Genomic DNA, 57,671 nt, shown 5'->3' with positions numbered 1-57,671 from the left:
TGCGACGCTAAAGCAACATAGTCGCTCTCATCTGTAATATTTTTAAATGCTAACCGGTAACGGTTTAATAAATAGTTTGATTGCGCTTCGTCAAGTGTTTCAAAACGCGACAAGCTCTCGCTGTGTCCTTCGCGCGTAGCGGTTAAGCCTAAGTCACGCATTACAAAACGGTTTTGATGATTCACATCTCCACTGCTTAGTTTACCTGCAAATAAAAACTCAAAATACTCGTAGTAATCACTGCGGTTATTAATTACATACTGGCTATAAAGTGGCGCAAGCTCTTGTGGGCATGTTTTAAAAAACTCACGTGCAATATCAACCAGCGCGCCTTTAGCGGCGCTCTTTTTAAAGCTTATTTGCTCACTGTAATTACTTAACAACTCAACCAAAGAAGGCTTAGTTAAGTGCGCTAAAAGCTGCGAATAATGCTGCTCGTTTGGCTCAAATAAAATACCCGCTTTTTTTAGCGTATAAATAGCCTGATGCGGCGATGTTATTTCTTCATAATTAAGCGATTGCGCCTGCACTAAATAAGGCTTTCGCGAGTACACACGCGCCAACATGCATTGGCTTTGCTCATCTAGCTGATTAATTTTACTAATAAATTCGCTGTGTTTGGGCTCAAGTAAATGCATACATTTACTTGTTACAAACTCAATAAGCTCTCTAAAATGCGCTAAATAGTATTTTGCTGGTAATTCTTTTTTCATAATATCGCCATGACTGTATATAAAAACAGTATCTAGCATTTATGCTTATTATTCAATCTTAAACTTGTAACTAAAACACGCTATAGTGAGCTTATTAAAGCAAATTCATTAAAAATAAAGGACTTACCATGAGCGCGCATCCGTACGATGTTTTATCACTCAATAACGGCGCAAATATTATTTTTACGCCTTGCCCAGGCACAAAAACACAAAACCTAGCTGATTCAATCGCTACATTAAAAGCTGCTAAAACTCACATGCTGCTTTCACTTATGCCGCAAAAGGAGCTTGAAAAAAACAACGTAGAAACAATTAATAATGAGTGCAAAAAACACGATATAACCTGGTTTCATTTACCTATAAATGACGACGAAGCACCAAAACAGCCTTTTATATCAAGATGGAACACCCACAAAATCGACATATTACAGGCCATACAACACAAACAAACCATTGCCATACATTGCAAAGGCGGCACTGGCCGCACAGGGTTGGTCGCTGCGCTTATTTTAAATTCGGCAGGTTACACAAAAGAAGAAGTATACAGCCTAGTACAAGGCATTCGCCCTAAAGCACTCACTATAGAATTGCAAAAAGAGTACTTTGAGAATTTTGAGGTGTAAGACAGGAACTGGGGAAGATTTAGCACTATGAACAGTGCTAAAAATACGATTGATGGATCTAACCATTCATTATGCTATTTTTTACTGCTGATCAACTAATTTTTTTAGTATCGGTTCAAAATCATCAAGTTTATTTACATGAATAACTAAGCCTAAATTATTTGGAATTGTTGATATCGATATAGGCTTATTTGCTGTAGGTACATTTACAACTCGAACTTCCCCCGTAGCTGTATGTTGTGGGCCAGCATACAGTGTACCGAGTAAAGCTATACGAGTACCAGCACAGAGAGCACCAGTATCATTAACAAAGCTACCTATATTAGCTAAAAAAACAGGAGAGCCACTTGAACCTGGAAAGCATGCAGCATCAATCATGAACTCTGGCTCACCATTGTAAGGAAGCCTAGGATGAGTTGCTGTAATCCCTTTTCTAATAATGGGTAGGTTATGTTTCTCATCCCATATTCCATTTGGATAACCGATCATTATTATTTCCTCCATCGTAGGAAGAGTTTTAAGTAAACCTTCATCAGCCTTGACATTTTTTCCAAGCATAACATAGTGAAGTTTAATACCTTTTTGGCCAGCTTCATGAAAGATAGGACCTAGAGGGAATATTGCTAAATCAACATTTGGAGCAGGGTGGCCGACCCACATCGACTCGAAATCATTGAAAACTATAGGGAAATGCTTTCCTAGATCGGGTTTGCCATCGTCATTTTTTACTGATAGGAAAAACTTACCTTTTGTAGCCCCTTTAATTACATGCTTATTTGTTACGATACAAGGAACATGATGGCCGTCTTTTTCTTCTAAAAAAGCATAGAAGTAACCAGAACCGGAGCTAACTCCCTGCGCCGTTTCACATTCAATTCTCAAAGTACTATGAACAAGGTCTTCTACAGGATTTACATACTCTGACATGATTGCTCCATTGGTGGATAACGCTTTGCTAACCGATAATAAAATAGCTGACTAAAATTAGCGAGGCAGGAGCAAAAAGCCAACTGTTTTTGTCCATTTAGCAACTTTTTATATGGCTACTCAGTTTCGTGGGAATGATCTTTAACCCACTGAAAAGCTTCAGTAGGTTCCATTTTATTTAAATCATAGAGTACATGCTCGTTACCATTTCCATCAAATCCTCCTCCAATACGAAGCTCACCTTTAAAGCCCCTTACTTCAAAAGCCTTAATTATTTTGTTTCTGTTAGAGTTGATTACAGAGGTTGGAAATGGAACTCGAACGATTCCCTCTATATGGAACTTGTTAATTGAAACGCTATCAATTGCATCCTGCATACTCATAAATAATCCTTGGTGTATAACAACTCGGTCTATGACATTTGCCGTTTTATAAACCGACAATGTTCCTATATTCAATGCATTTACCTTAACCACCAAATAATCACTTGTAAACAATTACCTAACTTCCAATCAATTTATGTAATTGCAAAAGCACACTTAAAGGTACAGATCAGTAATATTGTTCCAACAGGCACTTCCTATACAAATCATATTATTTATTAAAATTCAGTTTGTGTTATCTAAAAAGGCAGTAACTTAATTTTAAAGTATTGAATTTAACGCCTTTAAGCTAATACCTTTAAATTAAAACCTTTAAGACGGCTCAATTTATACTCACCAACCCCTTTATACCCGCACAAGCATATTCAACCATAACACTTTACGATATTATGCTCTTTTATATTTAATGTAACTTTCAGGGCATATAATGACAACGCACACACCGCCTTCCCTCTCAGCCAACACAGCTGAAAACACTTCTCTTTTTTACGTAATTTTTATCTCTGCCGTGGCTGCTATTGGTGGCTTTTTATTTGGTTTTGACTCAGGTGTTATTAACGGCACGGTGTCGGCACTCGGTAAGGCATTTAATTCAAGCAGTGTGGCTACGGGCTTTAACGTAGCGTCTGTGTTACTTGGCTGCGCCCTAGGTGCGCTTGCTGCGGGGCCGCTGGCTGATAAATTTGGTCGCCGTGCAATAATGATCATCACCGCGATTATTTTTGCCATTAGTGCTTTTGGTTCGGGCATTAGCGAAAGCTCTGCAGAGTTTATTTTTTACCGTTTATTTGGTGGTTTAGGTATTGGTGCGGCATCGGTATTAGCGCCAGCTTACATTGCAGAGGTTGCGCCACCAGCACTACGTGGTCGTTTAGCTACACTGCAACAACTCGCTATTGTATTGGGTTTATTTGCTGCTTTTTTAAGTAACTACTTAATTGCTGATGCAGCAGGCAGCGCGCAAAATATTTTAATGCTTGATACAGCCGCTTGGCGCTGGATGTTTTGGGCAGAGCTTGTGCCTGCTGTACTATTTTTAGTCGGTGTGTTGTTTATTCCCGAGTCGCCTCGTTATTTAGTGGCGCAAGGTAAAGTAGGCGATGCAAAAGCGGTATTTAGTAAAATATCGAACGACAACCTTGATGCGCAAATAAGCGATGTTAAACGCTCATTGCATAGCGATACAAAGCCAAGTATTCGTGATTTATTTATTGATGGCAGTAAAAAAGTACACCCAATTGTTTGGGTGGGTGTTGCGCTGAGTGTATTTCAGCAATTTGTGGGTATTAACGTGGTGTTTTATTACGGCTCTGAGCTTTGGCAAGCCGCTGGGTTTGACGAGTCGCAATCGCTATTTATAAATGTACTCGCAGGTACTACTAATATTGTATCAACCTTTATTGCCATTGCCCTAGTTGATAAAGTTGGCCGTAAACCACTGTTGCTTGTAGGCAGTATTGGTATGTTTATTAGCTTAAGCGCGCTTACTTATATATTTGGTAGCGCAGGCCTTGATGAAGCAGGCAAACTTGCCCTTGGCGATAACATGGGTACTTTTGCACTGATTATGGCTAACTTATTTGTGGTATTTTTTGGCTTAAGTTGGGGCCCTGTTGTATGGGTATTATTAGGCGAAATGTTTAATAATCGTATTCGTGGTGCAGCCCTTGCTGTTGCAGCTAGCGCACAATGGATTGCTAACTTTGCCATTACCATGACCTTCCCTATTATGCTGGCTAACATTGGCCTTGCCGGTGCTTATGGCTTTTATGCGTTATCGGCACTTATAAGCATATTTTTTGTTGTTAAATACATAAAAGAAACACGCGGTAAAACGCTCGAATCTATGTAATTTTTAAAAGCGGTGATATTAATCGCCGCTGTGCTTTTACATACAATGGCGTTATTTAAGAGTGATTGTTTAGATGAGCTAAACGTTAATTAATAAATATATTTTAAACTGCTGTTAATACGTAAACGCTCCTTTTACCAGCAAGCTTTTACTACCAAAGTTTATAGCTACCGATTGCATACTTAAATATCACTACAGCTCAATACGTTAGCGAAACTTTTAACTTAAGTTAAGGTTGAATAGCAATCTACGCTCATTTATTTTAACTTTATAACCATTGCCGTATTGCCTTTTATTATAACTAATCTATTTAAATTCCTTTTTAGAATATCAAAAATTAGCTATTGTCCGCCCATTCCAACTTTATGTATTTACTAAAATGAAAAAACAGTTAATTTCAGGCTTAGCTTTAACGTGTACGTTAGGTTCGTTCAGTGCATTTGCTACTAATGGTTATTTTACTCACGGCTATGGCATGACCCACAAAGGCATGGCTGGCGCAGGTGTAGCGCTGTCAGAAGAATTAATGTCTGGCGCTAATAATCCAGCAACCTTTTTACCTAACGGAACAGAGCTATCTCTGGGCTTAGAGCTTTTTTCACCTGAACGAAAATATACTGCATCAAAAGTAGATACTTTTTACCCTGGCGCATTTTATCTTGAAGCAAAAACACAAAAAAGCGACAACACTGTATTTGCAATTCCAGAGTTTGCTATTGGCCATCAATTAAATGAAAAAGTAAATATTGGCTTATTAGTGTATGGCAACGGCGGTATGAATACCGAGTACGGCGCAGAATCCTCTCCTGAGGGGACTTTTTACGCTGGTACAACGGGCGTTGATTTAAAACAACTCTTTATTAGCCCAACAGTAAGCTATGAGTTGAATGAACAAACACGCCTTGGTGTATCCCCTATTTACGTGGTGCAACAGTTTGAAGCGCAAGGGCTTGGAAACTTTGCTCCTTTTTCGCAATCACCCCAAGCGCTTACAAATAATGGCACCGATACAAGCACAGGCTTAGGCATTCAACTAGGTATTAGCCAAGATATAAATTCGTCATTAAGCTGGGGGGCGAGTTACCGCTCATCAGTGTCTATGCAAGAGTTTGATAGCTATAAAGGTTTGTTTGCAGAGCAAGGCGGATTTGATCTGCCAAGTTCGTTTCAACTTGGTGCAGCTTATAAGCTTACCCCAGCTAATCAGGTTGTATTTGATTGGCAAAAAATAAATTACAGCGAAGTAAAAAGTATTGCAAATCCAATCAGTAACTTGGTGTCAGCACCTTTAGGGGCTAACGCCGGCGCTGGGTTTGGCTGGAACGATATGACTATTTATAAGCTTGGCTATCAGTGGCAACGTACATCGCAACAAAAAATTCGTTTTGGGGTATCTTATACCGAGCAACCTATTCCTTCATCAAACGTTTTGCTTAATATTTTAGCCCCGGGCGTTCAAGAGTGGCATTTTACTACTGGCTTTAGCCATTCTTTTACCAACAAGGTACAATTAAACGCTATGGCTTTTTATTCGCCAGCAAAAAAAGTAACGGGTGCTAACTACTTAGCGCCTAATCAACAATTATCAATCGAAATGAAACAAACCGGTTTAGGCGTTTCTATTGTTTGGGAAATTTAAAAATGATAACAGAATTCACCCCAGTATCGGCTGCAATAGGCGGGGCATTAATAGGTATAGCGTGTACGTTATTACTGGTTTTATACGGAAAAGTTGCGGGCATATCAGGCATTGTTAAGTCTGTATTCGCTAAAGCAAATTCAGACTCTCGTTGGCAGTTATACTTTATTTTAGGGTTGTTGTTGGCAGGAGTGGCTGTAAGGGTATTTGCGCCATCTTTATTAGAAGGCGAATTGCAATTACCGCCTTGGCTTATTGTTGTTGCAGGGCTTTTAGTTGGCGCTGGTACAACGTTAGCTAATGGGTGCACAAGTGGCCATGGTGTGTGCGGCATGTCGCGCTTTTCTACTCGCTCTTGGGTTGCAACATGCACATTTATGCTTGTCGCCTTCATTACAGCAAACCTTGTAGGATAAATAATGAAAGCAATTATGATGGTTGTTATAGGCTTTATATTTGGCTTAGGACTTATTATTAGCGGGATGACAAACCCTGCTAAAGTGATTAACTTTCTTACGTATGGAAACCAATGGGACGCAAGCTTAATTATAGTGATGGCTGTTGCCATGCTAATAATGATGCTTACATGGTTATGGGTTGCAAAAAAAGAGAAGCCACTTCTTTCAGGAACGTTTAATTTAAGTGATTTAAAAAAAATTGATGCGCGCTTAATTATCGGCTCGGTACTTTTTGGTTTAGGCTGGGGTTTAAGTGGTATATGCCCAGGCCCGGGCTTGGTTCAATTAGTATCTCTTAAAATGGAGTTTTTATTGTTTTTTGCAGCCGTGCTAGGCGGTATGTGGTTAGCCAAAAAAGTATAATATTTGCTGCCGACTAAACTCGGCAGCTACTTTTACCCAAACAAAGGTACATAACTTGCTGCAATATATAAAACTATATTGAACAGGTTTAAGTTATGCTAAATAAAGCGCTGGAATTTTCTAACAACACACCTTGGTTAGGCGCAGCGTCCTCCCTTTTACTTATAGCTATACTACTGTTTTTAATTCGTTTTTTTGTAATGTACTGGCTAAAAAAATGGACTTCAAAAACCAAATTTATATTCGATACTTTACTAATAGAGTCAATATCTAAGCCGCTAACACTGTGCACAATTATTGTGCTACTCACCATTTTAGAGCACGACACTTTCATTATTGGTACTTCTATTTCTCAACAGATCCCTTTTAATAGCATTAATATTGTATTAGCTCTGCTTGCACTTATTATGTTTTTAGACCGCTTTATTATTGGCACTATTAATTACTATGGTAAACAATCTGCCGTGGTTTTTAATTCAAAAAGCATAATTAAAGGCGTGATACGCGTTACATTATCGTCAGTGGGATTACTGGTATTAATGGGCACGTTAGGTATTTCTATTACGCCCATTATTGCCTCGTTAGGTATTACATCACTGGCTGTTGCTCTTGCTTTGCAACCTACCCTCGAAAACTTTTTTTCTGGCGTGCAGCTAGTAATAGATAAACCTATAAGGGTGGGTGATTTTATTGAGCTTGAATCTAAGGAGCAAGGCTTTGTTGATCATATAGGCTGGCGATCTACATGGGTTAAAATGCTACCTAACAATATGATTATTATACCTAATAGCCAATTATCTAAATCGCGTATTATTAATTACTTTTACCCTGAAAAAGAGCTAAGCGTGCCTGTTGATATAAGTGTGCATTACGATTCAGATTTAGAATTTGTTGAACAAGTAACACTTGAAGTGGCTCGTGAAATACTTATTTCACACGAATGGGGTGTTGATGATTACAATACCTTTGTGGTTTTTCATACCTTTGATAGATCAAGCATTAACTTTACGGTGATGCTTAGAGCTAAAGAATACTTTAATCGCTTTTGGGTAAAATCTGCTTTTATAAAAGCCCTGCATAAACGCTATAAAAAAGAAGGTATTGTAATCCCCTTCCCTATTACGGCTATTAACACTACTCAAGAAGCCGCTAAATTTAATAGTGATAAAAAGGTGCAAGGCGACACTTAAAAAAAGCGCGAGTGACTCTCGCGCTAATAAGTATTAAAACTTGTAGGTTATTTGCCCAATAATTTCACGCGGGCTGCCAGGAAAATGGCCATTTCGTTCACTAAATCCACTTACAGCATATTCTTTATCAAACAGGTTATTAATATTTACACTCAGTAATACGTCGTCAAAACGACTCGTCCAGCTCATATCAAATACGGTAAATGGTTTTACTTTTTGACCACTGGTACTCAGTTGCTCACTTACGTAATTTGCACCAAATGCAATTGATGAGTCAATTGAATCAATAGCGTAGCGAGTCCATAAACCTGCCTGGTGTCGTGGTGCATTAGCAAAGCGCGAACCATCTCCAAATGTATTTGAAAGCGTATCACCCGTTACGCCGTCTACCACTTGCGTATCGTTGTAAGCGTAGTTAGCCGTTACGGTCCAGTGCGCTGATAAATCACCGACTAAAGTTGTTTCAAATCCTCGGCTTTCTACTTCACCTATATTTAAAAGTGCAGCAATGCCATCCCCCGCTCCCGTATCGTCAGGGTTGCTCATTACCACGTTTTCTTTATTAATTTGGTAAATTGCAAAGGTGCTCATTATTTTGCCATCGAGCCATTGGTTTTTCATACCCAGCTCGGTTTGCTTACCGGTCTCTGGTTCTAAATTACCTTCGCCTTCTACATCTTCTTGGTCGGCTGATGATGTAGGGTTAAAGCTCTCTGAGTAATTAATATATACCGATGTGTTTTCTACTGGCTGATAAGTAACAGCAACGCGCGGCGTTATATCGTTATCTGAGTAACTAAAACCTGTTTCTTGATTAAACTCTTTAAAATGGTCATAGCGCAAACCTGCAATTATTGTCCACTGCTCGCCTATGCTAATTACGTCTTGCGCGTATACACCAAATCGGTCGGTATCTACGCCATCGCGGTTCATGTCGGTAAGGTTATAAGTACTTGGATCGGTTTCACCGTAGTTTAAATTAAAAATATTTAAATTAGCGACGCCATCGGCCTCATATCGAGCACGAAAGTAGTCATATTCGGTATCAACGGTGTGGTAATCACCACCAAATAAAAACTGATGTGTTAATTGTCCTTGTCCAAAGTTATAAACAAAGTCGGTGGTTACACTTGCCTCTTTATTGGCACGAAATTGCTTACGGTATTCACGCTTAATCGTTTCATCGTCAATATTGGCAACGCCATCACCATTTACATCTACCCAGCTTTGCGACTCATGGTAGGCTTGGTCTCGCTCGTTATCCATGTAACGAAACGTAGTACTTAACGAAAAATCATCATTAAAATAATGGCTAAGTTCTGCTTGAAGCACCAAAGCTTCCATATTTTGATAATCAAACGCCTCATTGGCGTTATAACTTGGGTCAACTAAAAAGTTACCGTTGTCATCTACCGGTACGCCACGTAAGCGGTTTCCGCCTAGGTCTTGTTTAATGTAGTCAACACTTGTGGTTAAGGTTGTTGAATCTGTTAAATCAAATAACAATCCGCCTGTCAGCTCGGTGTTTTTTGAGTCTGCATTGTTACGAAAGCTGTCTTGCTCTTCATAGTAACCACCCAATCTATAAGCCATTGTATCGCTTAAACCGCCGGTCATATCGAGTGATGCACCACGGGTGTTGTAGTTACCTAAAGTAAGCTTTAGTTCGCGTTTTTGTGTGTAGCTTGGCTTTTTGGTTACGTAATTAATCATCCCACCAGGTTCGCCCCCGCCATACAAAGCAGAGGCAGGCCCTTTTAATACTTCAACACGTTCAACATTAAATAACTGCGGTACACCAAAGCCCGAATATGGGTCGCCACGTACGCCATCGTAAAATACATTGGCGTCATCTCTAAAACCACGAAAAGTTACGCCTGAGTAGCTGTATTCACTGACACCCGCAATAGAGCGGTATAAATCGGTAATGTCGCGCGCGGCTTGGTCAATAATAAGTTGCTCGGTTAACACCTGAGCCGATTGCGGAAGCTTAATAAGATCTAAATTAGTTTTGGTACCAATTTTACTTTCGGTTTCTAGGTAAAATTGCTGGGCACGGCCAGTTACTTCTATTTTTTCAATATCGTTATTTTGCTCGGCAAATGCCACATTAGAAAAAGCAGAAAAAGACGCAGCAATACTGAGCGCCAGATATTTTTGGTTAAACATATTGATCCAGAGAAGAGGTTTATAAAACGTTGCGAATGATAACGACTATCATTAACGTGTGCAATGTAAATAATTTCATATTCATCCTTATTTTTCGAATGAAGAGTTTTTGAGTAACACACTAAATTTGCAGCTCAGCATTAAAAAAATTAATTAGCATTACTGGAATACGGAATTGATATAATATAACATACCTTTAATTGTAATTTAGTAAGATTATTAAATGATAAATAAACTGCCCGTCACAGTGTTATCAGGTTTTTTGGGGGCTGGTAAAACCACTGTACTTAGCCATATTCTTAATAACAGGCAAGGTAAAAAAGTGGCTGTTATAGTTAACGATATGAGCGATATAAATATCGATGCAGCCACTATTAAAAACGATGTATCGCTCAATCACAGTAACGAAAAGCTCGTTGAAATGAGCAACGGTTGTATTTGCTGCACCCTACGAGAAGACTTACTTGTTGAAGTGGGCAAACTTGCCAAAGATGGGCGTTTTGATTACCTCGTTATTGAATCAACCGGTATTTATGAGCCATTACCTGTAGCCGAAACCTTCACATTTGCCGATGAAAATGGCGTATCACTGGGTGATATTGCCACCCTTGATACTATGGTAACGGTGGTTGATGCCGTTAACTTTTTAAACGACTACGAACAAGCAAATGATTTACAAGATACTGGCGAATCGTTAGGAGAAGACGACGAGCGAAGCGTAGCCGACCTACTTGTTGACCAAGTTGAATTTGCCGATGTAATCTTAATTAGTAAAACTGATTTAATTACAAACGATGAACTAAATAAACTCACTGCCATTTTAAATACGCTTAATACTCAAGCTAACATTATTCCTATTTCAAACGGCCATATTAATATTAACGAAGTGCTAAACACGGGTTTATTTAATTTTGAACGTGCCCAACAAGCACCGGGGTGGCTTAAAGAAATGCGTGGTGAACATATTCCCGAGACTGAAGAGTATGGAATTAGCAGCTTTAATTACACTGCGCGCCGCCCATTTGACCCAGAAAAGTTTTATAATTTTCTTCATAGCACCGAACAATTTGGCAAACTTATTCGCTCAAAAGGTTATTTTTGGTTAGCAACACGCCCTTTATTTTGCGCGCAGTGGAGCCAAGCAGGCGGTATAGCTCATTACGGATTTGCTGGTATGTTTTTTAAAGCCATCCCCCAAAAAGACTGGCCTACAGAGCCTGAACTGCTTGCTGACATAAATAATAAATGGGTAGAACCCTTTGGTGACATGCACCAAGAGCTTGTGTTTATTGGTCAATCATTAAATAAACAAGCGATGATTAAAGCGCTTGATGACTGCCTACTACCAGAAGATGCGGTACTTAAGGGTAAGGACTTTTGGAGAACCTATAACGACCCGTTTCCTATTTGGGAGGAAGAGTAATGAATGCCCTAGCCCCAATAACTGCGCAAATAAAGCCTGCGGAACCGCTGTACCGAAAAGCAGCTAAAGAGTGTGACGCCGATGTATTGCCACAAATTTATAACCAAGACACTAACATTGTTATTTGGCAAAGAGACCTTGAGCAAACATTAACAAATGCAGTTAATACTCTCATTAGCGCAAATGCTTTAAAGCCACTAGAACTTGCGGTATCGCCCGATGATGCGTTTGATCAATTAATAAAAACGCTTAAGCCAGAAGATAATAACCGCGATGAAGTTAAAGCGCTGTGTGAAGATATCGCACTGTTGGTTGAAATGTTTTGCTGCCTGTTTGATTTAAAACGCGCCGGTTTAAGGCTAAAAATATTAGATAAACCCATGTGCCCGCGTTTTCATGTAGACAAAATTCCGTGCCGGCTAGTTACTACCTATCAAGGTGTTGCTACGCAGTGGTTAAATCACAGCGATGTAAACCGCTCAAAGCTAGGTACTGGTAATTTAGGTAGACCCGATGAAGAGTCTGGCTTATTTAAAAGCCTAAATAATATTAATCAACTCAAGCAAGGTGATGTTGCCCTGCTTAAAGGCGAGTACTGGGATGAAAACGAAGGTGCAGGGCTTGTACATCGCTCACCAGCGGTGGCTGAAAACGAGCAACGCTTATTACTTACGCTCGATTTTATCTAAAATTTGTTGTGGTGATAAACGCTAAGCTAGTACGCGTTTATCACCCTAGCGATTACTTCGTACAAACCTTGTGTATTTACAGGTTTAGATACAAAATCGTCCATGCCCACACTTAAACAGCGCTGTTTATCGTCTTCGTAGGCATTAGCGGTAATTGCAATAATGGGCACATGTGCCTTAGTGTTTGCTTCGTTAGCACGTATTGTTTGTGTACATTCGTAACCATCCATATTTGGCATTTGGCAATCCATTAAAATTAAGTCAAAGGTGTTACCCTTAAGCACTTTTAACGCTTCAATTCCATCGTTAGCCATTGTAAGTTGTATATGAGTTGGCTCTAACATTTTTGCAATTACTTGGCGGTTTATGGGGTTGTCTTCTACCAATAGTAATTTTTTGCTACCAAGATCAGGTACTGATTGCGACTTTACTGCGGCTGTGTGCTTTATAAACTCAGCTTTAGGCGCATTAATGTAAAACTTGAGCATGCTGCCTTTACCGGGTTCACTATTTAAAGATATTTCACCCTGCATTTTTTTAATTAACCCTTGGCTAATGGCCAAACCTAGCCCGGTACCGCCATATTTACGCGCAACACCTACATCAGCTTGAGTAAACTCACTAAACAATAACGATTGCTGATCTTTTTCTATGCCAATGCCGCTATCAGACACACTCACAAATAATTGCTGGCCACTGTAATCAAACGATAAACGCACAAACCCGCGCTCAGTAAACTTATACGCGTTAGATAATAAATTAATAATAACTTGGCTTAAGCGTAAATCATCTACGTTAATACAATCTGGCAAGGTGTTACTACACTGAACTATAAACTGCACATCGTCAGAGCTTACAATGGGTGAAAACAACGATTTAATATTTTCGATAAACGGCGCTAAGTTTGTTGGGCGCGGGCTAATTTGCATTGCATTAGCCTCAATTTTAGAAAAATCTAAAATATCGTTTAAGATTTTTAATAAGTTTTGAGCACTTTTTTGTTGCGTATCTAAAAGATCTCTTTGCTCGTCGGTTAACGAACTATCACGCAGCAATACTTCACCCATGCCCAAAATACCGTTCATTGGGGTGCGTAGTTCATGACTCATATTTGCTAAAAACTGCGATTTAGCCACATTAGCTAAATTAGCACGCTCTACTGCTTGCTTAAGCTTGTTAGTTTGCTCAGCAACTTGTTTTTCTAGCTGCTGGTTAAACTCACTGAGTTGTTTGTTTAGGTCTTGGTTTTTTATATTTGACGCTTGCAGGTTTTCAATTGAATGCTGCAGCGCAGTGGCTAGCATTTCAAACTGCTGTTGTAGTTGCAATACTTCTTGCCAACTTGAATCTGTATTAAAAGTATGTTTTTTTGATTTATTAAAGCTTTGCATTAAATTAGTTAAACCACTAATTGGCTGCACTAATAAGTTTGCAAGTTGGCGTACAAACAGCACCACCATAATAATTAGCATAGCGCCTAGCAAAATACTTGGCAGCCAGGCTTTGGCTACAGCCATACTCAAATGTTTACGATTATAAAAAGTGATTACTTGCCATTTGCTCTGCGGATTAACATATCTAGAACTATGGTAAACCTCATTATTATTGGAGCGAAATAAATTTTTATCGCCCATATTACGCGTATTAAAACCATCTTCGTTAAAGTCGGTTAATATTTTAAACTGCTCAAGCGAGCTAAAAACCACTTTTTGCTTATCATCCAGTACAACTAATTCGCCAGTATTTTCAAATAAATTAGGAACAAACTGCTCTAATCGTCCAAGCTTTAACGACCCCTCTACTACGCCGAAAAACTCACCATCACGATAAATAGGTGCCGACAGCGCAACAATGGCTTCATTGCCAAGCCCTCGCCCTTGAAACACACCACCGCTATAACCGAGAGGATATTGCTTAGCCTGATTAAAGTACTCGCGATCAGTGACATTACGCTGCGCCTTAGTTAGCCCCGCTATAAGGTTATTAGGCGACGTTATTTCGACGTAGCCGCTAGGGTTTGCATACAAGCTTGTAGCAAACCCTGGAAATAGATCCATTAGCCTTTTTAACTGCTGCTCACTATCTGTGCCCGCGCTTATGGCGTCGCTACTCATTACAATGGCATTTTTATGAAACGTTAAATAATCACTTAATTGAGTGCTTATATATTTGGCTTTTTCTTCAAGTTGGGCGTCTACCTCATACTCTAACCGAGAGTGGTGATCGTTCACTAAAATTACACTGGTAAGCAGTATAACCAATATAATAATAACGCTTACAACATAGCTAAGAATGCGAGCAAGAGGCCTGCCCTGATAGGCACGGCTGGCGTGGGGTACAAATACACTAAATAAATCAACTAAAGCTAAGCTAATTAACGCATTTATGAGGTACTTTGATATTGCAACAACTAGCGTTAACCATGGCAGACCAATAAGAAACTGCCCTATTCCCCAAATTATAGGTAAACCAACTAACAGCCAAAAAACAGTACCAAGAGGGAGTATGGGTTTAGAGCGGCGTAAACAAAAAGTGTAAAGCCAAAAAAGCTCGAGTAAATAAACAATACTCGGCCAGCAATGCCCCCACCTATAAAGTAAAAAGCCAGATACGATCGCAAGGCTTAAGCACGCATAACGCAGCCCAATAAACACTAAGCTACATAATACAAATACTTGCCCAAATAAAAACTCAGAACTGTCGAAAAAATATAACGGCGAGAGGTTAACTAAACCCCCTAGCAACCCTAATAAAACAGCGAGTGTCCACTTACTTCTTTGAGGCATTACTTCAACCCTAGAGTACTTTGTTAACACGCAGTGTTAAATTAATATAATTGCTACATTATTGCGTACAAGTTAAAAGTTGTCTAGCGAGAAAAGGAGCTGGAAACTATTAGGTATTATGGGTTAATTTAGTGAAAAAATATATATATTAAGGAGTTAGCGATATACACCCAATGTTGCTTGAAGTATAAGTTGGCATAGAGTTGAATCATAAAATGGCATAAAGTGACTGGTTTTCTTAAATTAAAAGCTCCTGATACCAAAGCCAGTTTTTTAATGCTAAAAAATTCCGATTAATTTAGTAGAAATAGATATTTCTCATTAAGACTTAAACACCCTTAAGTTTCAATTTTTGATGGTGAAGAAAATGATTGGATAAATTTTATGGGATATCTATGTCGATGACATGACGTACCGATTCGCAACAAACGATTATATTAGCACATCAAGAATAGTGGAAATATCACCTCAGAACCAGCTAATCAAAACAGTCAGTGGTAGCCTTTATCAAGTTATTGGAAAAGGCAAAAAGCCGAAGTGCAAATGTGAGTGAGCCATTTAACAATTTGGTTAATACTAAACTATGTCATCTTATGCTTCTGGTTTATGCCATCTTTTAGTACAAATATGTCAACTTATACTTCAAACAACACCCAAATGAGGAATTTGGGTGGCAGTCTTACCAGCCACATCTCGGCACACACGTCACAAACTGTGGCTGCTCCCTTCCGGGCCTGACCAGGTTCGCCTGCTAGTGTTGCGAGAGGACCAATAAGACTACCATTGAGGGCCTTGGTTGGCGCGGGAAGGATTATCTCTACTTTTGCTCTGTTATTCAAGGGATAATCTAAAAAGAAAGTGCGATTGCATACTTCATATACAATCGCGACGTATTTAGCTGTTTTAGTGCGTATTAATTGTTCTCTAACTGCGCTTTTATATTACGAAGTGCTGCTTTTACTTTTTTCATGTTTTCTGGACCTATACGTAAAAGCTGTTTTTGCGCAGCAGGTAATTGCTCCCACTCCGAAAACGCATACTGATACGTCACTGAATCGCGAAGTAACGGCAAGTCACCTTCAGGCTCTGGCGTATCAAGTAATAAATCGATTGCATCGGTTAGCGTTTGATTAAACTCATCATCGCCATAACCAATTTCACTGTATGCATTATTAATAAGTGGCTTGTACTCTTCGTACATACGAACGGCTTGCGCTGCACTCATACTGGTAAATATTTTCACATACGGGGTATAACGCTCGTAGCTGTTAGGGTTAATTGTGAGGATATCCCCTTCATTAACGCTAAATTTCTCTTCTGGCTGTACAACAGGCGTGTGCTTTTTAGCTACCTTACCTTTAGCTAGGTTATCTACAAATACAACACCACGGCGAATTACATCATCGGTTACCATTAGGCTCATTACTGAGTCGCTTAGGTACTCATCCATTTTAGCAACTACAACTGCATCACTTTCGTTAAGTGTTGGTAGTGGCTCCACTTCAGGCTCCGGCTCACTTGGGCTTTGTGCTGGTACTTCAAGCTCGGCTGGTTTTTCTGGCATTACAGATGGCGCGTCTACCACTGGGTCGTTCTCGGGTTTAAGCTCCATCATAGGTTGCTCTTTAACTACGGGCTCTACCTCAGTGCGTGTTTCTTGCTCGTCACTTGGTGTGAGCAATACGAAGGCGGCCGCACATGCTACGACTATTAAAATAATAACGGCGAAAAGAATATTGTTATTAGGTGGACGTTTTTGAACATCTGATGCTTCTGGTTTATCTGACATACGAACTCCATAAAAATTAAAATGCGATATCACTTAGAGTACGCTAAGTGGATTAAATTCATTCTTACACAAATACTATGACATTTTATAATACGACAATTATAGCAAAGTAAGTTACCTACTAAATTGGGTGATTAAATAATGTAATAAGCATTAGGGCAGTTATCCTTTGATTCTTCTAGCTTAAAGACTTACAGTTAATAAATAAAGTAAAGACGTAGAACAGTTTAACCACCAATATGAAAATCAAGCAAGTTGATCCACAAAAACCTAAAACTGCCTTATTACTTACAGGTGGTGGCGCACGAGCTGCTTATCAAGTGGGTGTGCTAAAAGCGCTAGCTCATAGTATGCCTCGTACCGCTCCATTGCCATTTAGAGTAATAAATGGCACCTCCGCTGGCGCTATTAACTCAGCTGCATTGGCATGTTACGCTTCTTGTGCGCATTTGGCTGTACGAAAGCTCGAATCAGTTTGGAAAAACTTTTCAACCTCTATGGTCTATAAAAGTGACTTTTTAAGCGTGTTTGGTCATATTGCTCGCAATATCTTAACGAGCTTTCAGTCAGAGCATATTAACCACCCACCAGCGAGCTTACTAAATAACCGCCCTCTGCGTAGTTTATTAAACGAGATTTTAGATTTACACCGCATTGAGCGCAATTTACACCGTAATTATTTAGATGCGCTTTCTATTACGGCCTCAAGTTATACAACGGGTGACTCGGTTGCATTTTTTCAATCTAATACGCAAACATCGTGGCAACGTGCTAAACGCGAAGGCCGCGCAACTCGTATTAATGTTGAGCACTTAATGGCATCAAGTGCCATTCCTATGGTGTTTCCAAGTGTAAATATTTATAACCATTACTTTGGTGATGGCTCTATACATCAACTTTCTCCGCTGAGTCCGTCGATTCATTTAGGCGCTGAAAAAATATTTATTATTGGGGTCGATCAACCTAAAGAATTACACCCGCCGGGTTATTCGCCACATTATCCTGGACTCTCTGCTGTTGCGGGGCATTTACTAGACAGTGTATTTACCGACACTATGCAATCGGATTTAGAGCGTTTGGCTCGTGTTAACCGAACATTAGGGCTATTACCCGCGCGTGACAAACATCAAGAACTTAAACAAATAGATACCTTTGTAATTAACCCATCGCAAAACTTTAATGCTATTGCAGCACAGTATTACGACGATATGCCTTGGGCTATTAAAGTATTGCTACGTACCATAGGTGTTAAAAAACATTCGCAATCGAGCTTAACCAGTTATCTATTGTTTGAAAAACGCTACACCCAGCATTTAATGCAAATTGGTTATGAAGACGGTATGAAAAAATTACCGGAGATACGCAAGTTTTTAGAACTAGATTAAGCTCAAACAGAAACGTTATTCTATTCCGTCGAGCAGGTAGTGCTCTACCCGCTCAACACGCCTTGGTTTACCTTGTAACACTAAAACGTCATTAGCCAATAAGGTTGTTTTTGCTGATGGCGTGTCTATTTCGGCTCCTTCTCTGCGCAGCGCTTTTACCAGTACCCGACGCTTTTCTAAATTTAGATTTTCGATTGTTTTATTAACTGCATAAGCTTTATCAGGCAGAGCAACCACATGTAAGTACTCTAACCGGTCACTTGATGTATCTTCGTTATCTTTAAAATAGCCTGCATAAAAGCTTTGCATTAACGGATAACGATTACGACGCTCTTTACTTACTCTTCGCACAATACGCGTCATCGGTACGCCCGACATAGACAACACATGCGACACGAGCATTAAGCTTGCCTCTAACGACTCAGGTACTACTTCGGTTACACCTAGCTCTTTTAAATAATCTAGCTGGCTATCGTCACGGGTACGAATGAGTATTTTAACATTGGGTGCTATTTGCTTTATGGCATCAATCACAACTTGAGCGTGATCAAACTCTGTAAAAGTAATAATAACCAAGCGAGCTCGCTCTACTCCTGCGCACTTTAAAATATCTTTTTGTTTAACATAGCCAAATATGACAGGCTCACCCGCCGCTTTGCCTTCTTGTACTAAAATTGGGTTACTTTCAATCGCAACATAGTCTATTGCTTCGGGCTTTAAAAAACGCGCTATAGTTTGCCCAACTCGCGAAAAACCACAAATAACAACATGGTCACTATAAAGCGTACTACTTTGTGGCTCACTCTCGAGCGCCAAACTTGGGCGATCGAGTATGCCTAAACGCTTTAAAATAAATGGCGTTTTATCAATCAAAAATGGGGTAAATGCCATTGAAAGCACACCAAGGGCAATTAAAAATGAAGCTTGCTCTGAATTTAATAATTGATGCTGGCCAGCAAGTGCAATAAGTACAAAGCCAAACTCCCCCATTTGCCACAGCATAATGCCACAGGCGAGTGAATCTTGGTTTCGCTCATGCATTAGCCGCGCGCTAAAGGCTACCACTGCAATTTTTAATACCAGTAAACCCAGCAAGGCGCCAATAATTATTACGATATGCCCCAGTACAAATAAAATATCCAGCTGCATACCTACAGTAACAAAAAATAGCCCCATTAAAATATCGCGAAATGGGCGTATATCGGCCTCTAACTGATGCCTGTAATGGCTCTCACCTAACATCATTCCGGCTAAAAAAGCACCTAGCGCCATAGACAAGCCAAACATATACGTTAAAAAGCCTGCAAACAACGCGACTAATATGGTGGTAAGTACAAATAACTCATCGGTTCGTACTTGCGCTATTTCTTTAAACACAATGGGCAATACCCATTTACCAATTGCCCAAAGAAGCACACATACAAATGCGCCTTTACTTAGGGCAAACGCTAAAGCCCAGCCAATACTTTGAGAGTCACTTGATGCAAATAAAGGAAGTATTATTAATAGAGGAACAACAGCAATATCTTGAAAAAGCAGTACACCAACGGCTAATTGCCCACGGCGCTGATTGAGCTCCCCCGTTTCTTTTAATAGCTTAACAACCACAGCGGTTGAAGAAAGTGCCATAATTGTGCCGATGGTAAAACTGGTGAGTAATGAAAAGTTTAAGCAATATAGAATAATAATGAAGAGTAAACTGGTTATACCTACTTGTAATGAGCCCAAACCAAATACTAGGTTGCGCATTGCCATTAGCCGAGAAATAGAAAATTCTAGCCCTAAACTAAATAACAAAAACACAATACCCAGTTCAGCTACAAACTCTATTTCGTGAGATTGTGCAAGCCAGCCAATACCATGACTACCGGCTAAAACCCCCGTTGCTAGGTACGCTAAAATAGGCGGCAAGCCAATGCGCTTAAAAAACCACACAAAAAGAACTGCCGCGACTAATAAGCCAAAAATTTGAGCATTAATACTTTGCAAATGCAGCCTCGCGTTTAAATTAAACTAGTAGCTTGTAAGTAAATATAACAACCATATGTTTTTCATGCAATTTTAAAATGTGGCACAAAAATAGCTTAGTTATTGCAAAGCAACACCCTCGGGGGAGAATTTAATGGAAAACGTCCATATTTTGACGCAGCGTGTGTCTGGTCGCGGTGATTTTTTGCCGTTTTCGGCTGAACAATCACCTACAAATGAAATAACTGAAACGCATGAACTCGTCGCAGAGCTACAAACAAGCTTAGTGATCGAGGATGTTCTGGCTATTTACGCTAAATTTGCAAAACAATTGCTCAATTTTTCTGGATTGCAGTTTCAATCAACTTTAGGTACTGCTCAAACATCACAAAGTGATACAAATAGTACACCCTATATTTTTGATTTAGCGATTAATAAAGACCACTTAGGGCAGCTAATTTATTTTAGTAAATTCCCGCTTGGTCACGCAATTGAGAAAAAATTACATACATTACATACTGCGCTGGTTTATCCACTTCGTAATGCGATGATGTATAGTCGCGTACTAAAGCTTGCCACAAAGGATGCGTTAACCGGTTTAAATAATCGTAGTCAATTTAATGACTTTTTACTTCAAAAGCTTGAAAACTGTCGCCGTTATCAACGTCCATTTAGTTTAATGTTGCTTGATTTAGATAACTTTAAACAAGTTAACGACAACTTCGGCCATAAAATTGGTGACGATACACTTAAAGAATTTTCAAAAGTACTGTGTAGTAGTATACGCGGCACTGATTCGGTATTTAGATTTGGTGGTGATGAGTTTGCTTTACTTATTGAAGATCCTGAGTTTACAACTAATAAAGTGATTGCTGAGCGTATAATGTGCTTAGTAAGAAAATCGCCATTAATGTCTAAGTATAAAGTAACAACCAGTATTGGTTTTACTTTAGCTAACAGCCAAGATTGCGAAACTGAGATATTTGCTCGAGCAGATAAAGGTTTATACAAAGCAAAGGCATCAGGTAGAAACTGCGCAAAAGCATATTAGCCTTTACTTAACTGCATTAAATAAAAAAGCCTAGCTTCCCCCGCTAGGCTTTGCACTTACCAATTTATAAATAAACAACGCAGCACAAAAACCAAAAAAGAACCCGCTAATTAAATTAAGTAATGCAGTAATAGTCGCAAGCGGTGTAAATAATACTAAAAGCAGTGGCAGGCTCACGCCTAAAATAAAAAACAATCCACCTTTACCTAACCAATAAGCTAATAAAAGTACTGCAGATGCAATCCCACCAGCGACTGCATAACCTAACGTAACTATATTTAACTCAAGTAAAACATTAGCGATAACAGCAATAAGCGCTGTTATTAGCATACCCATTGGCGCTTTTGTTACTAACGATAAGCCAACATGCGGCTGTTTACTCATTTATTTACACTCCCAAAAAATACCATTTTCATCAACATGCTTAGCACTTATAAAATAACCAACCACTTGAACTAATTCATCATTATAAAAAATAAGTGGTACACTGGCGCGTAGCCACGGCGCTATTTTTGCATCTTTAAACCAATGCTTAACTGTATTACTACCAGGCTTTTTAAATGGTTTAATACGTGCGCTATTGCAATTAAAGCGCACTATTACTTGCTCATTTGAGTGTGGAGGTCTTACTCCAAAACCAATGCTTTTAATTAATAAGCGCCCGTCTGCAAGTTTTAGCTGCGAATGATTCAGCTCAATATCTGTTAATACTTCACTTGGTGTTACAAAATACAAATAACCTTGATGGCGACGTATTTGCCCATCAAGCAAATCAATACGCATTTGTGCGTCGTTTTTTGCGCACATTGCTTGATTAATAATTTGCTCAAGCTGCTTTTGCGATGGCATGACTTGTGTAAATAATGCAAGCCACGCACGTACTATATTTGCAATACGCGCTGAGCTGTATTCACTTATTTGGCTAATGCACAGTGCTTGGTGCTCGTTAATACACTTATTTAAATCAAGCTGAGTGTATTCATCAAGTAATGTTTGCTGTTGTTGTAGTAGCTCAATACTTCGTGCTGTACATTGTTCAAACCCAGTAAAGCGCTCGGCTAACACAGGTACTATTTTTGAGCGTAAAAAGTTACGGTCAAAACTTTCATCTGTATTTGAGTCATCAGTTATGTGGTTAATACTAAAGCGCACTGCAAACGCTTCTATATCGCTTCGCTTTACGTTTAACAATGGCCTAAAACATACACGGCCACTTTGCAGCAAACGCGCTTGGTGCATGGCGCCAAGCCCTTTTAAACCCGAGCCACGCTTTAAGCGCAGTAAAAACGTTTCTACTTGGTCGTTTAAATGTTGGCCCAATAAAACAATGCTGCCTTGTGGGCTTAGCTCATCAAGTGCTTTGTAACGTGCATCGCGAGCTTGGGCTTCAAGGCTCGTTCGCGACTGCTGCTCAATTACAACTTTTGCGACTTTAAAAGGCACATCAAGCTCAATACATACATTCTTGCAAAAGCGTTGCCAGTCATCAGCATACTGGCTCAAGCCATGGTGAACATAAATAGCCGATACATCAATTGCAGGATTATCGGCTCTTAAAGCACGCATTAAATGCAGCAACACCACAGAATCAACACCACCAGAAAGCGCCACAGTAAAAACAGTGTTACCTTGCTCAATATAGCTATTTAGTGATTTTTTTAATTGCTGATAAATTGCTGTTGTATGCATATGGCCGCACTTTTATATAAAAACTCTGAACATTTTAAAGCAAAAAAGCCGCATAAGCGGCTTTTTTTTAACAATTAATGTGTTTAGCAATAACCAAACGACATTAAACGTTTGTAACGTTGATCAAGCATTTCTTCAAGCGTAAGCGCTTGTAAGTCTGCTAGGTCACGCTTAAGGCGTACTTTTAAGTTACGTGCCATAGCATCGTAATTACGATGTGCACCACCTAGTGGCTCATCAACTAAGTTGTTGATTAAGTCTAGCTCTTTAACGCGCTCTGCAGTTACACCCATTGCTTCTGCTGCAAGCGGTGCTTTGTCAGCGCTTTTCCAAAGAATAGACGCACAACCTTCAGGCGAAATTACAGAATAAGTGCTGTACTGCAACATGTTAACTCTGTCGCCAACACCAATCGCTAATGCACCACCTGAACCGCCTTCACCAATAACTGTACATATTGTCGGCACTTTAAGTGACGCCATTACTTTTAAGTTACGTGCGATTGCTTCAGATTGACCACGTTCTTCAGCGCCAACACCTGGGTATGCACCTGGTGTGTCAATAAAGGTCATGATTGGCATTTTAAAACGCTCAGCCATTTCCATTAAGCGTAATGCTTTACGGTAACCTTCTGGCTTTGGCATACCAAAGTTACGTTTAATTTTTTCAGCAGTATCACGACCTTTTTGTTGGCCAATAACCATTACCGGTTCGCCATCTAAACGCGCAATGCCACCTAAAATAGCTGGATCGTTAGCAAAAGTACGATCGCCAGCAAACTCGTCAAATTCCGTGAAAATGCGCTCGATATAATCTCGAGTGTAAGGACGCAACGGATGACGTGCTAACTGTGATACTTGCCAAGCGCCTAAATTAGAAAAAATCTCCTGTTTTTGTTTGGCACTTTTTTCTTTTAATTTGCTGACTTCCTCTTCTAACTCAAGGTCTAATTCGCCAGCGCGGCTGATACTTTGTAATTCTTCAATTTTTGCTTCTAATTCTGCAATTGGAAGCTCAAAATCAAGATAATTGAGGCTCATGCTCTAAACTACCTAATTAGTTAAATTCTAGTTCTACATCTTGCGCAGCCATTAGTGATAACTTATGGATTAAGTCGTCACTTGGCGTAACACACCATTCGATCCCAAGAGTTAATTGCGCCAACGCATCTGGACGTTGGTAATAAACCTTGATCGGACACGTTCCCATTTTATAGGGTTCGAGTACTTTTTGTAATTTATCGAAGAAACCTGCCTCGATTTGCACCATGTTCAGCGTCATTTTAATCGCTTTAATACGCTTTTCACGCGCTTGAGCAATGGTGTTTATTTCTCTGGCGGTCATTGTAATACCACCGGAGAAGTTATCAAAGCTGACCTGTCCAGATATTACCAAGATATTGTTAACTTGGAGCATATCTTGGTACTTTTCAAACTCGTCTGAATACAAGCGTACATCAATCCGTGCACTCTTGTCATCTAAAGTTACTAAGGCCCAACGATTTCCTTTTTTATTAATTAATACTCTAGAAGCAATAACTAAACCAGCTGCCGTTGCAAACACATCACGATTAGTTGGCTGTAAATCAACTATTTTTCCGCTAGTGTAATGCCTAAGCTCACGGCGGTACTGATTTATTGGATGCCCAGTTAAATAAAGGCCTAGCGTCTCTTTTTCGCCATCTAACCACTCGTTATCAGTAAGCCCTGTGGCTTTAATAAAAGCTTGTTCAACTTCATCAGGCTCAGTGGCTAATAAACCAAATAAGTCACTTTGTCCTAATTGCTCAGCTTTGTTGTGTTGATCGGCCGCACGCATAGCATCTTTTAAACTGGCTAGTAATGTAGCACGCCCAGATTGGGTTTTCTCTGGTCCTAATTGATCCAAAGCACCTGCGTAAATTAATTTTTCAGTAACACGTTTATTTAAGCGTTTTAAATCAACACGGGCACAAAAATCAAATAAATCTTTAAATGGGCCGCCTTTTGCACGCGCTTCTAAAATTGCTTCAACCGGTGCCTCACCTACGCCTTTTATCGCGCCAATGCCGTAAACAATTTCACCTTCAAGGTTTACTGTAAACTTAAACTCACCTGCATTTACGTCTGGTGGTAATAAGGTGAGCTTCATGTTTTCACATTCATCCACCAAAATAACTATTTTGTCGGTGTTATCCATATCGGCCGACATTACCGCAGCCATAAACTCTGCAGGATGATGCGTTTTCATCCACAATGTTTGATACGATACGAGTGCGTAAGCTGCTGAGTGAGATTTGTTAAAACCGTAACCTGCGAACTTTTCTACCAAGTCGAAGATTTTTATCGCAAGCTCGCCGTCAATGCCGTTATTTCTTGCGCCATCTTCAAATGTTGAACGCTGCTTTGCCATTTCTTCGGGTTTTTTCTTACCCATTGCACGACGCAGCATGTCGGCGCCACCTAGCGTGTAACCTGCTAGTACTTGCGCAATTTGCATTACTTGTTCTTGATACAAAATAATGCCGTAGGTTGGATCAAGTATTGGTTTTAAGCTTTCGTGCTGATACTGCGCATCTGGGTATGAGATTTCTTCGCGGCCCAGTTTTCGGTCGATAAAGTTATCTACCATGCCTGATTGCAGTGGACCTGGGCGGAACAAGGCCACAAGTGCAATCATATCTTCAAAGCAGTCGGGCTTAAGGCGGCGTACTAAGTCTTTCATACCACGCGACTCTAGCTGGAATACAGCAGTCGTTTCGGCGCGAAGTAGCAACTCAATACTTTTTTTATCATCCAGTGGAATGGTGTTTATATCAACGGGGTCTTTACCTTGGCGCTTCATGCGCACATTGGTCATATCGACCGCCCACTGCAATATAGTCAGTGTACGTAAACCCAAGAAATCGAACTTAACTAGGCCGGCTGTTTCTACATCGTTTTTATCAAACTGTGTTACTGGAAACTTACCTTCGTCGTCGCAATAAAGCGCAGCGAAGTCGGTAATAGTGGTTGGCGATATTACTACGCCACCCGCATGTTTACCGGCATTACGTGTACACCCTTCAAGGATGCGACACATGTCGATTAAGTCTTTTACCTCATTGTCGCCATCGTAGGCTTCTTGCAAGCGCGGTTCTACATCAAACGCTTTGGCAAGTGTCATACCGGGGTCACCCGGAATCAATTTTGAAATTCGATCAACAAACCCGTAAGGATGGCCAAGCACTCGCCCTACATCGCGTATTACCGCTTTTGCAGCCATGGTCCCAAAGGTAATAATTTGCGAAACCGCATCCCGACCATACAAAGCCGACACGTGATCAATTACTTCGTCTCGTCTATCCATACAAAAATCGACGTCGAAATCGGGCATTGATACACGTTCAGGGTTTAAGAATCGCTCAAAGAGTAAGTCAAACTCAAGTGGATCAAGGTCGGTAATTTTAAGCGCGTACGCAACTAACGAACCCGCACCGGAACCACGACCAGGTCCAACTGGAATATTATTATCTTTACTCCACTGAATAAACTCCATTACGATTAAGAAGTAACCTGGGAATCCCATTTGGTTGATTACACCGAGCTCAATTGCAAGACGCTCATCGTATTCAACACGTTTTACTTTTCTATCTTCTTCGTCGGGGAATAAAAACTGTAGTCGCTCTTCTAGGCCGTCTTGTGACACTTTAACTAAAAAGTCTTCAATTTTAAGCGAGCCGGTTGGGTAATCAGGTAAAAAGTAAGTACCTAATTGCACAGTTACATTACAACGCTTAGCGATTTCTACGGTATTTTGTAGGGCTTCTGGAATATCGCTAAACAACTCAGCCATTTGCTCAGGTGTTTTTAGATATTGTTCTTCAGAGAACCGTTTAGGGCGGCGCTTATCATCGAGCGTGTAACCGTCAAAAATAGCAACACGAATTTCGTGCGCTTCAAAGTTTTCGGGCTTTAAAAACACCACTTCGTTGGTCGCTACAACCGGTAGTTGCTCTTTAGCAGCAAGCTCTACCGCCATGTGCAAGTAATCTTCTTCAAGCGGTCGATTGGTGCGAACAAGCTCTAGGTAGTAGTTATCGCTAAAATGCTGCTTATAAAAACTAACAACCGATTCAATTACAGTCGGATTATTTTTTAATAATGCTTTACCTAAGTCACCGTCTTTAGCGCCTGAGAGAATAATTAAGCCTGCTTTTAGCTCAACTAACCACTCGCGGTCAATCACAGGGCGATGAAATACATGCCCACGCTGATAAGCTTTAGATATCAGCAAGGTAATATTTTTATAGCCGTCGTTGTCTTTGGCTAATATAGTTAAGCGGCTTGGCTCATCAGGAAACTCTGGGCTACGAACCCAAAAGTCAGCACCCACTATAGGTTTAATACCTGCATTATGCGTGGCGCCATAAAAACGCACTAAACCACAAAAGTTCATTTGATCGGTAATTGCAATGGCTGGCATTTGCAGCTCTTGCGCTTTTGCGACGATTGGCTTTGTTTTAGCAAGGCCATCAACCATCGAAAAGTCTGAATGAACTCTTAAATGAACAAAATCAGGAGCAGCCATGCTTAGCCCTCACCATTGGCTTGCGCCAAAACCCGCTGCACAGGTTTAAAGCTTTTACGATGCTCGTCAATTGCACCGTACTGTTCAAGCGCTGCAAAGTGCGCTTTAGTGGGATACCCTTTGTGCCCTGCAAAACCATATTCTGGGTGGCGTGCATCAAGTTCAAGCATTTCGTCATCGCGCGCTACTTTAGCTAAAATAGACGCTGCTGAAATTTCGGCCACTAAGCTATCACCTTTAACAACAGCTTGTGCTGGCATAGTGAGTTTTGGCAATCGATTACCATCTATAAATACAAATTCAGGTTGTGTGCTTAATGCCTCTACTGCGCGAGTCATGGCAAGCATCGTTGCGTGTAGAATATTTAACTCATCAATTTCTGTTGGACTGCAGCGTCCATACGCGTAGCACAATGCTTTTTCTTTTATTTCAACTGCAAGTGCTTGGCGTTTTTTATCCGTTAATTTTTTAGAATCTGCTAAACCTGCAATTGGTTTAGTGGGATCTAAAATGACGGCGGCAGTGACTACATCACCAACAAGCGGGCCGCGCCCTACTTCATCTACACCAGCAATTAAGGATACATTGGGTCTATCAATTTGCATTTATTAACTCCGCCACAGCATTGGCTGCTTGTTCACTGGCATTTAATCTGATTTTTTCGTGAATAGCTAAAAAGCGTGCTTTTAGCTCTTTGTTATCTGTGTTGAGCATAGGGGTAAGTGCGTTTGTTAAGTTAGTCACATTACACTCGGTTTGTAAAAACTCAGGCACTAGCTCTTCGTCGGCTAATAAATTAGGCAGCGAAAAGTACTTAATATTAAACGTAAATAAAGTTTTAAAAATCCAATAGCTCAAAGGCTTTATTTTATAGCCCACAACCATTGGTTTTTTATAAAGCATACCTTCAAGTGTTGCTGTGCCCGAGGCTAATAAAATAGCATCAGCAGCTTGCATCGCTAATTTTGATTGCCCATCAAGCAGGTTAACATTAAGGTTTGGTGCGGTAGCGTTTAATATATCACTAAACTGCGCTTTGCGTTTTTCGTTAACCAACGGCACCACAATTTTAAGATTGGGGTTTTTAGCTTGCAGCTCAGCAGCTGTTTTAATGTAAGTCTCGCTTAGCAAACCAACTTCAGAGCCTCGACTACCAGGTAGCAGCGCCAGTACTTTGTCATCAAGGCTTAAGCCGAGTTCTTCTCGTGCTTTAGTATCGTCGTGCTCAAGTGCTATGTCGTCTGCCAAGGTATGCCCCACAAATGTACATGGCACTTGGTGCTTATCGTAGAACTCTTTTTCAAATGGTAATAATGCTAACACTAAGTTAGTGGCTGCACTTATTGTATGAATGCGCTTTTCGCGCCACGCCCAAACAGACGGACTTACATACTGTACGGTTTTAATACCCGCATCTTTAAGTGGCTTTTCTACACGTAAGTTAAAATCCGGTGCATCAATACCTATAAATACATCAGGTGGGTTATCTACAAAATGCTGCACGAGTTGTTTACGTATTTTAAGCAAACGTGGTAAACGCCCTAGCACCTCAACAAGCCCCATAACCGAAAGCTCATCCATGTCGTAAAGTGTTTTACAGCCCTGCGCTTGCATTTTAGGTCCTGCTATTCCTTCAAAAATAGCGTCCGGAAAGTGTTTTTTAAGGGCTTTAATTAAGCCTTCACCTAAAATATCGCCCGACAGTTCACCTGCCACAATACCAATTCGTAGTTGTTTTTTATCTTTATTCATTTGATTTTATTTCACAAGTAAACCAGGCGTTCATGCTTGTTAGTTTACCGTGTTTTACTGTTTGGTTAAACGCTTTAAATAACTGGTTTTTTATTACCTAAGTTAAGGCTTTATGTTGTTTGTTTTTAATACTGATGTAGCATAGGAAATATATATTACGCTTTACTAATTATGTATGTTGACAAAGATTGCACAAACGTAAATACTATTACAAACTTTCAGTAATTACTGAAAGTTCATTAAATTTTAACTTTGCCAATAAAATGTTGCCCTGTTAATCCGTCACTCTCAAGGAGCCAATAATGATAGATGAAACCTTTGTGGATCTATCGCGATTACAGTTTGCTGTTACCGCTCTCTTTCATTTCTTATTCGTACCGTTAACGATAGGTATGACCTGGATTTTAGTTATTATGGAATCGGTTTATGTTATGACCGGTCGCGAAATTTATCGTGATATGACTAAGTTTTGGGGAAAATTGTTTGGTATTAACTTTGCAATTGGTGTGGCAACAGGCCTTACCATGGAATTTGAGTTTGGTACTAACTGGTCTTATTACTCCCATTACGTAGGTGATGTTTTTGGGGCTCCCCTGGCTATTGAAGGTTTAATGGCATTCTTTTTAGAATCGACCTTTGTGGGTATGTTCTTTTTAGGCTGGGACAGGCTTTCTAAACGCCAACATTTAGGCGCGACCTTTTTAATGGCCATTGGTACTAACATGTCGGCGCTGTGGATTTTAATTGCCAACGGTTGGATGCAAAACCCAGTAGGCGCTGAATTTAACTATCAAACCATGCGCATGGAAATGACCAGTTTTGCAGAGCTTGTGTTTAACCCTGTAGCCCAAGTTAAGTTTATTCATACTGTATCGGCAGGTTATGTAGCAGCGTCTATGTTTGTGCTTGGTATTAGTAGCTGGTACATATTGAAGGGTCGTGATTTAGCATTTGCTAAACGCTCTTTTTCAGTCGCATCAGGCTTTGGTTTAGCGTCAATTTTGTGTGTAATTTTACTCGGTGACGAATCAGGCTACGAAGTAGGCGAAGTCCAAAAAGTAAAACTTGCCACAATTGAAGCTGAATGGCACACAGAAGAAGCTCCGGCTGCGTTTACCGCATTTGGTTTTCCTGATTCAGAAGAGCAAGTAACACATGCGGCGGTTAAAATACCTTACGCACTTGGGTTAATTGCTACGCGCTCACTAGATGAGCAAGTAACGGGTATTAACGACCTAGAAAAACAACATGAAGTACGTATTCGCAACGGTATGATTGCTTATGAATACCTTACAAAACTTAGAAACGGTGAAGATACGCCAGATAATATCGCCAAATTTAATACTCTAAAAGATGATTTAGGCTATGGCTTGCTACTTAAGCGCTACACACCTGATGTTGTAGATGCTACTGAAGAACAAATTCAAAAAGCTGTTAAAGACTCTTTTCCTAAAGTAGGCCCTATGTTTTGGTCATTTAGGATTATGGTTGCCTGTGGTGTGGCCATGCTAGGTGTATTTATATTGGCATTTTACTACAACGCACACCGCGTTATTGAGCAAAAACGCTGGTTGTTATGGGCTGCCATATTGAGTATTCCACTACCTTGGATAGCGATTGAGTTTGGCTGGATTGTTGCCGAGTATGGTCGTCAACCTTGGGCTATATCTGAAATACTGCCGACCTTTTTAGCCACGTCGTCACTAACAGTAAACGATATTTTAATTAGCTTAACTGGGTTTATTGTTTTCTATACTGGTTTAGCCATTGTGGAAGGCTGGCTGATGATCCGCTTTGTTAAGCAAGGGCCAAGCTCGCTACATACTGGTAAGTATCATTTTGAATTACCAAGCAAAGCTGATAAAACTGAAGGAGAGCAATCATGATTTTTGATTATGAAACATTAAAAATGCTTTGGTGGTTGATCATTGGTGTGCTGCTTATTGGTTTTGCTATTACCGATGGTATGGATATGGGCGTTGCTATGTTGCTCCGCCTCGTTGGTAAAACAGATTCAGAGCGCCGCACAGTAATAAACACAATTGGCCCGCATTGGGATGGTAACCAAGTATGGTTTATAACTGCAGGCGGCGCGTTATTTGCGGCGTGGCCTATGGTTTATGCAGCTGCATTTTCGGGCTTTTACTTTGCCATGATGCTAGTACTCTTTGCTTTGTTTTTTAGACCACTTGGATTTGATTACCGCAGTAAAGTAGACTCAAAACGCTGGCGCAATAACTGGGATTGGGGCTTGCTTGCAGGCAGCGCGATTCCAGCATTAGTATTTGGTGTTGCGTTTGGTAATTTATTTTTAGGCGTACCGTTTAATATTGATAACCTTATGCGTGTAAGCTACCAAGGATCATTTTTTGGCTTGCTTAACCCATTTGGATTACTTGCAGGTTTAGTGAGTATTACCATGTTAGTTGCGCATGCGGGTATGTGGTTACAACTTAGAACAGCAAGTGTGGTCGCAGAGCGTTCGGGTCAATATGGTCGCTATTCTCTTATTGTGTTTATCGTGTTATTTGCTGCAGCTGGTTTTTGGGTGGCTAACTTAACGGGTTACCAAGTTGTATCTATGGCTGATACACAAAGTCATGCAGACCCTTTAGCTAAAGTAGTCACTACAGCGCAAGGTGCTTGGTTAAGTAATTACAGCACTCGTCCGTGGACAATGACCTTCCCTATTTTAGCCTTTGCAATGGCATTAAGTGCACTTGTGTTTTCAAAATTAAATAAACCTGCACTTGGACTTATTTCAACAAGCTTAATGTTAATTGGCGTAATTATGACGGCCGGTGTTTCTCTGTTCCCATTTATTATGCCATCAAGTAATAACCCTAATATTAGCTTAACAATTTGGGATGCGGTATCGAGCCATAAAACGCTCAATATAATGTTTGTTGCAGTGTGTATTTTTGTACCACTAATATTGTCCTACACCACTTGGTGTTACGTAAAAATGTGGCGCAGAGTAACGGTAGAAGAAATTGAAAACAACACTCATGGTAGCTACTAAGGAGACTAAACAATGTGGTATTTCGCTTGGATTTTAGGTGTACTTTTGGCCTGTACCTTAGGTGTAATAAATGTAATGTGGTACGAATTTCATCAAAATAAAAACAGCATTGCTGATGATGAACAAGCCATGCACGATTTATTAAATGATGCTAACAACACAAAAGATGACGACTAACCCCCGACCAGATCGCGCGCAGCAGCAATCACTGCGCGCTTTTTTAAAGCGTCAAAGTAAACCCGCTGCAGTGTGGTTAAAGTTAAGCATTGCACTGGGTACTTTTAACGCATTACTGATGATTGCAGGTGCTTATTTACTGGCTCAAGCTATTCATAATGTAATGTTTGAAGGTAATAATTTAGCCCAAGTCACTCATTTATTATGGCCCTTAGCAGGCATTATTTTATTGCGCGCGGTGTTTTTAGCGTTAAGTGAGCGCTTAAGTGCATTTGCTGCGCTTAAAATAAAATCGGCTATGCGCCAAACACTTCTCCATAAGCTCAGCTTACTTGGGCCTAGTTATATAGAACAACACGGCCAAGGCGCTACATTAAATACCCTGCATAATGGCGTTGAAGCACTTCACGACTATTATGCTAAATACTTGCCAGGTGTTGCTTACAGCGCGCTTATTCCGCTGGCAATATTGGTAGTTATTTTTCCGACAGATTATAAAGCTGGGCTGATATTTTTATTAACCGCCCCGCTCATTCCTTTTTTTATGATTTTAGTAGGCACTAAAGCCGAAGCTTTAAACCAAAAACGCTGGAAGCAACTTGCTGTACTGGGCAATTACTTTTTTGACCGCGTGCAAGGTTTAACTCAGCTAAAACTATTTAATGCAACATGTACCGAGCTTAAACAAATAGCTAAAATTTCAGATGATTTTAGACACGCGACACTCGATGTTTTAAAAATCGCGTTTTTATCATCATTTGCACTTGAGTTTTTAGCCACTATTAGCGTGGCACTCGTTGCCGTAATTATTGGTTTTAGACTATTTTTTGGCACTCTTGATTTTGCCACTGGCTTTGTGGTGCTACTTTTAGCGCCTGAATTTTATTTACCACTGCGCCAACTAGGTAGTCATTACCATGCACGTTTACAAGGTATTAGTGCGGCGGCCGATATGGTTGCGATTTTAAATGCCCCACTGCCAAGTGACGAAAATGCGTCAGTAACTACAAGCGCACCTGAAAACAATTTAACTTTAAATACAATTAATTCAATAAGTATTACCGACCTTAATTTTATATACCCTGGTAGTAACGAAGGGATTAAAAATATAAATTTAACATTGCCAAATAAAGGCTTAATTGCAGTTGTGGGCAGTAGTGGCTCAGGTAAAAGTACGTTGTTTGATTGTCTATTAGGGTTTCACCCTGAGGTGATTAACAACCTATCTATTAATGATCAGAGTTTAAGTACAACCGATATTACTTACTTGCAAAATAATATTGCATGGATACCACAACAAGCGACGCTATTTTACGACACCATTGCTGCCAACATTAAATTGGCCAAACCCACTGCCACACAGCAAGAGCTTGAACACGCGGCAAAACAAGCTGGTGTGCTTGAATTTATTAATACCCTACCCGATGGTTTTAACACCCAGATAGGTGAGCAAGGTGAAGGGCTTTCTGGCGGTCAAAAACAACGTATTGCACTGGCTCGCGCATTTATAAAACAAGCACCAGTCTTAGTGCTTGATGAGCCCACAGCGCACCTTGATAGTCAAACAGAGCTGCTTATTCAAGATGCTATTATTGAATATGCTAAAAACAACTTAGTATTAGTTATTGCCCATAGATTAAATACCGTTAAACATGCCAGCAATATAATTGTGATGCACGATGGAAAAATAGCTGAGCAAGGTCACTTTGAAACACTTGCAGCGCAAAATGGTGCATTTGCTGACTTACTAAAAACGGCTGAACAAGGGGTGGTGCATGTGTAATTTTATTCGTTTATTAAAACTTTGTGCTCCTCATTACAAAGCTATGCTATTGGGTACATTTTTAGCGACGATTACGGTATTAGCTAATGTGGGCCTGTTGGCTATATCTGGCTGGTTTTTAGCATCAATGGCCGCTGCTGGTATTGCGGGCGTACAAATGAATTATTTTACTCCTGCCGGCACGATTCGTTTTTTAGCTATTGTGCGAACAGCATCGCGCTATGGCGAACGCCTAGTTACTCATAACGCCACGTTTTTATTACTAAGTGAAATACGTACCAATGTATTTGCAACGTTAAGCAAGCTTAACAATGTTGATTTAGCAATGAGCCGCAGCGCTGATCTAGTTAACCGATTACAAAACGATGTAGACGCACTCGACAAATTTTATTTAAACGTTTTACTTCCTATGCTGGTCGCTCTTTTAAGTGTGCCAATCATCATGCTGTTTATGTCGGCCTATAATGGCAACGTCGCCCTTATTTGCTTTACTGGCATTATACTTATTGGTGTGGTTATACCTGCCCTACTCAGCATAAAGCTCACTAAAAACAGCCATAAAGAAACACAACTTAGTGCACAACTTCGCTCTGAGCTTTCAGATACACTTACAGGCCTTAGAGAGCTTAGTATTTATCAAGCCCGTTCGCAGCAACTTAATAAGTGCGACGAATTAAGCGAGCAGTACAATCAGCAATTATTTATTCGCCACAAAGCACTGGCAAACTCAGATGGATTAAGCTTGTTGGTTGTTCAATTAGCCATGCTTGCTAGCATAGTAACCATTGTGCCGCTGGTTTACGCAAGCAGTATGGTAAATGTAGAACTTGCTATGTTAAGTTTATTTGTACTGGCAAGCTTTGAAAGCGTATTACTACTACCCAACGCGTTTATAGAGCTTCCAAATGTTTTAAAAGCAGCAGAGCGATTGTTTACACTTGAAGATAAAGCAGCTAGTACGCAAATTGAAAGTAAACATGTAGACATTGATGAAAACTTTAGCGCGCAAAATCACACGTTAGTACTTAACAATATTAGCTACCAATATGGTGAACAAACAGCGCTAACTAATATCAGTTTTGAACTAATGCCTCAGCAAAAAGTAGCGATTGTAGGTAGAAGCGGCAGCGGTAAAACGACGCTTGTAAATTTACTTACTGGTTTATGGCCTTTGCAACAAGGCAGCATAACGCTAAACAATCAAAATAGCGTTGTTGACTTACATTCGTTAAATAATGATATACGCGCAAATGTTATAAATATACTCGCCCAGCAGCACCATATTTTTGATGGCACATTAAGTGAAAACTTACGTTATGCCGCGCCAAATGCAACTAAAGAGCAAATGATTGAAGCGCTCGCATTAGCTCAATTGAGCCCATGGTTTAATGATCTAAAAGAAGGTTTAAAAACACGATTAGGCACTGGCGGGCGTAACGTGTCGCAAGGTCAATCTAGGCGTATAGCCATTGCCCAAGCATTACTTAAAAACCCTACTATTTTAGTTCTTGATGAACCAACAGAAGGTCTTGATAATCAATCTAAGCAAGGGGTAATGCAAGCAATAATGCATGTTATGAATAACGCCAGCGTGCTGACAATTACGCACGATCCCGCTCTACTTGCTCAAATGGATAATGTTGTATGGTTAGAAGGCGGTAAAGTAGTCGCACAAGGCTCTCATAAAGAGCTCAGTAGCACTTATCCCGACTATGTGGCGCTAACTACCCGGTTTTAAAACCGTTACTGATACATCAATAACGCCGACTTTAGGGTCGGCTATCTTTTCAAACATACTCTTTGATAAATCAATAATACGACCTCGCACATACGGGCCTCTATCGTTAATTCTTACCGTGACTGATTTATTATTAGCGAGGTTGGTAACAACGACCTTAGTGCCAAAGTCGAACTCTAAATGGGCTGCTGTGGCGGCTTGTTGGCTAAAGCGCTCTCCGTTGGCAGTTGTTCTCCCGTGATATTTGTCAGCATAAAAAGATGCTTTACCAACTTGAGTAACCTCTCCAGTAGATGATTTAACAATAGGTTGGCTACTACAAGCGGCTAACGCTGAAGTAATAAAAAGAGTGACAACTAACTTAGGTAAACGCATAGGATGACTTTTATTATACAAATTAGATGCATACTAACTTGAGCTCGCTGAGTATTAACTGAATTAGGTCTAAACCGTGGGCAATAAAAAACCACCTTCGATTTATCATCTAGGGTGGTTTTTTTATGCTTAGAGCAAAACGCGCGAATTATCTTACAATGCCGCGCTCTGAGCTTTTAACAAAGTCGACCATCAATTTCACAGCAGGGTACTTTTCAGCATCTTCTGTGAGAGATTCAATCGCTTCGTCTGCACCTAAGCTTTTACGGTAAAACGCTTTGTATGCACGGCGTACAGCCATAATTTCATCACTTTCGAAACCACGACGTTTCATGCCTTCTTTATTGATAGCGGCAGGGCCTGCTGGCATACCAATGGTAGTAACAAAAGGTGGTACATCTTTGTTAACACCTGAATACATACCAATAAAGGCATGTGCACCAATTTTACAAAACTGATGAACTCCCGAATTACCACCTAAGATAACCCAGTCGCCTACATGTACATGGCCGGCCACACTTGCATTGTTAGCAAAAATTACGTTATCGCCAATTACTGCGTCATGTGCAACGTGTGTATAAGCCATAAATAAGTTATTACTACCAATTTTAGTAACGCCTTGGTCTTGAATTGTACCACGGTGAATAGTGGCACATTCACGGATAACATTGTTATCACCCATGATTAATGTGGTTGGCTCGTTGTTGTATTTTTTGTCTTGGCAGGCTTCGCCCACAGACGCAAACTGAAAAATATGATTGCCAGAGCCAATAGTTGATGGCCCTTTAACAACAACATGAGACTCAATAATACAGTTATCACCGATAACAACATCATTGCCAATATAACTATACGGACCAACTGAGACATTGTTACCTAGTTTAGCGCCAGGTTCGATTATTGCTGTAGAATGGATCACTATTAAAACTCTCTTCTCGCACACATAATTTCGGCACTACACACTACTTTGCCGTCGACTCTAGCTTCTGCTGCAAACTTCCAAATGTTGCGACGTTCTTTTAAAAACTCAACATGAAGGTGCATTGTATCACCTGGGATCACTGGCTGTTTAAAACGTGCGTTATCAACAGCAGCAAATAAATATAATTCGTTTTCACTACGATTTTCTACTGTTTTAAAACCTAATAAACCCGTGGCTTGCGCCATTGATTCTAATATTAGCACACCAGGAAAAATTGGCTGATTTGGGAAATGGCCAGTAAATATAGGTTCGTTTATAGAAACATTTTTAATAGCATGTAAAGATTTGCCAGGTGTAAAATCAATAACACGATCAATTAATAGCATCGGGTAACGGTGCGGTAATAAACTTAAAATTTCTTGAATATCAAGGCTATTTAATTCGTTTGCCAAAATAGCATCCTTATTAGTGTTCAACGTTATGACTTAGCCAATGCTTCCAGCGCTTTAAGACGAGATTTCATGTCTGAAAGGTTACGCAAGTGAGCTATTGATTTACGCCATTCTTTGTTTGTTGTATGGGGCATACCAGATGAGTAAATACCTGGTTCGGTGATTGATTTTGTCACCATACTCATGCCGGTAATTATAACACCATCACATACAGACATGTGACCATTAATTGCAACCATGCCACCAATTTGACAGTTTTTGCCAATGGTAACGCTTCCTGCAAGTACGGTGCAGCCCGCGATTGCGGTGCCTGAATTAACTTCAACGTTGTGCGCTATTTGACACTGATTATCGATAATAACATTGCTATGGATAATGGTATTGTCCAGTGCGCCACGATCAATTGTCGTGCTTGCACCAATTTCAACTTTGTTACCTATGATCACTGAACCAAGCTGAGGTATTTTTACCCATTGCCCGCGTTCGTTCGCATAGCCAAACCCATCACTACCTACAACACTATTTGCTTGAAACAAACAATCTGAACCAATTTCAACATCGTGATAAATAGTCACACTAGACCAAAGCTTAGTGCCAGAGCCTATTTTAACACGTTCTCCGATAAAACTGTTCGGACCAATTTGCGCATTGTCACCTATCACCGCATCAGCTTCAATGACTGCATTAGCCCCTATAGCGGCGCTGTCACTAACAATCGCTGTTGAATGAACAGTGGCACTTGGATGAATACCCGTCGAGGCTGAGCGTGGTGTTGTATCCATAAATTGCGCTAATTTTGCGTAACTTACATACGGATTCGCAACAATAACTTTGCTACCACTAAAGTACTGAGCATCGGCTTGGCTTACTATTACAGCGCTAGCTTGAGTAGTCTCAAGTTGCGAGCGATATTTTGAGTTCGCTAAAAATGCAATATGCCCAGAATGGGCATTTGCAAGTGTCGCTATTTTTTTTATTTCTAAAGCGCCATCACCCTGAAGTTCGGCGCCTAGAAGTTCCGCAATTTGCGAAAGCGTATAATTTTGCATAGAGTGATTATTTCTTACTAACTGCAGCTACAACTTTAGACGAAAGATCAGTTACTTCTTTAGGATTAAAGTAAATTGTTGTGTCTTTTACTTTAACTTCGTCGAAGTCGCCGTCTTTAGCAATTTCTTCAATTGTTTTGATGATTACACCTTGAACTTTAGCAAGTTCTTGGTTTTGGCGCGCTTTGATTTCTTGCTCTAAAGGACGACCTTGTTCAGCAAGATTTTTTTGCATGCCTTGGATTTTATCACGTAGTGCATCTTTTTGAGCTTGGCTCATAGTTGTACTTTCGCGTTTAAATTTTTCAGCTTCAAAACGAATATCGCCTTGTAACTTTTCAAGCTCTTGACGACGTTCAGCAAACTCAGTTTGTAAAGACTGTTCAATTTTAGCCATTTGAGGAATTTGCTTGTAGATTTCCTGCATATCAACAATACCTACTTTGTGTGCAAATGCATTCACAGAAGTACCCATCATTAAAGTTGCTAAAACTGCTACAGCTGTTGATTTAAATAATTTTTTCACAAAAAACTCCTTTAGAAAGTGTTACTAATGTTAAAGCTGATGGTTTTCGTATCGTCATCTTCTTCTTTTTGCAATGGATACGCAAAACTGATCAGCATTGGACCCATTGGAGAGATCCATTGTAATGAAAGACCGGTTGAAACCCTAAAGCGCATTGGGTCTGAATAGTCATCTAATTTAGCACGTTCATCAACGCCTAAGTTTTGATAGCGGTCTACGTTAAACTCAGTATCCCATACGTTTGCAGCATCAACAAAGAAGCTAGTACGTACAGAGCTGGTATTTTCTTCATCTAAGAATGGCGTAGGAACAATTAGCTCCATACCTGCCACTGCTTTAGCATTACCACCAATACGGCCTTGCGGCACTAGAATATCAAATTCTGATGCGCCACCAATGCTACCGGTTGTAGTACCGTCTGCACCTGGCGTACCTGGAATAGACTGCGGTATACGCGATACAGCACGTGGTAATATTGTATTACGGTCAAAGCCACGAAGTTCCATTTCCGTTATACGGAAGTACTCTTGGAATGGAAGTGTTTGCTCATACCCGTTTGTAGAACCATAACCATTACCATAACCAAGCGCTGCACGCGTTGAGAATACCCAACGGTGGTCATTTGATATAGGCCAGTAAAAACGCGAATCGTAATTCAGTTTAAAGTACTGAAGATCTGAGTTAGGCGTTGTTGCTGTTAAGTTTAGAGTTTGACGCGAACCCGCTGTTGGGAATAAACCACGGTTAACTGTAATACGCGACCAACCAACACTCAGCTCATACTTAGTAAAGTCAAAGCCTGCATCTGGGTTGTCTGGATCTAAGAATGTTTCACGAAGTACACGCGTTTGCTCGTACTCTGCAATATCCGAAAGCTCTTCTTTAATCCAACGGGCGCCAAAGTTAACACGATTTACAGCATCAATTGGAAAACCAATATTTGTGCCTAAACCATAACTTTTTGATTTGTACTCAACAAGGCTAAATTTACTTGCATCGTAGTTTCTGTAAAAAATGCTACTGCCTTGCGATACACCATCTGGCGTAAAGTATGGGTCTGTGTACGATAAGCTTAAGCTTTCAGAACCTGTAGACGTGTTAAGGTTTAAACCAATTTGGTTACCTGTGCCTAAAAAGTTAGATTCTGTTACACCAATATTAAACTGCAGACCTAAGTAAGAACCATAAGCAAGACCAGCATTAAAGCTACCCGCTGATTGCTCTTTTACAGTAAAGTCTACATCTACTTGGTCATCCACACCTGGTACAGGCACTACGTTAAAATCAACAGTTTCCATATAAGGCAAACGTTGAATTTGTAGTTTTGAACGCTCAAGGTTTTGATTAGATAACCAGGCGCCTTCAAGTTGTGTCATTTCACGGCGAAGTACTTCATCAGCTGTATTTTGGTTACCACCAACAATAATACGACGAACGTATACACGCTTACCTGGATTAACCGATAGTGTTAGTTGTACTTCTTGCTTTTCGTCGTCAATTTCTGGAATTGTACGCACTTCAGCATTAGCGTAACCAAAACGTGCTAAGTAGCTTTTAATAAATTCTTCTGACGAAGTAACGACTGAGCCATTGTAAAGCTCACCCGCTCTAAGTGGGATAACACTTTTAATTAAGTCTTCACGGCCAAGCAAGTCACCAATAAAGTCAAAGCCTTTAACGGTATATTTTACGCCTTCGGTTAAGTTAGCTGTAACGTAAACTGATTCACGTTCAGGGCTCACTGATACTTGCGTTGAATCGATATTAAAACGTAGGTAACCACGGTCTAAATAATAACTACGAATTTTTTCTAAATCGCCTTCAATGGTTTGCTTTTGGTAGCGATCGCTACCCATAAACTGCCACCAAGGTAAATCTTGCTGCGATTCAGCAAGTTTAAGAAGCTCTTCATTAGAAAAAAGTTCATTACCCACTAAGTTAATTTGTCGGATAGAAGCTGCATCACCTTCATCAAACTCTAATTTAAGTTTAACGCGGTTACGAGGCAACTTAGTAATACTGATATCTACTTTAGCGTTGTATTTACCAATACTGTGGAAAAACTCAACTAAGCCCTTTTCGATACTATCGATAACGGTTTTATCAAGTGGTTCACCTTGGCGAATATCTTGCTGATCAAGAGACTCATTAAGCTGCTCGTCTTTAATGTCTTTATTGCCTTCAAACTCAATGAAGCTGATGGTAGGACGTTCCGTTACTTTAAAAATAACGTTGTTGCCATCACGAAGGGCTTTTATGTTATCAAAGTGCCCAGAACGATAAAGTGACTTTATTGTTTTTGAAATCGTATAGTCATCAACATTATCGCCTACGTTAATAGGAATATGTGTTAGCGCTGCACCAAGTGCTACACGCTGTAAACCTTCAACTTTCAGGTCTTCAACAATAAAGGAGTTTTGGCCTAGGGCTGCAAAACTTGCACCCAATAAACTTGTTACTGCCAAATGTTTTTTTATAGCCATTTTATTATCTTTATCCTTTACAACTGTATTACCGCATAACACCCTACTAAAGTGGTGCTTTACAATCGTGTTCTAATTAGTAATTTGCCACGCTGTAAAACTACAAACGCGATACATCATTGAACAAAGCGAAACATGTTAGAAAAATGAGCAACAAGGCGCCCACTTTAAAACCAAACTCTTGTGTCTTTTCAGAGACCGGCTTTTTACGAAAAAGTTCAATTATGTAATACATTAAGTGTCCACCATCAAGTACTGGTAAGGGTAATAAATTAAATACACCCAAGTTAACGCTTATTAAGGCTAAAAAGCTTAAAAAGGCCACTAACCCATAGCTTACGCTAGTTCCAGCGCCTACTGCAATGCCCACAGGGCCACTTAAATTCTTAACCGAAACCTGGCCTGTAATTAAATTACCAATCATGTCAAAACTGAGTGTAATTAAGCGCCACGTTTCTTTTGTGCCTCGCACGATACTATCGAGCGGGCCGTAATGTCTAGTCTCTACATAACCATCAGGCCATTGCTGTACAACAGGAGCAACACCTAAAAAGCCTTGCTCAATACCGTTATTATCAATGCGCCCTTTAGGGGTTACTGTAATGGCTTTTATAGTATCTTGTCTTTTTACACTAAATTGTAAAGATTTGTTAGCTGATTGCGTAATAAGATTAACTAATTGCTGCCAATTGCTTATTGTTTCACCGTTTACAGCCAAAATTGTGTCATTAACTTGTAAATTAGCGTGTTCTGCAGCTGAGTCTTTAGTTACGGCGGCAATTGTTAAAGTTGCTTGAGGTCTAAACGGCACAATACCTAACGAGCTTAATGGTGGCACGTCTTGCTGATCTAATTTCCACCCCTCTAAATTAAGCGTTTTAACACGTGGTTGAAGGTTTTTATCGCGCACTATCACTTCAACGCTTTCTTCACCTAAATTAGACATAAGTGCAAACGTGGCATCTTGCCAGGTCGTTATATCATCATCACCAATTTTTATAATATGTTGAGAAGGCATAATGCCCGCTTGCTCTGCCCGGCTACCCTCGGTAATACTACCTACCACAGGCTTTACCGACTGCACACCCACCATATACATTACAGCAAGAGCAAAAATGGCAAACAAAAAGTTGGCCATTGGACCCGCTGCAACTATGGCAATACGTGCTTGTACAGATTTAGCGTTAAACGATAAATGACGTTGGTTTGCCGGCACGTCATCAACACGCTCATCAAGCATTTTTACATAACCGCCTAATGGAATAGCCGCAATCACATATTCGGTATTATATTTATCGTGCCATTTTAATAGTGGCTTACCAAAGCCAATTGAAAAACGCAGCACTTTAACGCCCATTTTTCGTGCAACCCAAAAATGGCCATATTCATGTATGGCCACTAAAATACCAAGCGCTAAAATAAATGAGCCAAGATTCCAAAAAAAATCAAACATATTAATGCGCCACTTTTGTTATAAATTCTGAAGCGCTAATACGCGCTAATTTATCGCACTCTAAAATTTCATCTAAGCTTTGTACATTGGTATACGTTGCAGATTCAAGCGTTTGTGCATTTATTTTGTATATATCAGTAAAACCAATTTTACCGTTTAAGAATGCACCTACTGCTATCTCATTTGCAGCATTAACCGTTGTAGTAGCGCCCTGCCCTGCACTACACGCATCAATCGCTAATTGTAAATTTGGATAGCGAGAAAAGTCAGGCTTGGTGAATGAGAAATCACATATATCAGAGAAGTTTAACGGTTTAACGCCTGCATTAATTCGCTCCGGGTATGCAAGTGCATGGGCAATTGGCGTGCGCATATCAGGGTTACCCATTTGCGCTAAAATAGAACCGTCATGATATTGCACCATTGAGTGAATAATACTTTGTGGATGAATCACTACGTCTATATCACTGGTGTCGCAATTGAATAACCACTTAGCTTCAATAAACTCTAAGCCTTTATTCATCATAGTGGCCGAGTCTACTGATATTTTTTGACCCATCGACCAGTTAGGATGCGCCACGGCTTCACTTACAGTTACATCTTTTAGTGTGTTTATATCGCGCGTTAAAAACGGGCCACCAGAACCGGTAAGCAAAATTTTACTTACGCCATGTTGCTGTAAATTTTGATCGCCTTTGGCATTTTGTAACGAAGAAGGTAGACATTGAAAAATAGCATTATGTTCGCTATCAATTGGCAGCAAGGTCGCTTTATGTTGTTTAACTTTATCAATAAACAACTGACCTGACATAACTAACGATTCTTTATTAGCAAGGAGTACTTTTTTACCTGCTTCTACTGCACTTAATGTTGGCAGTAAACCAGCGGCACCTACAATTGCCGACATCACGACATCAACATCTGGGTGAGCACATAAGTCGCACATTGCTTGCTCGCCGTGCATAACAAGCGTTTGGCATGGTGTATTAGCTAAATAAGCAGATAACTGCTCAGCGGCTTGCTGGGTAGCCATAATCGCATAAAGTGGTTCGTGTTCAATACACAGCTCAGCCATTTTTTTTGCGTTTTGCCCTGCAGCTAAAACAAAAACATCAAATAACTCTTTATTGCGCGATACAACATCTAGTGTACTTAAACCAATTGAACCTGTTGCGCCTAAAATAACCAGCAATTGCTTTTGGCTCATAAACTAAGAGTCCACGCATAGCACATTACAAACATTGGAGCTGCAGCCGTTAAGCTGTCAATGCGATCTAAAATACCGCCGTGCCCAGGTAAACAACGGCCGCTATCTTTTAAACCAGCTTCACGTTTAAACATGCTTTCAAGTAAATCACCTACCGCAGAGAACAATGCAATAAATGCAGTCATTATCGCGTAGATAGGCCAAACACCTAAATCAACATCGGTAAAGTGACAAAATGCTAAAACAAAAATGATAGAAGCGACTACACCGCCTGCTAACCCTTCAATTGTTTTATTAGGGCTCACTTTTGGCATAAGTTTATGCTTACCAAAGCTCTTACCTGAAAAATAAGCACCAACGTCTGCACTCCACACAATACCCAATACGACTAAAATAAGTACAGAGCCAAAATGTGTTGATTCAGCATATTGCGCACTGCGCAGCGTATTTAGTGCAAGCCATAACGGCACAAGTGTTAATAAACCTGCAATGCCGCGCATTACTAGACCTTCATTCCACGCTTTAGCCATTTCTGGATAGCGCCAAATTAAATAACTAGCAACAATCCACCAAGCAAACGAAAGCGTAAATAAGTAATTCGCATCACCTACTAGCTTGCCACTTTCCCATAGTGATTCAATAGGCCAATGTAAATTAAGCAGGCCAAGTAAGGCTGCAATCAATACAACAAAAGCACCACGTTTGAGCTTATCGCATAAACCCATAAACGCAGACCATTCCCATGCGCCTAATAATACTATTGCACCGGCAAAGTAACTAAATAACGTAAGCGGTGTATAAAAAACCAAAGCTAATGCCGATGGTGCAAGCACAAGTGAGGTTAAAATTCGTTGTTTTAACAAAATGTGACCCTTATTCTATTTAGGTTTGAGCGAGTAATTGTTTTATTTGTTCGCCCGTACAACCAAAACGTCGCTCTCTGGCAACGTAACACGCTATAGCCTCAGCAAATGCTGCTTCATTAAAATCAGGCCAAAGTGTTTCGGTAAAGTAAAGTTCTGCATAAGCAACTTGCCATAGTAAAAAATTACTAATACGAACATCGCCACCAGTGCGAATAAGTAAATCAGGTTCTGCCTGATCTGCCATGCTCATATGCTGTGCTAAGCGCTCTTCTGTAATATCTTCTGCGTTGAGTGTGCCTTGCGCAACTTGCAAAGCAAGTTGTTTAGCCGCGTTAGCCATATCCCAACGACCACCGTAATTAGCTGCAACATTTAAGCGCAATCCGGTATTATTTTCAGTCAGCTTATGCGCAGCGTCTACCTTGCTACGTAATCCTTCAGAAAATCGTGATAAGTCTCCAATAATGGTCAGTTTTACATTGTTTTTATGAAGCTTTTTAACTTCCTTTGTTAAAACAAATAAGAAAAGCTCCATTAAAGTGTTTACTTCGTCTTCAGGGCGGCGCCAGTTTTCACTACTAAAAGCAAATAAGGTTAACGATTGTATCCCTAATTTAGTACAAAACTGAACAGATTGACGAACTGCGTCTACGCCTTTTTTATGCCCATACACACGAGGTCTATTTCTAGCTTGTGCCCAACGTCCGTTCCCATCCATGATGATAGCAACATGTTTGGGTAAACATTGCTGTGAAATTGTGTCAGCATCTAGAACCATAAATATCGAGTATTCCATAAAAAAACGCCGCCTAGTATACCCTAGACGGCGTTTCAAAACTAATAATTTTAATAGGTCCTGTCGACCTTTCAGGATTGTAATTTATTCAATCTAGGCAGAACCCTTTGGGCAGCGCGTTTTTAGATTTTATGCATTGCTATCGCCTAATAATGGGAAATAACCACACTACGTAGGCTCTGCCTTGCCTTAAAGCCAAACACACTACTGCAAATTTAACCTCAAAAGATAAACAGGGACTTACTTAGATTTCCATTAACTCTGCTTCTTTAGCAGCTAATAGAGTATCCATTTCTTTGATAAACTTATCTGTAAGTTTTTGAATCGCATCATCTGATTGACGCGCTTCATCTTCAGATATTTCTTTATCTTTTAATAAACCTTTTACATCGCCATTAGCATCACGACGAATGTTACGAATAGCAACACGACCGCCTTCAACTTCGCCACGTACAATTTTGATTAGGTCTTTACGACGCTCTTCTGTAAGTGGAGGAAGAGGTACACGAATAACAGTACCTGCCGACATAGGGTTTAAACCTAAGTCAGACGCCATAATTGCTTTTTCAACAGCTTGCGCTAAAGACTTATCAAATACACCAATAGCAAGTGTACGAGAATCTTCAATTGTTACGTTAGCAACTTGGTTTAAAGGCGTTGGTGCACCGTAGTACGACACCATAATGCCATCTAGGATTGCAGGATGTGCACGGCCAGTACGAATTTTAGATAATTGGCTACCTAGTGCAGTTACACTTTTTTGCATGCGCGCTTGCGCGTCTTTTTGAATATCGTTAATCACGGTTTAATCCTAATTATTTGATTATTTCATCTGAGGCTTGTGAAGAAATAAGTGTTCCTTCTTCTTCACCCATAATTACGCGTTTTAGCGCGCCTGATTTATTCATATTAAATACGCTCAATGGCATATTGTGATCGCGGGCTAGAGTAAATGCCGCTAAATCCATAACTTTTAATTCTTTTTCAATGATTTCATTGTAGCTTAAGTGGCTGTAAAGCGTCGCTTCTGGGTTTTTAACAGGATCATCACTGTACACACCATCCACTTTAGTCGCTTTAATTACTGTATCCGCTTCAATTTCGATACCGCGTAAACACGCTGCAGAATCGGTAGTAAAAAATGGGTTACCGGTGCCTGCTGCAAAAATAACAACGCGGCCAGTTTTCAATAAACTAATTGCTTCAGCCCAGTTATAAGCGTCACATACACCATTTAGCGGAATAGCCGACATTAAACGACAGTTTACAAATGCACGGTGTAGCGCATCACGCATTGCAAGGCCATTCATAACCGTTGCAAGCATACCCATGTGGTCGCCTACTACGCGGTTCATGCCTGCTTCTGCAAGTGAACCACCGCGTAAAAAGTTACCTCCACCAATAACTAAACCCACTTCTACGTCAAGCTCTACTAGCTCTTTAATTTCTTGTGCCATACGGTCTAAAACTTTAGGGTCGATGCCGAAGCCTTCGTCTCCCATTAAAGCTTCACCACTTAATTTGAGAAGAACACGTCTAAAAATAGGTTTGCGATTGATAGTCATAGTATAGGGGCCAACTTTTATTGAATTATGGATAAAAAATAACCGCGCTTATGTTAAACATAAAAGCGCGGTTATTTTAAAGAATTTCTAGCTGTGAAGCAAAACCAAATAGTACTTTAATTGCATCTAATTTCCTTTTGCATCACAAATAGTTAATCTTACTGACCTTTAGCAGCTGCAATTTGAGCAGCAACTTCAGCAGCAAAATCTTCTTCTTTCTTCTCGATACCTTCACCAACTTCTACACGTACAAAGCCAGTAACTGTTGCGTTTTTCTCTTTAAGAATATCGCCAACAGATTTTTTAGGTTCCATGATGAAAGCTTGACCAGTAAGAGAAACCTCACCAGTGAATTTTTTCATGCGACCAACAACCATCTTCTCAGCGATTTCAGCAGGCTTGCCTTCATTCATCGCGATTTCGATTTGTACTTGCTTTTCTTTTTCTACAACGTCAGCTGGTACGTCAGAAGGAGTTAAGTACTCTGGACGTGAAGCAGCAACGTGCATTGCAACGTGCTTAAGTGTTTCTTCATCAGCAACACCTGCAACAACAACACCGATACGGTCGCCATGACGGTACTCAACTAGGTTTTCACCAGCGATGTACTGCAGACGACGTACGTTGATGTTTTCGCCAATTTTAGTTACTAGCTCAACACGGTCTTCTTCAAACTTAGCTTGTAAGTCTTCGATAGTAAGAGTGTCAGCAATTGCAGCTTCAGCAACTTTATCAGCAAATGCTAAAAAGCTTACGTCTTTTGCAACGAAGTCTGTTTGACAGTTAACTTCTACTAGTACTGCAACACCAGCGTTTTGCTTGATGATGATAGTACCTTCAGCAGCAATGTTACCTGCTTTTTTAGCAGCTTTAGCAGCGCCACTTTTACGCATGTTTTCAATCGCTAACTCGATGTCGCCATCAGTCTCAGTTAACGCTTTTTTACAATCCATCATGCCAGCGCCTGTGCGCTCGCGTAATTCTTTAACTAGGGCAGTAGTTACAGCCATTAGTAAATCCTCAAATCTGAAATCTGGTTTAGATAAGCGGGTTACCCGCTCTACAAGAATAACAAGTCTTCACCTTAAAAAGATGAAGACTTGATGATAGCTAATTACTCAGCTTCAACGAAATCGTCTTTCTCAGCTTGAGCAACGATGTTATTCTCGCGACCTTCAGTGATAGCAGCTGCAACAGCGCTAGTGTAAAGGCTTACAGCACGGATAGCATCATCGTTACCAGGAACGATGTAATCAACGCCGTCTGGGTTAGAGTTAGTATCAACGATTGCAACAACAGGGATACCTAGGTTGTTTGCTTCACGGATAGCAATGTGCTCGTGGTCAGCATCGATAACGAAAAGCGCGTCTGGAAGACCGCCCATGTTTTTGATACCACCAAGGCTCTTTTCAAGCTTTTCCATTTCGCGGTTAAGCATTAACGTTTCTTTCTTAGTTAATTTCTCGAAAGTACCGTCTTGGCTTTGTACTTCAAGGTCTTTAAGACGCTTGATTGATTGACGTACAGTTTTCCAGTTAGTCAACATACCACCTAACCAACGGTGATTTACGAAGAACTGATCGCTTTCTAAAGCAGCTGCTTTAACTGCGTCGCTTGCTGCGCGCTTAGTACCAACGAAAAGAACTTTACCTTTGTTAGCTGCAGCACTTGATAAAAACTTAAGTGCGTCGTTGAACATTGGTACAGTTTGCTCAAGGTTGATGATATGTACACGGTTACGTGTGCCGAAGATGAAAGGCTTCATCTTAGGGTTCCAGTAACGTGCTTGGTGACCAAAGTGAACACCAGCTTGAAGCATATCGCGCATTGAAACGTTTGCCATTTTATAGATCCTCTATAGTTGTTTAGGGTTAGGCCTCCACATATCCCATAGCACCAACACCGAAGTAATTAAACTTCAAATGCACCCAAGTGTATGTGACGATACGTGTGTGTGTTAAAATAAAATTGTGTTTGCCTTAAATACAAAAAATCATTTAAGAATTTATTTGTAAAAAGACGGCGCGCTTTATACCATATTAAAATTAAATACTCAACGTCGCGTGCAAAATTTGTTCGGCGATAAATGTTAGAAACTCAACTTTGGAGCCTCAATGAGCGCTATTATCAAGACCCCTGAAGAAATAGAGAAAATGCGCGTAGCTGGGCGCTTAGCGGCCGATGTACTTGAAATGATCGGCCCTCATGTAGTGCCGGGTGTTACCACCGATGAGCTAAATACACTTTGTCATGATTATATTGTTAATGTGCAACAAGCAATCCCTGCTCCGTTAAATTATCATGGCTTTCCAAAATCAGTTTGTACGTCAGTTAATCATGTTATTTGTCACGGAATTCCAAATGACAAAGCATTAAAAGATGGCGACAGCGTAAATATTGACGTAACTGTCATTAAAGATGGCTACCACGGCGATACTTCTAAAATGTTCCACGTTGGTACACCAAACATCCAAGCTAAGCGTCTTGCAGAAGTAACACAAGAAAGCTTATACCTTGCTATTAAAATGGTAAAACCAGGTGTGCGCTTAGGTGATATTGGCTCTGCTATTCAAAAATATGCAGAAAGTTTTAATTACTCTATTGTTCGTGAATATTGCGGCCACGGTATTGGCGCAGGATTTCATGAAGAACCACAAGTAATGCACTACGGTAAAGCGGGTACTGGCGAAACTTTAAAAGCGGGCATGTGCTTAACAATTGAACCAATGGTTAATGCGGGTAAACGCCAATGTAAGCTACTTAAAGATGATTGGACTGTAGTAACTCGCGACCGCAGCTTGTCTGCACAGTGGGAACATACTTTATTAGTGACTGAAAATGGTGTTGAAATTTTAACGCTACGATCAGATGATACTATCGACAGGATCATAGAACACTAATAATAAATAAGAAATTAGGAGCCAGCCCACGTGGCATTACCCAACAAAGTAAAAAAGTTGCTCAGCGATGCAGAGCAACTTAGTGATTATCGCGATTGTTCTAGCTATTTTTATAAATGGTTACATAACGAATTTTCTAAACAACCGGTTGGGAATTTAATTAATGCCCGGGCTGAGTTTATTGACCGCCTACTAATTAAGCTTTTCCATGTTTACGACTTAGCGCGCGAACCTGATTTAGCACTAATAGCAGTAGGCGGATACGGACGTGGCGAGCTACATCCCTACTCCGACATCGACTTTTTATTGCTTGTAACTAAACCGCCAAGCGAAGAAATATGCGAAAAAATAGGCCAGTTTGTCACCATGCTATGGGATCTCAACTTAGAGATTGGCCACAGCGTGCGCACGATAGAACAAGCCATTGAGCAAAAACGTGAAGACGTTACTTTTGCTACCAGTTTACTCGAAAGCCGCCTTATTTTTGGTAATCATATTGAGTTTGAAAAACTCAAAACGCATATTCTAGAAACACCCGTATGGCGCTCCGGTGAGTTTTTTACTGCCAAAGTTCAAGAACAAAACTTACGTCACAAAAAGTGCCACGGCACTGCGTATAATCTTGAGCCAAACATTAAAGAAAACCCCGGTGGCCTGCGCGACTTGCAAACCATTATTTGGGTTGCAAAAAAGCACTTTAGAACCGAAACCCTGCAAGAGTTAATAAGTCACGGCTACTTAACCCATGAAGAGTTTCAAGAACTTTCAGAGTGCCTAGAAAACCTATGGAATATTCGCTTTGCACTGCATCTAGCCGCAGGTCGGGCTGAAAACCGCTTATTGTTTGATCATCAACCACAAGCCGCCGAAATTTTAGGTTTTGGTAGCGACGGCAAAGCGTCTGTTGAGCGTATGATGAAGCGCTTATTTAGAATAATGAGCCGCGTGCGCGAACTTAACCAAATGCTACTTTCATACTTTGAGCAAAGTATCATGCCCGAAAGTAGTGAAAAAACGGTGATAGTACTCGACAGAAACTTTGAGCAAGTGGGCCATCAAATACGCGTAAAAGATCCATCTGTATTTTTTAGACGTGACCAACTTTTTGTATTGTTTGAGCACATAGCAGACAACCCTGCAATAACGCATATTTACCCAAGCACTATTCGTACAATCCGCCAAGTACGCCGCCGTTTATTGGGGGATTTACAAGATTATGCAGCCTGTCGTGAAGCTTTTTTACGCTTAGTTAAACACCCTAATGGTATGGGCCGCGCATTTACGTTAATGCACAAACACGGCATGCTTGCCGCCTACTTACCGCAGTGGCGTAATATATTTGGACAAATGCAGTTCGATTTGTTTCACGCCTACACCGTAGATGAGCATACTCACAAATTAATCAAAAATATTTACGAATACTTTGATAAAACTGGCATTAGCGAGTTTCCTATTTGTAGTGAAATAGTCACTCGAATGGACAAACCAGAGCTACTTTATTTAGCCGGTATATTTCACGACATTGCTAAAGGCCGAGGGGGAGATCACTCAGAACTTGGCGCTGTTGATGCTATAGCCTTTGCTAAATTACATGGCTTTTCATCCTCTGATGCAAAATTAGTAGCGTGGCTTGTAAGTAACCATTTACTTATGTCGGTTACCGCGCAGCGTAAAGATATTAACGACCCTGCAGTAATAAAAGACTTTGCAACACGTATTAAAACAGAGCGCCAACTCGACTATTTATATTGTTTAACCGTTGCCGACATCCGTGCAACCAACGACAACTTATGGAACGATTGGAAAAACACCCTACTGCGTGAATTGTACTTGCACACGCAGCGCGCATTACGCTTAGGGCTTGAAAACCCAATGGATCAGCGCGACCAAATTCGTGATAAAAAGCACCAAGCTAAACAACGTCTACTCAACTTAGGTTACCCTGAGAATAAAATTGATTTAATTTGGAGTCGCTTTAAAGCCAACTACTTTACCGCCTTTAGCGAACAGCAAATATCGTGGCAAAGTGAGCATTTATTAACTAGCACCGATTTAAGCCAACCCAGTGTTATTGTATCTAACAAAGCAATGCATGGGGGTACACAAGTATTTGTATACAGCCCCTACTCTGGTGCGTTATTTGCGAGATTAGTGAGTGTAATTGGCTCTAAAAAAGCACAAATACAACACGCGCAAGTACTGACCACAAAAGACGGTTACGTCCTGTTTAGCTTTGTAATACTTGAAGTAAGTGGCGACCCTATTGCAAGTGGTCGAGCGCAATCAATTAAACGCGGGCTTGAGCAAGCACTTAGCGATCCACGTAAAAAAATTCGCTTTAAAAAGAGCCGCTCTCAACGCTTTAAAGATTTTAATATTAAACCTAAAATTGTGTTGCGCCCACATGCACGCAAAGACCGTAGCTTAATAGAAATTCAAGCCGTCGATATACAAGGTTTACTAACCAAAATAGCCGAAGTTTTCCAAGCGCATTTACTACACATTCACGCTGCCCGTATTACCACGGTGGGTGAACGTGCAGAGGATTTCTTTGTCGTATCTAATAACGAATACCAAGCGCTGACTGATGAAGAACAAGCAAAAATTCATCAGGCATTACGTAAAAAATTCAACGCCGAAACAGAATAGAGGACACACATGTCAGATTTAAAAACGATGATCGAAAACGCATGGGACAACCGCGATAGCATTAGCCCAAGCACAGTATCAAGCGACGTAAAACAAGCCATTATTGATGCACTTGATTTACTTGATAGCGGCGCAGCACGCGTTGCTGAAAAAATCTCAGGTGAATGGGTTGTACACCAGTGGCTTAAAAAAGCGGTTTTACTGTCGTTTCGTATTCGCGACAACCAACCAATGAACGATGGCGTAAACCAGTTTTACGACAAAGTACCACTTAAATTTAGCGACTACACGCCAGAGCAATTTCAGCAAGGCGGTATGCGCGTAGTACCAAACGCGGTAGCACGTAAAGGCAGCTTTGTAGGTAAAAACGTCGTACTTATGCCATCGTACGTAAATATTGGCGCATACGTTGACGACGGCACCATGGTTGATACTTGGGCGACTGTAGGCTCATGTGCACAAATTGGTAAGAATGTACATTTATCAGGTGGCGTTGGCATAGGCGGCGTTTTAGAGCCTCTACAAGCTAACCCAACTATCATTGAAGACAACTGTTTTATTGGCGCACGTTCTGAAATTGTTGAAGGCGTAATTGTTGAAGAAGGCGCGGTAATTTCAATGGGCGTTTATATCAGCCAAAGCACCCGTATTTATGACCGCGAAACCGGCGAAATTCACTACGGCCGCGTACCAGCAGGCGCAGTAGTTGTACCAGGCGCACTACCGTCAAAAGATGGCACCCACAGCCTTTACGCTGCAATCATCGTAAAAAAAGTAGATAAGCAAACACGTGAAAAAGTAGGTATAAACGCCCTACTACGCTCAATTGATGAGTAATAGTCGATTGGGTTGAGTGAAACGAAACCCAACGATACGTTGAAGTTAAGTGTTTTAGCTAAACTTTAATTATATATAGAAAGCTCTAAGCCCTTTGGTTTGGAGCTTTTTTAAATTCTTCTAAATGAAGTTTTAGTACTAGACACTTCTACATCAAAATTTAATGAACTCAAAAAAGACTTTAAGCCTTTAACAGCTAACTCATTATTTTCTGATGGTCCTATTATAATTTCATCAATTGAATTTTTAGGAAAAGGTATCGCTCTATATGGGGCTATAATGCCAGACTTTAGGGTTCTGTAGCATAAAGGAAAAAACTCTTTCACTCCATTTTCAAGCTCTATAAAATCAATATTAGAGGAGTCTATAAAATCAAAATAACCCTTTTCAGTATTTTCATTTAATGAGACTAAACCAGGGTAAAAAAGAGTAAAACGATACTCTTCTTCATATTCGAACGCTTGATCTTTTATGCTAGCAATCTTAAAAATCGCTTCATTAAAAATTTCAATTGCAGCAATAGCACATTTTTCATTTAGGTCATTTCCATTTAAATTTGGATCTAACACATAACTTAAAACCTCAGGCAGATAGTGTTCTTCAATTAAAGAATGAAGCATTTCCTCAGTTGGTTGGTAATCAACATCATCATAGCCACTCAAAAGTTTTCTTTGCCTAAAGTACTCATCATCAAATAGCTTTTCTTTATTAAACTTTATGCAATATGAAGTTTGCTCTGACCCGTAAGTTAGCCAGTGGTTTAGGCTATCACGCTTAGTTGTAAATGAAGTGGTATAAATTTCATCAATGGTATTATTATCAATTATATTCCATAGAAAATTTAAAAAATGATTTGCGAGATGCACGTCCTTACTTCGCATTTCTTTTTGGGTAACATCTAAAGGTATATTTTTGTGTTTGGCATAAATTTCTTCGAGTTTGATTTGTGAAAACTCAGACAAACTCCCTCTGAGTGATTTTATTCTATCAATACCTTGCTTTATTTCTCTAAAATCATTTAGATACTCTGCGTTAGTAGCCCATAAACTTTTGCTCTCTAAAATTCCCTTTAAACCATCTGCAGAAGTGTAATGATAAACATATTCCATATTTAAAATCCCAAGTAATGTTAATCTTTAGTTTAACCTTGATAAGTGGCAACAATAAAATTTGATAATCTTAAACAAGAGACTGAATTAGCCAACACACCCAAGATATAATAAGGTAGTAAAGTATAATTGAAAGTTAGCAATTAATATTAAGGATTAATATGACAAAAACTGCTTTACGCTCAACTATTTTGCTACCGGTATTTTTACCTGCAGTGGTTATTATTCTGCTCTTGGTAATTGGTACAATTAGCAACCCTGAACTCGCAGGGCAAGTATTCAGCGTTACCCTCAAGTGGATAACAGAAACCTTTGGTTGGTTTTATATGTTATCAGTCGCTATTTTCTTAGTTTTCATTGTTTGTGTAGCAGCCTCCAGCTGGGGAAATATCAAGCTGGGCCCTGATCATGCGCAGCCGCAATACAGTTTCGCTGAATGGTTTGCTATGCTATTTTCGGCCGGTTACGGAGTCGCATTACTTTATTTTGGTGTAGCAGAGCCCGTGCTCCATTATGCATCTCCGCCCGCAGGCGCAGCAGAAACCGTCGACGCTGCCAAGCAAGCTATGCAAATTGCATTTTTTCATTGGGGTTTTCACATATGGGCAATCTATGGGATTGTCGGTTTAGTCCTTGCGTATTTTGCATTTCGTCATGGCCTCCCACTGTCGATTCGCTCAGCGTTGTATCCACTTATTGGTGATAAAATATATGGTCCTATTGGTCACACTGTTGATGTGTTTGCCATATTAGGCACGTTATTTGGCATTGCCACAACGTTAGGACTTTCCGTTACCCAAATTAATGCTGGGCTGCATTATTTGTGGCCAAGTATCCCTATTAATACCACAGTACAAATTACTGCTATTGCCATTATTACCGCAGCAGCTACTCTCTCAGTAGTGGCTGGGATGGATAAAGGTGTAAAGCGCTTATCTATTGTAAACATGACTCTTGCAGTGTCGTTAATGGCCTTTGTATTTTTTATTGGCCCTACTATTCATATTCTTGAATCGTTTTTACAAAATACCGGCAGCTACCTTAGCGGTATTGTTGAGCGTACTTTTAATTTACAGGCGTACAGCCGTAGTGATTGGATTGGTAACTGGACCCTATTTATATTTGGCTGGACTATTGCTTGGGCACCCTTTGTTGGCATGTTTATCGCTAAAATTAGCCGCGGCAGAACCATCAGGCAATTTGTTGTTGGCGTGATGCTAGTCCCGACTATTTTTACCTTTTTATGGTTTTCTGTGTTTGGTGATACCGCGTTAAATCTAATAATGAATGAAGGGTTCAATACTTTAATTACTGATGTTCAAGCAAACCAAGCTGTTGCATTGTTTCAGTTATTTGAGGTGTTACCGTTATCATTTATTATTTCGCTACTTACCGTTATTCTAATCATTACCTTTTTTGTTACTTCGTCTGACTCAGGATCATTAGTTATTGATTCTCTCGCCTCTGGAGGTAATATTAATACACCCGCATGGCAACGCGTGTTTTGGGCTGTGCTAGAGGGCGCGGTGGCTGCTGTTTTATTAGTGGCAGGTGGGTTAAGTGCGCTACAAACTATGACTATAGCCAGTGCCTTACCCTTTGCGATTATTATGCTTATTGCAACCGCTGGGCTTTGGCGAGCACTCACCATTGAAGGCCATCGCGATACTAGTTTACAAGCACATGCGCTTAATGGCCGTAATATTAACTTATCTCATTGGAAGCGCCGTTTAGCCGCCATGGTTAATTACCCCAATAAAGAAAAAGTACACACCTTCATTAGTAGTGTGGTAGTACAAGCAATGCAAGCCGTTCAGGCTGAATTAAAAGCGCGACAATGGCATGCAGAGGTTGATTTTGATACCGACTTAGGCCGTGCTCATTTAACTGTGCTACGCCATGAGCATGTTGATTTTGTGTATGACATTCGTCTAACCGAACACCCTATGCCAAGCTTTGCCTATTCTGAGCTGAAACCTGAGATTGATAACATCGAAATGTATTACAAGGCTGATGTTTTCTTACGCCGTGGTGGGCAATCTTACGATGTGTATGGTTACAGTGAAGATGATATTGTGAAGGATATTCTTGATCAATTTGAGAATTACTTACACTTTTTAGGTAACAGCCCAGGTGAACTACCTTGGGATATGGCCGAACACGATGACATGTTAAATAGCGATAAACCTTAAATAAGCATCGTATTTAATACACAATTATTGCAATAAAAAAGGCACTGAAAAGCTGTCTCTTGATCACAAGTCTGACTCAAGAGATTTTGCTAAATCGTAGCCTTCCAGGATGGCTTGTAACTTAAGCCATCCTTGCCATAACACTTTCACAGATGCACGCCCTGTGCGCTTGG

At 40.2% G+C, this 57,671-nt stretch carries 47 protein-coding genes and 1 other RNA gene (1 of these 48 running past the window's edge); 19 read left to right on the top strand and 29 right to left on the bottom strand.

Going from position 1 to position 57,671, the window contains the following annotated elements:
* Positions 1-752, bottom strand: the 5' end (the start) of a protein-coding gene (locus H5118_RS14500; protein ID WP_182749243.1) for an exonuclease domain-containing protein. 1,450 nt of this gene lie to the left of the window's left edge; the window shows 752 of its 2,202 coding nt (coding positions 1-752); its start codon is at positions 750-752; the stop codon falls past the left edge of the window.
* 89 nt (positions 753-841) lie between these two features.
* On the opposite strand from H5118_RS14500, the gene H5118_RS14495 reads away from it, so the two are divergent.
* The gene (locus tag H5118_RS14495) at positions 842-1,336 is read left to right on the top strand and encodes a dual specificity protein phosphatase family protein (protein WP_182749241.1); all 495 of its coding nucleotides are present in this window, start codon (positions 842-844) and stop codon (positions 1,334-1,336) included.
* Positions 1,337-1,417: 81 nt separating this feature from the next.
* Here H5118_RS14495 and H5118_RS14490 read toward each other — a convergent pair whose 3' ends face one another.
* Both H5118_RS14490 and H5118_RS14485 read right to left on the bottom strand, forming a co-directional pair.
* Positions 1,418-2,263 carry a serine protease gene (locus H5118_RS14490; RefSeq protein WP_182749239.1) on the bottom strand — a complete coding sequence of 282 codons (846 nt, stop codon included), beginning with the start codon at positions 2,261-2,263 and terminating at the stop codon, positions 1,418-1,420.
* 116 nt (positions 2,264-2,379) lie between these two features.
* Positions 2,380-2,760 (bottom strand): hypothetical protein, encoded by a 381-nt coding sequence (locus H5118_RS14485; RefSeq protein ID WP_182749237.1) that lies wholly within the window; start codon positions 2,758-2,760, stop codon positions 2,380-2,382.
* 313 nt (positions 2,761-3,073) lie between these two features.
* Between H5118_RS14485 and H5118_RS14480 the strand changes: the two genes are divergently transcribed.
* From H5118_RS14480 to H5118_RS14460, 5 genes are all read left to right on the top strand, one after another.
* Complete coding sequence (locus tag H5118_RS14480) at positions 3,074-4,498, top strand: sugar porter family MFS transporter (protein ID WP_182749235.1); 1,425 nt, start codon at positions 3,074-3,076, stop codon at positions 4,496-4,498.
* Positions 4,499-4,877: 379 nt separating this feature from the next.
* Complete coding sequence (locus H5118_RS14475; protein WP_182749233.1) at positions 4,878-6,137, top strand: OmpP1/FadL family transporter; 1,260 nt, start codon at positions 4,878-4,880, stop codon at positions 6,135-6,137.
* 2 nt (positions 6,138-6,139) lie between these two features.
* Positions 6,140-6,553: a YeeE/YedE family protein gene (locus H5118_RS14470; RefSeq protein ID WP_076914943.1), complete on the top strand. Its 414-nt coding sequence runs from the start codon at positions 6,140-6,142 to the stop codon at positions 6,551-6,553.
* A 3-nt stretch (positions 6,554-6,556) separates the two neighbouring features.
* A complete protein-coding gene (locus H5118_RS14465; protein WP_002958285.1) occupies positions 6,557-6,958 on the top strand; it encodes a DUF6691 family protein in 402 nt (133 codons plus the stop codon).
* Between the two features lie 95 nt (positions 6,959-7,053).
* Complete coding sequence (locus H5118_RS14460; protein ID WP_182696034.1) at positions 7,054-8,148, top strand: mechanosensitive ion channel family protein; 1,095 nt, start codon at positions 7,054-7,056, stop codon at positions 8,146-8,148.
* Between the two features lie 33 nt (positions 8,149-8,181).
* Here H5118_RS14460 and H5118_RS14455 read toward each other — a convergent pair whose 3' ends face one another.
* Complete coding sequence (locus H5118_RS14455) at positions 8,182-10,317, bottom strand: TonB-dependent siderophore receptor (protein WP_182724550.1); 2,136 nt, start codon at positions 10,315-10,317, stop codon at positions 8,182-8,184.
* A gap of 223 nt (positions 10,318-10,540) precedes the next feature.
* Here H5118_RS14455 and zigA point away from each other — a divergent pair, with 223 nt between their 5' ends.
* Both zigA and H5118_RS14445 read left to right on the top strand, forming a co-directional pair.
* A complete protein-coding gene (gene zigA, locus H5118_RS14450) occupies positions 10,541-11,740 on the top strand; it encodes a zinc metallochaperone GTPase ZigA (RefSeq protein ID WP_182749232.1) in 1,200 nt (399 codons plus the stop codon).
* On the top strand, positions 11,740-12,429 hold the full coding sequence (locus tag H5118_RS14445) for a DUF1826 domain-containing protein (protein WP_182749230.1): 690 nt from the start codon (positions 11,740-11,742) through the stop codon (positions 12,427-12,429). Before zigA ends, H5118_RS14445 begins: the two co-directional genes overlap by 1 nt.
* A gap of 26 nt (positions 12,430-12,455) precedes the next feature.
* Here the strand turns inward: H5118_RS14445 and H5118_RS14440 are convergent, their stop codons facing one another.
* The 3 genes from H5118_RS14440 to H5118_RS14430 form a co-directional block, all read right to left on the bottom strand.
* Positions 12,456-15,215, bottom strand: a complete 2,760-nt coding sequence (locus tag H5118_RS14440; RefSeq protein ID WP_182749228.1) for a response regulator — start codon at positions 15,213-15,215, stop codon at positions 12,456-12,458.
* 677 nt (positions 15,216-15,892) lie between these two features.
* An RNA gene (gene ffs / locus H5118_RS14435) (signal recognition particle sRNA small type) lies at positions 15,893-15,989 on the bottom strand.
* A 139-nt stretch (positions 15,990-16,128) separates the two neighbouring features.
* On the bottom strand, positions 16,129-17,004 hold the full coding sequence (locus tag H5118_RS14430; protein ID WP_182749226.1) for a DUF3014 domain-containing protein: 876 nt from the start codon (positions 17,002-17,004) through the stop codon (positions 16,129-16,131).
* Positions 17,005-17,243: 239 nt separating this feature from the next.
* On the opposite strand from H5118_RS14430, the gene H5118_RS14425 reads away from it, so the two are divergent.
* Positions 17,244-18,389: a patatin-like phospholipase family protein gene (locus tag H5118_RS14425; protein ID WP_002958292.1), complete on the top strand. Its 1,146-nt coding sequence runs from the start codon at positions 17,244-17,246 to the stop codon at positions 18,387-18,389.
* Between the two features lie 15 nt (positions 18,390-18,404).
* Here H5118_RS14425 and H5118_RS14420 read toward each other — a convergent pair whose 3' ends face one another.
* Positions 18,405-20,378 carry a monovalent cation:proton antiporter-2 (CPA2) family protein gene (locus H5118_RS14420; protein ID WP_182696037.1) on the bottom strand — a complete coding sequence of 658 codons (1,974 nt, stop codon included), beginning with the start codon at positions 20,376-20,378 and terminating at the stop codon, positions 18,405-18,407.
* A 133-nt stretch (positions 20,379-20,511) separates the two neighbouring features.
* On the opposite strand from H5118_RS14420, the gene H5118_RS14415 reads away from it, so the two are divergent.
* A complete protein-coding gene (locus H5118_RS14415; protein ID WP_182672024.1) occupies positions 20,512-21,408 on the top strand; it encodes a GGDEF domain-containing protein in 897 nt (298 codons plus the stop codon).
* Between the two features lie 30 nt (positions 21,409-21,438).
* Here the strand turns inward: H5118_RS14415 and H5118_RS14410 are convergent, their stop codons facing one another.
* The 6 genes from H5118_RS14410 to lpxB all read right to left on the bottom strand — a co-directional run bounded on the left by H5118_RS14410 (position 21,439) and on the right by lpxB (position 29,397).
* A complete protein-coding gene (locus H5118_RS14410) occupies positions 21,439-21,792 on the bottom strand; it encodes a hypothetical protein (protein ID WP_024606283.1) in 354 nt (117 codons plus the stop codon).
* The gene (tilS, locus tag H5118_RS14405) at positions 21,793-23,097 is read right to left on the bottom strand and encodes a tRNA lysidine(34) synthetase TilS (RefSeq protein ID WP_182749224.1); all 1,305 of its coding nucleotides are present in this window, start codon (positions 23,095-23,097) and stop codon (positions 21,793-21,795) included.
* 83 nt (positions 23,098-23,180) lie between these two features.
* Complete coding sequence (gene accA / locus H5118_RS14400; RefSeq protein ID WP_002958297.1) at positions 23,181-24,137, bottom strand: acetyl-CoA carboxylase carboxyl transferase subunit alpha; 957 nt, start codon at positions 24,135-24,137, stop codon at positions 23,181-23,183.
* Positions 24,138-24,153: 16 nt separating this feature from the next.
* The gene (dnaE, locus tag H5118_RS14395) at positions 24,154-27,645 is read right to left on the bottom strand and encodes a DNA polymerase III subunit alpha (RefSeq protein ID WP_138488763.1); all 3,492 of its coding nucleotides are present in this window, start codon (positions 27,643-27,645) and stop codon (positions 24,154-24,156) included.
* A gap of 2 nt (positions 27,646-27,647) precedes the next feature.
* Positions 27,648-28,250, bottom strand: coding sequence for a ribonuclease HII (rnhB, locus tag H5118_RS14390; protein ID WP_165723758.1), 603 nt, complete (start codon positions 28,248-28,250; stop codon positions 27,648-27,650).
* Entirely contained in the window at positions 28,240-29,397 is a 1,158-nt protein-coding gene (lpxB, locus tag H5118_RS14385; protein WP_182674388.1) for a lipid-A-disaccharide synthase, read from the bottom strand. Before lpxB ends, rnhB begins: the two co-directional genes overlap by 11 nt.
* 302 nt (positions 29,398-29,699) lie before the next feature.
* Between lpxB and H5118_RS14380 the strand changes: the two genes are divergently transcribed.
* The 5 genes from H5118_RS14380 to cydC are packed head-to-tail and all read left to right on the top strand — an operon-like array spanning position 29,700 to position 36,117.
* Positions 29,700-31,283 carry a cytochrome ubiquinol oxidase subunit I gene (locus tag H5118_RS14380; protein ID WP_182749222.1) on the top strand — a complete coding sequence of 528 codons (1,584 nt, stop codon included), beginning with the start codon at positions 29,700-29,702 and terminating at the stop codon, positions 31,281-31,283.
* Entirely contained in the window at positions 31,280-32,419 is a 1,140-nt protein-coding gene (gene cydB / locus H5118_RS14375; RefSeq protein WP_002958302.1) for a cytochrome d ubiquinol oxidase subunit II, read from the top strand. The genes H5118_RS14380 and cydB overlap by 4 nt, the downstream gene beginning before the upstream one ends.
* 12 nt (positions 32,420-32,431) lie before the next feature.
* Entirely contained in the window at positions 32,432-32,596 is a 165-nt protein-coding gene (cydX, locus tag H5118_RS14370) for a cytochrome bd-I oxidase subunit CydX (protein WP_002958303.1), read from the top strand.
* Positions 32,586-34,379: a thiol reductant ABC exporter subunit CydD gene (gene cydD, locus H5118_RS14365; protein ID WP_182749273.1), complete on the top strand. Its 1,794-nt coding sequence runs from the start codon at positions 32,586-32,588 to the stop codon at positions 34,377-34,379. Before cydX ends, cydD begins: the two co-directional genes overlap by 11 nt.
* Positions 34,372-36,117, top strand: a complete 1,746-nt coding sequence (cydC, locus tag H5118_RS14360; RefSeq protein ID WP_182749220.1) for a thiol reductant ABC exporter subunit CydC — start codon at positions 34,372-34,374, stop codon at positions 36,115-36,117. The genes cydD and cydC overlap by 8 nt, the downstream gene beginning before the upstream one ends.
* On the opposite strand, the gene H5118_RS14355 is transcribed toward cydC, so the two are convergent.
* The 14 genes from H5118_RS14355 to rpsB form a co-directional block, all read right to left on the bottom strand.
* Entirely contained in the window at positions 36,100-36,492 is a 393-nt protein-coding gene (locus H5118_RS14355) for a septal ring lytic transglycosylase RlpA family protein (protein WP_024596251.1), read from the bottom strand. The two genes, cydC and H5118_RS14355, sit on opposite strands and share 18 nt — an antisense overlap.
* 148 nt (positions 36,493-36,640) lie before the next feature.
* Complete coding sequence (gene lpxA / locus H5118_RS14350; RefSeq protein WP_182749219.1) at positions 36,641-37,411, bottom strand: acyl-ACP--UDP-N-acetylglucosamine O-acyltransferase; 771 nt, start codon at positions 37,409-37,411, stop codon at positions 36,641-36,643.
* A 2-nt stretch (positions 37,412-37,413) separates the two neighbouring features.
* Positions 37,414-37,866 (bottom strand): 3-hydroxyacyl-ACP dehydratase FabZ, encoded by a 453-nt coding sequence (gene fabZ, locus H5118_RS14345; RefSeq protein WP_002958310.1) that lies wholly within the window; start codon positions 37,864-37,866, stop codon positions 37,414-37,416.
* A 26-nt stretch (positions 37,867-37,892) separates the two neighbouring features.
* On the bottom strand, positions 37,893-38,915 hold the full coding sequence (gene lpxD, locus H5118_RS14340; RefSeq protein ID WP_024596249.1) for a UDP-3-O-(3-hydroxymyristoyl)glucosamine N-acyltransferase: 1,023 nt from the start codon (positions 38,913-38,915) through the stop codon (positions 37,893-37,895).
* A 7-nt stretch (positions 38,916-38,922) separates the two neighbouring features.
* Entirely contained in the window at positions 38,923-39,441 is a 519-nt protein-coding gene (locus H5118_RS14335; protein WP_002958312.1) for an OmpH family outer membrane protein, read from the bottom strand.
* Between the two features lie 11 nt (positions 39,442-39,452).
* Positions 39,453-41,924 (bottom strand): outer membrane protein assembly factor BamA, encoded by a 2,472-nt coding sequence (gene bamA, locus H5118_RS14330; protein WP_024596248.1) that lies wholly within the window; start codon positions 41,922-41,924, stop codon positions 39,453-39,455.
* A gap of 100 nt (positions 41,925-42,024) precedes the next feature.
* Positions 42,025-43,377 (bottom strand): sigma E protease regulator RseP, encoded by a 1,353-nt coding sequence (gene rseP / locus H5118_RS14325; protein WP_002958314.1) that lies wholly within the window; start codon positions 43,375-43,377, stop codon positions 42,025-42,027.
* Between the two features lies 1 nt (position 43,378).
* The gene (gene ispC / locus H5118_RS14320) at positions 43,379-44,584 is read right to left on the bottom strand and encodes a 1-deoxy-D-xylulose-5-phosphate reductoisomerase (protein ID WP_182749217.1); all 1,206 of its coding nucleotides are present in this window, start codon (positions 44,582-44,584) and stop codon (positions 43,379-43,381) included.
* The gene (locus H5118_RS14315) at positions 44,581-45,447 is read right to left on the bottom strand and encodes a phosphatidate cytidylyltransferase (protein WP_024596496.1); all 867 of its coding nucleotides are present in this window, start codon (positions 45,445-45,447) and stop codon (positions 44,581-44,583) included. Before H5118_RS14315 ends, ispC begins: the two co-directional genes overlap by 4 nt.
* A 19-nt stretch (positions 45,448-45,466) precedes the next feature.
* Entirely contained in the window at positions 45,467-46,246 is a 780-nt protein-coding gene (locus tag H5118_RS14310; RefSeq protein ID WP_024596497.1) for an isoprenyl transferase, read from the bottom strand.
* A 244-nt stretch (positions 46,247-46,490) separates the two neighbouring features.
* Positions 46,491-47,012 (bottom strand): ribosome recycling factor, encoded by a 522-nt coding sequence (gene frr / locus H5118_RS14305; protein ID WP_206013162.1) that lies wholly within the window; start codon positions 47,010-47,012, stop codon positions 46,491-46,493.
* Between the two features lie 49 nt (positions 47,013-47,061).
* Entirely contained in the window at positions 47,062-47,811 is a 750-nt protein-coding gene (gene pyrH / locus H5118_RS14300) for a UMP kinase (RefSeq protein WP_024596498.1), read from the bottom strand.
* 158 nt (positions 47,812-47,969) lie between these two features.
* Positions 47,970-48,821: a translation elongation factor Ts gene (gene tsf, locus H5118_RS14295; protein ID WP_002958320.1), complete on the bottom strand. Its 852-nt coding sequence runs from the start codon at positions 48,819-48,821 to the stop codon at positions 47,970-47,972.
* Positions 48,822-48,925: 104 nt separating this feature from the next.
* A complete protein-coding gene (gene rpsB / locus H5118_RS14290; protein ID WP_024596499.1) occupies positions 48,926-49,654 on the bottom strand; it encodes a 30S ribosomal protein S2 in 729 nt (242 codons plus the stop codon).
* A 271-nt stretch (positions 49,655-49,925) separates the two neighbouring features.
* Here rpsB and map point away from each other — a divergent pair, with 271 nt between their 5' ends.
* Genes map through dapD form a run of 3 tightly spaced genes read left to right on the top strand, consistent with a single transcriptional unit; the run spans position 49,926 to position 54,197 of the window.
* A complete protein-coding gene (gene map, locus H5118_RS14285; protein ID WP_182749215.1) occupies positions 49,926-50,711 on the top strand; it encodes a type I methionyl aminopeptidase in 786 nt (261 codons plus the stop codon).
* Between the two features lie 30 nt (positions 50,712-50,741).
* Positions 50,742-53,360: a [protein-PII] uridylyltransferase gene (gene glnD, locus H5118_RS14280; RefSeq protein WP_002958323.1), complete on the top strand. Its 2,619-nt coding sequence runs from the start codon at positions 50,742-50,744 to the stop codon at positions 53,358-53,360.
* A gap of 9 nt (positions 53,361-53,369) precedes the next feature.
* Positions 53,370-54,197, top strand: a complete 828-nt coding sequence (dapD, locus tag H5118_RS14275; protein WP_002958324.1) for a 2,3,4,5-tetrahydropyridine-2,6-dicarboxylate N-succinyltransferase — start codon at positions 53,370-53,372, stop codon at positions 54,195-54,197.
* Positions 54,198-54,307: 110 nt separating this feature from the next.
* Here the strand turns inward: dapD and H5118_RS14270 are convergent, their stop codons facing one another.
* A complete protein-coding gene (locus H5118_RS14270; RefSeq protein WP_024596500.1) occupies positions 54,308-55,306 on the bottom strand; it encodes a DUF2971 domain-containing protein in 999 nt (332 codons plus the stop codon).
* A 161-nt stretch (positions 55,307-55,467) separates the two neighbouring features.
* Here H5118_RS14270 and H5118_RS14265 point away from each other — a divergent pair, with 161 nt between their 5' ends.
* A complete protein-coding gene (locus tag H5118_RS14265; protein ID WP_024606267.1) occupies positions 55,468-57,498 on the top strand; it encodes a BCCT family transporter in 2,031 nt (676 codons plus the stop codon).
* Positions 57,499-57,671 lie beyond the last annotated feature (173 nt).

It is taken from the genome of Pseudoalteromonas sp. SR41-1, assembly GCF_014164015.1.
GTDB lineage: Bacteria > Pseudomonadota > Gammaproteobacteria > Enterobacterales > Alteromonadaceae > Pseudoalteromonas > Pseudoalteromonas distincta.
The sequence above is the reverse complement of the archived record's forward strand: the minus strand, read 5'-3'. Positions and strand labels throughout refer to the sequence as shown.

Excerpts from the sequence above, each read along its gene's own strand:
- dapD (WP_002958324.1), top strand. The coding sequence starts at position 53,370 with ATGTCAGATTTAAAAACGATGATCGAAAACGCATGGGACAACCGCGAT.
- H5118_RS14270 (WP_024596500.1), bottom strand. The coding sequence starts at position 55,306 with ATGGAATATGTTTATCATTACACTTCTGCAGATGGTTTAAAGGGAATT.
- accA (WP_002958297.1), bottom strand. The coding sequence starts at position 24,137 with ATGAGCCTCAATTATCTTGATTTTGAGCTTCCAATTGCAGAATTAGAA.
- map (WP_182749215.1), top strand. The coding sequence starts at position 49,926 with ATGAGCGCTATTATCAAGACCCCTGAAGAAATAGAGAAAATGCGCGTA.
- cydD (WP_182749273.1), top strand. The coding sequence starts at position 32,586 with ATGACGACTAACCCCCGACCAGATCGCGCGCAGCAGCAATCACTGCGC.
- H5118_RS14425 (WP_002958292.1), top strand. The coding sequence starts at position 17,244 with ATGAAAATCAAGCAAGTTGATCCACAAAAACCTAAAACTGCCTTATTA.
- dnaE (WP_138488763.1), bottom strand. The coding sequence starts at position 27,645 with ATGGCTGCTCCTGATTTTGTTCATTTAAGAGTTCATTCAGACTTTTCG.
- H5118_RS14480 (WP_182749235.1), top strand. The coding sequence starts at position 3,074 with ATGACAACGCACACACCGCCTTCCCTCTCAGCCAACACAGCTGAAAAC.
- lpxB (WP_182674388.1), bottom strand. The coding sequence starts at position 29,397 with ATGAATAAAGATAAAAAACAACTACGAATTGGTATTGTGGCAGGTGAA.
- rseP (WP_002958314.1), bottom strand. The coding sequence starts at position 43,377 with ATGTTTGATTTTTTTTGGAATCTTGGCTCATTTATTTTAGCGCTTGGT.
- H5118_RS14475 (WP_182749233.1), top strand. The coding sequence starts at position 4,878 with ATGAAAAAACAGTTAATTTCAGGCTTAGCTTTAACGTGTACGTTAGGT.
- H5118_RS14455 (WP_182724550.1), bottom strand. The coding sequence starts at position 10,317 with ATGTTTAACCAAAAATATCTGGCGCTCAGTATTGCTGCGTCTTTTTCT.
- H5118_RS14465 (WP_002958285.1), top strand. The coding sequence starts at position 6,557 with ATGAAAGCAATTATGATGGTTGTTATAGGCTTTATATTTGGCTTAGGA.
- H5118_RS14430 (WP_182749226.1), bottom strand. The coding sequence starts at position 17,004 with ATGTCAGATAAACCAGAAGCATCAGATGTTCAAAAACGTCCACCTAAT.
- cydB (WP_002958302.1), top strand. The coding sequence starts at position 31,280 with ATGATTTTTGATTATGAAACATTAAAAATGCTTTGGTGGTTGATCATT.
- cydX (WP_002958303.1), top strand. The coding sequence starts at position 32,432 with ATGTGGTATTTCGCTTGGATTTTAGGTGTACTTTTGGCCTGTACCTTA.
- bamA (WP_024596248.1), bottom strand. The coding sequence starts at position 41,924 with ATGGCTATAAAAAAACATTTGGCAGTAACAAGTTTATTGGGTGCAAGT.
- rnhB (WP_165723758.1), bottom strand. The coding sequence starts at position 28,250 with ATGCAAATTGATAGACCCAATGTATCCTTAATTGCTGGTGTAGATGAA.
- H5118_RS14310 (WP_024596497.1), bottom strand. The coding sequence starts at position 46,246 with ATGGAATACTCGATATTTATGGTTCTAGATGCTGACACAATTTCACAG.
- H5118_RS14460 (WP_182696034.1), top strand. The coding sequence starts at position 7,054 with ATGCTAAATAAAGCGCTGGAATTTTCTAACAACACACCTTGGTTAGGC.
- H5118_RS14265 (WP_024606267.1), top strand. The coding sequence starts at position 55,468 with ATGACAAAAACTGCTTTACGCTCAACTATTTTGCTACCGGTATTTTTA.
- frr (WP_206013162.1), bottom strand. The coding sequence starts at position 47,012 with ATGCAAAAAAGTGTAACTGCACTAGGTAGCCAATTATCTAAAATTCGT.
- ispC (WP_182749217.1), bottom strand. The coding sequence starts at position 44,584 with ATGAGCCAAAAGCAATTGCTGGTTATTTTAGGCGCAACAGGTTCAATT.
- H5118_RS14445 (WP_182749230.1), top strand. The coding sequence starts at position 11,740 with ATGAATGCCCTAGCCCCAATAACTGCGCAAATAAAGCCTGCGGAACCG.
- zigA (WP_182749232.1), top strand. The coding sequence starts at position 10,541 with ATGATAAATAAACTGCCCGTCACAGTGTTATCAGGTTTTTTGGGGGCT.
- H5118_RS14495 (WP_182749241.1), top strand. The coding sequence starts at position 842 with ATGAGCGCGCATCCGTACGATGTTTTATCACTCAATAACGGCGCAAAT.
- cydC (WP_182749220.1), top strand. The coding sequence starts at position 34,372 with ATGTGTAATTTTATTCGTTTATTAAAACTTTGTGCTCCTCATTACAAA.
- tilS (WP_182749224.1), bottom strand. The coding sequence starts at position 23,097 with ATGCATACAACAGCAATTTATCAGCAATTAAAAAAATCACTAAATAGC.
- pyrH (WP_024596498.1), bottom strand. The coding sequence starts at position 47,811 with ATGACTATCAATCGCAAACCTATTTTTAGACGTGTTCTTCTCAAATTA.
- lpxD (WP_024596249.1), bottom strand. The coding sequence starts at position 38,915 with ATGCAAAATTATACGCTTTCGCAAATTGCGGAACTTCTAGGCGCCGAA.
- tsf (WP_002958320.1), bottom strand. The coding sequence starts at position 48,821 with ATGGCTGTAACTACTGCCCTAGTTAAAGAATTACGCGAGCGCACAGGC.
- H5118_RS14355 (WP_024596251.1), bottom strand. The coding sequence starts at position 36,492 with ATGCGTTTACCTAAGTTAGTTGTCACTCTTTTTATTACTTCAGCGTTA.
- rpsB (WP_024596499.1), bottom strand. The coding sequence starts at position 49,654 with ATGGCAAACGTTTCAATGCGCGATATGCTTCAAGCTGGTGTTCACTTT.
- H5118_RS14440 (WP_182749228.1), bottom strand. The coding sequence starts at position 15,215 with ATGCCTCAAAGAAGTAAGTGGACACTCGCTGTTTTATTAGGGTTGCTA.
- H5118_RS14470 (WP_076914943.1), top strand. The coding sequence starts at position 6,140 with ATGATAACAGAATTCACCCCAGTATCGGCTGCAATAGGCGGGGCATTA.
- H5118_RS14410 (WP_024606283.1), bottom strand. The coding sequence starts at position 21,792 with ATGAGTAAACAGCCGCATGTTGGCTTATCGTTAGTAACAAAAGCGCCA.
- H5118_RS14415 (WP_182672024.1), top strand. The coding sequence starts at position 20,512 with ATGGAAAACGTCCATATTTTGACGCAGCGTGTGTCTGGTCGCGGTGAT.
- H5118_RS14380 (WP_182749222.1), top strand. The coding sequence starts at position 29,700 with ATGATAGATGAAACCTTTGTGGATCTATCGCGATTACAGTTTGCTGTT.
- H5118_RS14490 (WP_182749239.1), bottom strand. The coding sequence starts at position 2,263 with ATGTCAGAGTATGTAAATCCTGTAGAAGACCTTGTTCATAGTACTTTG.